General features: G+C 62.8%; 46 protein-coding genes and 4 pseudogenes (2 of these 50 running past the window's edge). 27 read left to right on the forward strand and 23 right to left on the reverse strand.

Features of this window, described 5'->3' with window-relative positions:
- From ruvX to LVS58_RS01335, 11 genes are all read left to right on the forward strand, one after another.
- A protein-coding gene (gene ruvX, locus LVS58_RS01285) for a Holliday junction resolvase RuvX (RefSeq protein WP_003249316.1) crosses the window boundary here: on the forward strand, window positions 1-334 show its 3' portion. The gene continues 92 nt to the left of window position 1, outside the view; the window shows 334 of its 426 coding nt (coding positions 93-426); its start codon lies beyond the left edge, outside the window; the stop codon is at window positions 332-334.
- Window positions 335-383: 49 nt separating this feature from the next.
- Window positions 384-902 carry a bifunctional pyr operon transcriptional regulator/uracil phosphoribosyltransferase PyrR gene (gene pyrR, locus LVS58_RS01290; protein ID WP_233689577.1) on the forward strand — a complete coding sequence of 173 codons (519 nt, stop codon included), beginning with the start codon at window positions 384-386 and terminating at the stop codon, window positions 900-902.
- 12 nt (window positions 903-914) lie between these two features.
- Entirely contained in the window at window positions 915-1,919 is a 1,005-nt protein-coding gene (locus tag LVS58_RS01295) for an aspartate carbamoyltransferase catalytic subunit (RefSeq protein ID WP_003249311.1), read from the forward strand.
- A complete protein-coding gene (locus LVS58_RS01300) occupies window positions 1,916-3,187 on the forward strand; it encodes a dihydroorotase (RefSeq protein ID WP_233689578.1) in 1,272 nt (423 codons plus the stop codon). The genes LVS58_RS01295 and LVS58_RS01300 overlap by 4 nt, the downstream gene beginning before the upstream one ends.
- 245 nt (window positions 3,188-3,432) lie before the next feature.
- Window positions 3,433-3,963 carry an ATP-dependent protease subunit HslV gene (gene hslV, locus LVS58_RS01305; RefSeq protein WP_003249309.1) on the forward strand — a complete coding sequence of 177 codons (531 nt, stop codon included), beginning with the start codon at window positions 3,433-3,435 and terminating at the stop codon, window positions 3,961-3,963.
- 74 nt (window positions 3,964-4,037) lie between these two features.
- Window positions 4,038-5,381, forward strand: a complete 1,344-nt coding sequence (hslU, locus tag LVS58_RS01310) for an ATP-dependent protease ATPase subunit HslU (protein ID WP_051099912.1) — start codon at window positions 4,038-4,040, stop codon at window positions 5,379-5,381.
- Between the two features lie 156 nt (window positions 5,382-5,537).
- On the forward strand, window positions 5,538-5,915 hold the full coding sequence (locus tag LVS58_RS01315; protein ID WP_233689579.1) for a gamma-butyrobetaine hydroxylase-like domain-containing protein: 378 nt from the start codon (window positions 5,538-5,540) through the stop codon (window positions 5,913-5,915).
- Between the two features lie 268 nt (window positions 5,916-6,183).
- Window positions 6,184-7,863, forward strand: a complete 1,680-nt coding sequence (gene phaC / locus LVS58_RS01320; protein ID WP_233689580.1) for a class II poly(R)-hydroxyalkanoic acid synthase — start codon at window positions 6,184-6,186, stop codon at window positions 7,861-7,863.
- Window positions 7,864-7,925: 62 nt separating this feature from the next.
- Window positions 7,926-8,777, forward strand: a complete 852-nt coding sequence (phaZ, locus tag LVS58_RS01325) for a poly(3-hydroxyalkanoate) depolymerase (protein ID WP_233689581.1) — start codon at window positions 7,926-7,928, stop codon at window positions 8,775-8,777.
- 49 nt (window positions 8,778-8,826) lie between these two features.
- Window positions 8,827-10,509, forward strand: coding sequence for a class II poly(R)-hydroxyalkanoic acid synthase (gene phaC, locus LVS58_RS01330; protein WP_233689582.1), 1,683 nt, complete (start codon window positions 8,827-8,829; stop codon window positions 10,507-10,509).
- Between the two features lie 12 nt (window positions 10,510-10,521).
- A complete protein-coding gene (locus LVS58_RS01335; protein WP_233689583.1) occupies window positions 10,522-11,136 on the forward strand; it encodes a TetR/AcrR family transcriptional regulator in 615 nt (204 codons plus the stop codon).
- A 216-nt stretch (window positions 11,137-11,352) separates the two neighbouring features.
- Here the strand turns inward: LVS58_RS01335 and LVS58_RS25170 are convergent.
- The 3 genes and pseudogenes from LVS58_RS25170 to LVS58_RS01345 form a co-directional block, all read right to left on the reverse strand.
- Window positions 11,353-11,613: pseudogene (locus tag LVS58_RS25170) on the reverse strand (hypothetical protein); the annotation flags it as partial.
- 33 nt (window positions 11,614-11,646) lie between these two features.
- Window positions 11,647-12,117: pseudogene (locus LVS58_RS25175) on the reverse strand (phasin family protein); the annotation flags it as partial.
- The gene (locus tag LVS58_RS01345) at window positions 12,044-12,463 is read right to left on the reverse strand and encodes a phasin family protein (RefSeq protein ID WP_014592667.1); all 420 of its coding nucleotides are present in this window, start codon (window positions 12,461-12,463) and stop codon (window positions 12,044-12,046) included. The gene LVS58_RS01345 and the pseudogene LVS58_RS25175, both read right to left, overlap by 74 nt.
- A gap of 179 nt (window positions 12,464-12,642) precedes the next feature.
- Here LVS58_RS01345 and LVS58_RS01350 point away from each other — a divergent pair, with 179 nt between their 5' ends.
- A complete protein-coding gene (locus tag LVS58_RS01350; RefSeq protein WP_233689585.1) occupies window positions 12,643-17,403 on the forward strand; it encodes a DUF6543 domain-containing protein in 4,761 nt (1,586 codons plus the stop codon).
- A gap of 18 nt (window positions 17,404-17,421) precedes the next feature.
- Here the strand turns inward: LVS58_RS01350 and LVS58_RS01355 are convergent, their stop codons facing one another.
- Window positions 17,422-17,697, reverse strand: a complete 276-nt coding sequence (locus LVS58_RS01355; RefSeq protein ID WP_003249289.1) for a polyhydroxyalkanoic acid system family protein — start codon at window positions 17,695-17,697, stop codon at window positions 17,422-17,424.
- 124 nt (window positions 17,698-17,821) lie between these two features.
- Here LVS58_RS01355 and ubiE point away from each other — a divergent pair, with 124 nt between their 5' ends.
- The 13 genes and pseudogenes from ubiE to LVS58_RS25195 all read left to right on the forward strand — a co-directional run bounded on the left by ubiE (window position 17,822) and on the right by LVS58_RS25195 (window position 28,023).
- Window positions 17,822-18,592, forward strand: a complete 771-nt coding sequence (gene ubiE, locus LVS58_RS01360) for a bifunctional demethylmenaquinone methyltransferase/2-methoxy-6-polyprenyl-1,4-benzoquinol methylase UbiE (protein WP_004576729.1) — start codon at window positions 17,822-17,824, stop codon at window positions 18,590-18,592.
- Window positions 18,592-19,215 carry a ubiquinone biosynthesis accessory factor UbiJ gene (locus LVS58_RS01365; RefSeq protein WP_233689586.1) on the forward strand — a complete coding sequence of 208 codons (624 nt, stop codon included), beginning with the start codon at window positions 18,592-18,594 and terminating at the stop codon, window positions 19,213-19,215. Before ubiE ends, LVS58_RS01365 begins: the two co-directional genes overlap by 1 nt.
- The gene (gene ubiB, locus LVS58_RS01370) at window positions 19,212-20,834 is read left to right on the forward strand and encodes a ubiquinone biosynthesis regulatory protein kinase UbiB (RefSeq protein ID WP_233689587.1); all 1,623 of its coding nucleotides are present in this window, start codon (window positions 19,212-19,214) and stop codon (window positions 20,832-20,834) included. Before LVS58_RS01365 ends, ubiB begins: the two co-directional genes overlap by 4 nt.
- A gap of 72 nt (window positions 20,835-20,906) precedes the next feature.
- A complete protein-coding gene (hisI, locus tag LVS58_RS01375) occupies window positions 20,907-21,299 on the forward strand; it encodes a phosphoribosyl-AMP cyclohydrolase (protein WP_233689588.1) in 393 nt (130 codons plus the stop codon).
- Window position 21,300: 1 nt separating this feature from the next.
- On the forward strand, window positions 21,301-21,636 hold the full coding sequence (locus tag LVS58_RS01380) for a phosphoribosyl-ATP diphosphatase (protein WP_233689589.1): 336 nt from the start codon (window positions 21,301-21,303) through the stop codon (window positions 21,634-21,636).
- A gap of 25 nt (window positions 21,637-21,661) precedes the next feature.
- On the forward strand, window positions 21,662-21,934 hold the full coding sequence (locus tag LVS58_RS01385) for a twin-arginine translocase TatA/TatE family subunit (RefSeq protein WP_010955575.1): 273 nt from the start codon (window positions 21,662-21,664) through the stop codon (window positions 21,932-21,934).
- A gap of 3 nt (window positions 21,935-21,937) precedes the next feature.
- Window positions 21,938-22,324, forward strand: coding sequence for a Sec-independent protein translocase protein TatB (tatB, locus tag LVS58_RS01390; protein ID WP_233689590.1), 387 nt, complete (start codon window positions 21,938-21,940; stop codon window positions 22,322-22,324).
- On the forward strand, window positions 22,321-23,109 hold the full coding sequence (gene tatC, locus LVS58_RS01395) for a twin-arginine translocase subunit TatC (RefSeq protein WP_233689591.1): 789 nt from the start codon (window positions 22,321-22,323) through the stop codon (window positions 23,107-23,109). The genes tatB and tatC overlap by 4 nt, the downstream gene beginning before the upstream one ends.
- Window positions 23,106-23,813 (forward strand): 16S rRNA (uracil(1498)-N(3))-methyltransferase, encoded by a 708-nt coding sequence (locus LVS58_RS01400; RefSeq protein ID WP_233689592.1) that lies wholly within the window; start codon window positions 23,106-23,108, stop codon window positions 23,811-23,813. The genes tatC and LVS58_RS01400 overlap by 4 nt, the downstream gene beginning before the upstream one ends.
- 218 nt (window positions 23,814-24,031) lie before the next feature.
- Window positions 24,032-24,976: pseudogene (locus LVS58_RS25180) on the forward strand (methyl-accepting chemotaxis protein); the annotation flags it as partial.
- 141 nt (window positions 24,977-25,117) lie between these two features.
- Window positions 25,118-25,831: a methyl-accepting chemotaxis protein gene (locus tag LVS58_RS25185; protein WP_373604727.1), complete on the forward strand. Its 714-nt coding sequence runs from the start codon at window positions 25,118-25,120 to the stop codon at window positions 25,829-25,831.
- Between the two features lie 248 nt (window positions 25,832-26,079).
- Window positions 26,080-27,120, forward strand: a pseudogene (locus LVS58_RS25190) (methyl-accepting chemotaxis protein); the annotation flags it as partial.
- 198 nt (window positions 27,121-27,318) lie between these two features.
- A complete protein-coding gene (locus LVS58_RS25195) occupies window positions 27,319-28,023 on the forward strand; it encodes a methyl-accepting chemotaxis protein (protein ID WP_442796427.1) in 705 nt (234 codons plus the stop codon).
- A 108-nt stretch (window positions 28,024-28,131) separates the two neighbouring features.
- Here LVS58_RS25195 and LVS58_RS01415 read toward each other — a convergent pair whose 3' ends face one another.
- The 7 genes from LVS58_RS01415 to pip all read right to left on the reverse strand — a co-directional run bounded on the left by LVS58_RS01415 (window position 28,132) and on the right by pip (window position 36,923).
- Window positions 28,132-28,866 (reverse strand): amino acid ABC transporter ATP-binding protein, encoded by a 735-nt coding sequence (locus LVS58_RS01415; RefSeq protein WP_003249271.1) that lies wholly within the window; start codon window positions 28,864-28,866, stop codon window positions 28,132-28,134.
- Window positions 28,859-29,821 (reverse strand): amino acid ABC transporter permease, encoded by a 963-nt coding sequence (locus LVS58_RS01420; RefSeq protein WP_003249268.1) that lies wholly within the window; start codon window positions 29,819-29,821, stop codon window positions 28,859-28,861. Before LVS58_RS01420 ends, LVS58_RS01415 begins: the two co-directional genes overlap by 8 nt.
- A gap of 79 nt (window positions 29,822-29,900) precedes the next feature.
- Window positions 29,901-30,698 carry a transporter substrate-binding domain-containing protein gene (locus LVS58_RS01425; RefSeq protein WP_233689858.1) on the reverse strand — a complete coding sequence of 266 codons (798 nt, stop codon included), beginning with the start codon at window positions 30,696-30,698 and terminating at the stop codon, window positions 29,901-29,903.
- Between the two features lie 253 nt (window positions 30,699-30,951).
- A complete protein-coding gene (gene mdoH / locus LVS58_RS01430) occupies window positions 30,952-33,525 on the reverse strand; it encodes a glucans biosynthesis glucosyltransferase MdoH (protein ID WP_233689595.1) in 2,574 nt (857 codons plus the stop codon).
- Window positions 33,518-35,254 (reverse strand): glucan biosynthesis protein G, encoded by a 1,737-nt coding sequence (locus tag LVS58_RS01435; RefSeq protein ID WP_325175969.1) that lies wholly within the window; start codon window positions 35,252-35,254, stop codon window positions 33,518-33,520. The genes mdoH and LVS58_RS01435 overlap by 8 nt, the downstream gene beginning before the upstream one ends.
- A 263-nt stretch (window positions 35,255-35,517) precedes the next feature.
- The gene (dtd, locus tag LVS58_RS01440; RefSeq protein WP_012053926.1) at window positions 35,518-35,955 is read right to left on the reverse strand and encodes a D-aminoacyl-tRNA deacylase; all 438 of its coding nucleotides are present in this window, start codon (window positions 35,953-35,955) and stop codon (window positions 35,518-35,520) included.
- Window positions 35,952-36,923 (reverse strand): prolyl aminopeptidase, encoded by a 972-nt coding sequence (gene pip, locus LVS58_RS01445; protein ID WP_233689597.1) that lies wholly within the window; start codon window positions 36,921-36,923, stop codon window positions 35,952-35,954. The genes dtd and pip overlap by 4 nt, the downstream gene beginning before the upstream one ends.
- Before the next feature lie 167 nt (window positions 36,924-37,090).
- Here pip and LVS58_RS01450 point away from each other — a divergent pair, with 167 nt between their 5' ends.
- On the forward strand, window positions 37,091-42,616 hold the full coding sequence (locus LVS58_RS01450; RefSeq protein WP_233689598.1) for a dermonecrotic toxin domain-containing protein: 5,526 nt from the start codon (window positions 37,091-37,093) through the stop codon (window positions 42,614-42,616).
- Window positions 42,617-42,674: 58 nt separating this feature from the next.
- On the opposite strand, the gene hutG is transcribed toward LVS58_RS01450, so the two are convergent.
- The 7 genes from hutG to hutC all read right to left on the reverse strand — a co-directional run bounded on the left by hutG (window position 42,675) and on the right by hutC (window position 51,079).
- Window positions 42,675-43,478, reverse strand: a complete 804-nt coding sequence (hutG, locus tag LVS58_RS01455; protein ID WP_233689599.1) for an N-formylglutamate deformylase — start codon at window positions 43,476-43,478, stop codon at window positions 42,675-42,677.
- A gap of 10 nt (window positions 43,479-43,488) precedes the next feature.
- A complete protein-coding gene (gene hutI / locus LVS58_RS01460; protein WP_233689600.1) occupies window positions 43,489-44,694 on the reverse strand; it encodes an imidazolonepropionase in 1,206 nt (401 codons plus the stop codon).
- Between the two features lie 15 nt (window positions 44,695-44,709).
- A complete protein-coding gene (locus LVS58_RS01465) occupies window positions 44,710-46,113 on the reverse strand; it encodes an amino acid permease (protein ID WP_010955588.1) in 1,404 nt (467 codons plus the stop codon).
- A 156-nt stretch (window positions 46,114-46,269) separates the two neighbouring features.
- Window positions 46,270-47,802, reverse strand: coding sequence for a histidine ammonia-lyase (hutH, locus tag LVS58_RS01470; protein ID WP_019752663.1), 1,533 nt, complete (start codon window positions 47,800-47,802; stop codon window positions 46,270-46,272).
- A 108-nt stretch (window positions 47,803-47,910) separates the two neighbouring features.
- Window positions 47,911-49,584, reverse strand: a complete 1,674-nt coding sequence (gene hutU / locus LVS58_RS01475) for a urocanate hydratase (RefSeq protein ID WP_004577162.1) — start codon at window positions 49,582-49,584, stop codon at window positions 47,911-47,913.
- 215 nt (window positions 49,585-49,799) lie between these two features.
- A complete protein-coding gene (locus LVS58_RS01480; protein WP_233689601.1) occupies window positions 49,800-50,372 on the reverse strand; it encodes a HutD/Ves family protein in 573 nt (190 codons plus the stop codon).
- Window positions 50,369-51,079 (reverse strand): histidine utilization repressor, encoded by a 711-nt coding sequence (hutC, locus tag LVS58_RS01485; RefSeq protein WP_173881450.1) that lies wholly within the window; start codon window positions 51,077-51,079, stop codon window positions 50,369-50,371. Before hutC ends, LVS58_RS01480 begins: the two co-directional genes overlap by 4 nt.
- A 145-nt stretch (window positions 51,080-51,224) precedes the next feature.
- Here hutC and LVS58_RS01490 point away from each other — a divergent pair, with 145 nt between their 5' ends.
- Window positions 51,225-52,589 carry a formimidoylglutamate deiminase gene (locus LVS58_RS01490; protein WP_233689602.1) on the forward strand — a complete coding sequence of 455 codons (1,365 nt, stop codon included), beginning with the start codon at window positions 51,225-51,227 and terminating at the stop codon, window positions 52,587-52,589.
- A gap of 125 nt (window positions 52,590-52,714) precedes the next feature.
- On the opposite strand, the gene LVS58_RS01495 is transcribed toward LVS58_RS01490, so the two are convergent.
- From LVS58_RS01495 to LVS58_RS01515, 5 genes are all read right to left on the reverse strand, one after another.
- Complete coding sequence (locus tag LVS58_RS01495; protein ID WP_233689603.1) at window positions 52,715-53,287, reverse strand: lipocalin family protein; 573 nt, start codon at window positions 53,285-53,287, stop codon at window positions 52,715-52,717.
- Entirely contained in the window at window positions 53,284-53,538 is a 255-nt protein-coding gene (gene bamE, locus LVS58_RS01500) for an outer membrane protein assembly factor BamE domain-containing protein (protein WP_003249234.1), read from the reverse strand. Before bamE ends, LVS58_RS01495 begins: the two co-directional genes overlap by 4 nt.
- Before the next feature lie 227 nt (window positions 53,539-53,765).
- A complete protein-coding gene (locus LVS58_RS01505; RefSeq protein ID WP_012053931.1) occupies window positions 53,766-54,362 on the reverse strand; it encodes a DUF924 family protein in 597 nt (198 codons plus the stop codon).
- A 3-nt stretch (window positions 54,363-54,365) separates the two neighbouring features.
- On the reverse strand, window positions 54,366-55,376 hold the full coding sequence (locus tag LVS58_RS01510) for a class 1 fructose-bisphosphatase (RefSeq protein WP_003249230.1): 1,011 nt from the start codon (window positions 55,374-55,376) through the stop codon (window positions 54,366-54,368).
- Window positions 55,377-55,622: 246 nt separating this feature from the next.
- Window positions 55,623-57,671 carry the 3' portion of a glycogen/starch/alpha-glucan phosphorylase gene (locus LVS58_RS01515; RefSeq protein ID WP_233689604.1) on the reverse strand. The gene runs 402 nt beyond the window's last position, so the window shows 2,049 of its 2,451 coding nt (coding positions 403-2,451); its start codon lies beyond the right edge, outside the window; the stop codon is at window positions 55,623-55,625.

Here is a 57,671-nt window from a genome sequence, read left to right on the forward strand (position 1 = left end):
ACTGTGCACCCTGAAGGCGCAGAACGGCGTACCGGACTGGGCCCAGGTGGAAAAGCTGATTGCCGAATGGAAGCCAGATGCCATTGTCGTCGGCCTGCCGCTGAACATGGACGGCACGCCCAGCGAAATGAGCGCCCGCGCCGAAAAGTTCGCCCGCCGCCTGAACGGCCGCTTCAACCTGCCCGTGCACACGCACGACGAGCGCCTGACCACCTTCGAGGCCAAAGGCGAGCGCATGGCCCGTGGCGGCCAGCGTGGCAGCTACCGCGACAACCCGGTCGATGCCATTGCCGCTGCCTTGTTGCTGCAAGGCTGGCTGGAGGCCAATACCTGATCATCTTTGCCGCCGGGCCCTCCCGGCGCCCCCTTCCGAGGAGCCCGCAATGAGCCTACCCAATCCCGCCGAGCTGATCCGGCAGATGGCTGTCGACCTTCGCGCCCACCTGGCGCGCCGGGCAATCACCGAGCCCCGTTACATCGGTATCCGTACCGGCGGCGTCTGGGTTGCCCAGGCCTTGCAGGAGGCCATGGGCGACACCAGCCCAATGGGCACCCTGGACGTGTCGTTCTACCGCGACGACTTCAGCCAGAACGGCCTGCACCCACAAGTGCGCCCGTCCGAGTTGCCGTTCGAAGTCGAAGGCCAGCACCTGGTGCTGGTGGATGACGTGCTGATGAGCGGTCGCACCATCCGCGCGGCGCTCAACGAACTGTTCGATTATGGCCGCCCGGCCAGCGTCACCCTGGTCTGCCTGCTTGACCTGGACGCCGGCGAACTGCCGATTCGCCCGAACGTGCTCGGCGCCACCCTGTCGCTGGCCACCCATGAACGGGTAAAATTGACCGGACCCGCACCGCTCGCCCTCGAGCGCCAGGACCTCGCCTCCGCTTCCGCCCTTTAAGAGTCCCCCGCGATGACGCCAATCGACGCCAAGCGCCCGCTGCAGCTCAATGATCAGGGCCAGCTGCGCCACTTCCTCTCGCTTGACGGTTTGCCCCGCGAACTGCTCACCGAGATCCTCGACACCGCCGACTCCTTCCTGGAAGTCGGTGCCCGGGCTGTGAAAAAAGTCCCGTTGCTGCGGGGCAAGACTGTGTGCAACGTGTTCTTCGAGAACTCGACCCGTACACGGACCACCTTCGAACTGGCAGCCCAGCGCCTGTCGGCCGACGTGATCAGCCTGAACGTGTCGACCTCCTCGACCAGCAAGGGCGAAACCCTGTTCGACACCCTGCGCAACCTCGAAGCCATGGCCGCCGACATGTTCGTCGTACGCCACTCCGACTCCGGTGCCGCGCACTTCATCGCCGAGCACGTGTGCCCGGAAGTGGCCGTGATCAACGGCGGTGACGGCCGCCACGCGCACCCGACCCAAGGCATGCTCGACATGCTCACCATCCGCCGTCACAAAGGCAGCTTCGAAAACCTCTCCGTGGCCATCGTCGGCGACATCCTGCACTCGCGTGTAGCCCGCTCCGACATGCTCGCGCTCAAAGCGCTGGGTTGCCCGGACATCCGCGTGATCGGGCCGAAAACCCTGATTCCGATCGGTATCGAGCAGTACGGCGTAAAGGTCTACACCGACCTCGCCGAAGGCCTGAAAGACGTCGACGTGGTGATCATGCTACGCCTGCAGCGTGAGCGCATGGCCGGTGGCCTGCTGCCCAGCGAAGGCGAGTTCTACCGCCTGTTCGGCCTGACGACCGCGCGCCTGGCCGGGGCCAAGCCCGACGCCATCGTCATGCACCCGGGCCCGATCAACCGTGGCGTGGAAATCGAGTCGGCGGTTGCCGATGGCAAGCACTCGGTGATCCTCAACCAGGTCACCTACGGTATCGCCGTACGCATGGCCGTGCTGTCCATGGCCATGAGCGGGCAGAACGCGCAACGTCAATTGGACCAGGAGAACGCGCAGTGACCATCAGTATTCTCGGCGCCCGGGTCATCGACCCCAACAGCGGCCTGGACCAGGTCACCGACCTGCACCTGGACGGCGGCCGTATTGCCGCCATCGGCGCTGCCCCGGCCGGTTTCAGCGCCAGCCGAACAATTCAGGCTGATGGCCTGGTCGCTGCGCCCGGCCTGGTCGACCTGGGCGTGTCCCTGCGCGAGCCGGGTTACAGCCGCAAAGGCAACATCGCCAGTGAAACCCGCGCTGCCGTTGCCGGCGGTGTCACCAGCCTGTGCTGCCCGCCGCAGACCAAGCCGGTGCTGGACACCTCGGCAGTAGCCGAACTTATCCTTGACCGCGCCCGCGAAGCCGCCAACAGCAAGGTGTACCCAGTCGGCGCCCTGACCAAGGGCCTGGAGGGCGAGCAACTGGCCGAGCTGGTAGCCCTGCGTGACACCGGTTGCGTAGCGTTTGGCAACGGCCTGAAGGAAATCCCCAACAACCGTACCCTGGCCCGTGCCCTGGAGTATGCCGCCACCTTCGATCTGACGGTGGTGTTCCACTCCCAGGACCGTGATCTGGCCCAAGGCGGCCTGGCCCACGAAGGTGCCATGGCCAGCTTCCTCGGCCTGCCGGGCATCCCGGAAAGCGCCGAAACCGTGGCCCTGGCGCGCAACCTGCTGTTGGTGGAACAGAGCGGCGTGCGGGCGCACTTCAGCCAGATCACCAGCGCCCGTGGCGCGCAGTTGATTGCCCAGGCCCAGGAACTCGGCCTGCCGGTAACCGCCGATGTGGCGCTATACCAGCTGATCCTCACCGATGAGTCGCTGCGCGAGTTTTCCAGCCTGTACCATGTGCAGCCTCCGCTGCGCACTGCCAAGGACCGCGATGGCCTACGCGCCGCCGTCAAATCGGGTGTGATCCAGGCCATCTCCAGCCACCACCAGCCGCACGAGCGTGACGCCAAACTGGCCCCGTTCGGCGCCACCGAGCCGGGCATCAGCAGCGTCGAGTTGCTGCTGCCACTGGCCATGACCCTGGTCCAGGACGGCCTGCTCGACCTGCCGACCTTGCTTGCCCGCCTGAGCAGCGGCCCGGCTGCCGCCCTGCGCCTGCCGGCTGGGGAGCTGAAAGTGGGCGGCGCGGCCGACCTGGTGCTCTTCGACCCGCAAGCGTCCACCATTGCTGGCGAACAATGGTTCTCCCGTGGCGAGAACTGCCCGTTCATCGGCCACTGCCTGCCGGGTGCGGTGCGTTATACCTTGGTCGATGGCCACGTCTGCCACGAGGCCTGAGCCCCCCCTGTGGGAGCGGCCTTGTGTCGCGACAGGGCCGCAAAGCGGCCCCAGCAATCTATGCATGATGCCGAGATCCTGGGGCCGCTGCGCGGCCCTTTCGCGACGCAAGGCCGCTCCTACATTGACCGCCTACAACCTTGAGCCTGCACCTACCATTCATCCCCCCCGGTTGAAATCCTTCCCCCCACCCCCATATGAGTCTGCATCAGGCACTTTCGCCCCGCTGCGTGGAGACTCTCCCCTTGACCACAATCGTTTCTGTCCGCCGTAACGGCAAAGTCGTCATGGGCGGCGACGGCCAGGTATCCCTTGGCAACACCGTGATGAAAGGCAACGCCAAAAAGGTGCGCCGCCTGTACCACGGCCAGGTCATCGCGGGCTTCGCCGGCGCCACTGCCGACGCCTTCACCTTGTTTGAGCGCTTTGAAGGCCAGCTGGAAAAACACCAGGGTCACCTGGTACGCGCCGCCGTCGAGCTGGCCAAGGAATGGCGTACCGACCGTTCCCTGAGCCGCCTGGAAGCCATGCTGGCCGTAGCCAACAAGGATGCATCCCTGATCATCACCGGCAACGGTGACGTGGTCGAACCCGAAGACGGCCTGATCGCCATGGGTTCCGGCGGCGCCTATGCCCAGGCCGCAGCCCGTGCCCTGTTGAACAAGACCGACCTCTCTGCCCGCGAAATCGCCGAGACCGCCCTGAACATCGCCGGCGACATCTGCGTGTTCACCAACCACAACCTGACCATCGAGGAGCAGGACCTGGCCGACTGATTCAGCTGTTCTGGCGTCCCGCTGCGAGCGGGACTTTTCCACGCTGACTCACCTGCCCAAGGACCCTATTGATCATGTCCATGACCCCCCGCGAGATTGTCCACGAGCTCAACCGCCACATCATCGGCCAGGACGACGCCAAGCGCGCCGTGGCCATTGCCCTGCGCAATCGCTGGCGGCGCATGCAGCTCCCAGCCGAGCTACGCGCCGAAGTAACCCCTAAGAACATCCTGATGATCGGCCCTACCGGTGTCGGCAAGACCGAAATCGCCCGCCGGCTGGCCAAACTGGCCAACGCGCCGTTCCTCAAGGTCGAAGCCACCAAGTTCACCGAAGTGGGCTACGTGGGCCGCGACGTCGAGTCGATCATCCGTGACCTGGCCGATGCCGCGCTGAAGATGCTGCGCGAGCAAGAAATCATCCGCGTGCGCCACCGCGCCGAAGACGCCGCCGAAGACCGCATCCTCGACGCCCTGCTGCCCCAGGCACGCGTCACCAGCTTCAGCGAAGAAGCCGCACAGACCAGCACCGACTCCAACACCCGCCAGCTGTTCCGCAAGCGCCTGCGCGAAGGCCAGCTGGACGACAAGGAAATCGAGATTGAAGTGGCCGATGCCGTAGGTGTGGAAATTGCTGCGCCGCCCGGCATGGAAGAAATGACCAACCAGCTGCAGAGCCTGTTTGCCAACATGGGCAAGGGCAAACGCAAGGCACGCAAGCTGAAGGTGAAAGAAGCGCTGAAGATGGTTCGCGATGAAGAAGCGAGCCGCCTGGTCAACGAGGAAGAACTCAAGGCCAAGGCCCTGGAAGCGGTCGAACAGCACGGTATCGTGTTCATCGACGAAATCGACAAGGTTGCCAAGCGTGGCAACGTTGGTGGCGCCGACGTGTCCCGTGAAGGCGTGCAGCGCGACCTGCTGCCGCTGATCGAAGGCTGCACCGTCAACACCAAGCTGGGCATGGTCAAGACCGACCACATTCTGTTCATCGCCTCGGGTGCTTTCCACCTGAGCAAGCCGAGCGATCTGGTGCCCGAGCTGCAAGGCCGCCTGCCGATTCGTGTCGAGCTGAAAGCACTGACCCCGGAAGACTTCGAGCGTATCCTGCAGGAGCCGCACGCGTCGCTGACCGAGCAGTACCAGGCATTGCTGAAGACCGAAGGCCTGAACATCGAATTCCTCGCCGACGGCATCAAGCGCCTGGCCGAGATTGCCTACCAGGTCAACGAGAAGACCGAAAACATCGGTGCCCGCCGCCTGCACACCCTGCTCGAGCGCTTGCTCGAAGAGGTGTCGTTCAGTGCCGGCGACCTGGCCAGCACCCATGACGAAGCGCCGATCCAGATCGACGCGGCGTATGTGAACAGCCACCTGGGTGAGCTGGCACAGAACGAAGACCTGTCGCGTTACATCCTGTAAGGCCGGTTTCGACAGTTTCGCGGGCAAGCCCGCCCCTACACGGACCATCGGTATGTCGTGGCCTGTGTAGGCGCGGGTTTATCCGCGAAAGGGCCCTTGAATCCCTCCCCCATAAGCTGGAAGCTGTGCTTCATCAGCTCCCGAGAGATTCTGCCCATGGCCCGCCTGCCCACCGCCATCAACCTGCACAAAGCCTCCAAAACCCTCAGCCTCACCTACGCACCCGGCGAGGTCTACCACCTGCCGGCTGAATTCCTGCGCGTGCACTCGCCCTCCGCCGAGGTCCAGGGCCACGGCAACCCCATCCTGCAGTTCGGCAAGATCAACGTCGGCCTCAGTGGCCTGGAACCTGCCGGCCAATATGCACTGAAATTGACCTTCGACGACGGCCATGACAGCGGCTTGTTCACTTGGGAATACCTTGAGCAACTGTGCCTGCGCCAGGAACAACTGTGGGCGGAATACCTCGACGCGTTGCACAAGGCCGGCAAATCCCGCGACCCGGCCGAATCTGTGGTCAAGCTCATGCTCTAGCGCAAGGCCTGTGGGGTTTAGAGCGCATTTTCTAAATTCATCTGTTTGAATGACTTGCAGACAGCCCAGTGAAGGGCTGTCTTGCGCATTACACGAAAGTCGGGTAACCAATGGGTGTGGCAAGTTCCCTGCATTACTTTGCAGGTCGTCAGAACCCACGCAGCACCGCTGTTCCTTATCACTGGTCACCCGAGTAGCAGTACCGGGCTCAGGGCTGTGCACCCACCACAGCAACCGGTACTCGTCTCAGGACAACGGAGCGTCGTAGATGAGTAACAAGAACAACGATGAGCTGCAGCGGCAGGCCTCGGAAAACACCCTGGGGCTGAACCCGGTCATCGGCATCCGCCGCAAGGACCTGTTGAGCTCGGCACGCACCGTGCTGCGCCAGGCCGTGCGCCAACCGCTGCACAGCGCCAAGCATATGGCCCACTTTGGCCTGGAGCTGAAGAACGTGCTGCTGGGCAAATCCAGCCTGGCCCCGGACAGCGACGACCGTCGCTTCAATGACCCGGCCTGGAGCCACAACCCGCTGTACCGCCGCTACCTGCAAACCTACCTGGCCTGGCGCAAGGAGCTGCAGGACTGGGTCAGCAGCAGCGACCTGTCCCCCCATGACATCAGCCGCGGCCAGTTCGTCATCAACCTGATGACCGAGGCCATGGCGCCGACCAATACCCTGTCCAACCCGGCTGCGGTCAAACGCTTCTTCGAAACCGGCGGCAAGAGCCTGCTCGATGGCCTGTCCAATTTGGCCAAGGACATGGTCAATAACGGTGGCATGCCCAGCCAGGTGAACATGGATGCCTTTGAAGTGGGCAAGAACCTGGGCACCAGCGAAGGCGCGGTGGTGTACCGCAACGATGTGCTGGAACTGATCCAGTACAGCCCCATCACCGAGCAGGTGCATGCCCGCCCGCTGCTGGTGGTGCCGCCGCAGATCAACAAGTTCTACGTGTTCGACCTCAGCCCGGAAAAGAGCCTGGCGCGCTTCTGCCTGCGCTCGCAGCAGCAGACCTTCATCATCAGTTGGCGCAACCCGACAAAGGCCCAGCGCGAGTGGGGCCTGTCCACCTATATCGATGCGCTGAAAGAAGCAGTCGACGCGGTGTTGGCGATTACCGGCAGCAAAGACTTGAACATGCTCGGCGCCTGCTCCGGCGGCATCACCTGTACCGCTCTGGTGGGCCACTATGCCGCCATTGGCGAGAACAAGGTCAACGCCCTGACCCTGCTGGTCAGCGTGCTGGACACCACCCTGGACAACCAGGTTGCATTGTTTGTCGACGAGCAGACCCTGGAGGCCGCCAAGCGCCATTCTTATCAGGCGGGCGTGCTGGAAGGCAGCGAAATGGCCAAGGTGTTCGCCTGGATGCGCCCCAACGACCTGATCTGGAACTACTGGGTCAACAACTACCTGCTCGGCAATGAGCCCCCGGTGTTCGACATCCTGTTCTGGAACAACGACACCACGCGCCTGCCGGCCGCCTTCCACGGCGACCTGATCGAAATGTTCAAGACCAACCCGCTGACCCGCCCCGAAGCCCTGGAAGTGTGCGGCACCGCGATCGACCTGAAACAGGTCAAATGCGACATCTACAGCCTCGCCGGCACCAACGACCATATCACCCCATGGCAGTCGTGCTACCGCTCGGCACATCTGTTCGGCGGCAAGATCGAATTCGTACTGTCCAACAGCGGGCATATCCAGAGCATCCTCAACCCGCCGGGCAACCCGAAGGCACGCTTCATGACCGGTGCCGACCGCCCAGGGGACCCGGTGGCCTGGCAGGAAAACGCCACCAAGCATGCAGACTCCTGGTGGCTGCACTGGCAAAGTTGGCTGGGCGAGCGTGCCGGCGCGCTGAAAAAGGCACCGACCCGCCTGGGCAACCGTGCCTACGCGGCCGGCGAAGCCTCCCCAGGCACCTACGTTCACGAGCGTTGAGTTACAGCGCCGTGGTGGCCTGCGGGGCGCCACGGTGTTTACTTCACCCAAGAGTCACGTGCATGCCGCAACCCTATATTTTCAGGACCGTCGAGCTGGACAACCAGTCCATCCGCACTGCTGTGCGCCCCGGCAAGCCGCACCTGACGCCGTTGCTGATCTTCAACGGCATCGGCGCCAACCTCGAGCTGGTGTTCCCCTTCATCGACGCACTAGACCCGGACCTGGAAGTCATCGCCTTCGATGTGCCCGGGGTCGGCGGCTCGTCCACTCCACGTCACCCGTATCGCTTCCCTGGGCTGGCCAAGCTGACCGCGCGGATGCTCGACTACCTCGACTACGGCCAGGTCAACGTCATCGGTGTGTCCTGGGGCGGCGCCCTGGCTCAGCAGTTTGCTCACGATTACCCCGAGCGCTGCAAGAAGCTGGTGCTGGCCGCCACCGCTGCCGGTGCGGTCATGGTACCAGGCAAGCCCAAAGTGCTGTGGATGATGGCCAGCCCCCGGCGTTACGTGCAGCCGTCGCATGTCATCCGCATTGCACCGATGATCTATGGCGGTGGCTTCCGGCGTGACCCCGACCTGGCCATGCACCATGCCGCCAAGGTGCGCTCCGGCGGCAAGCTGGGCTACTACTGGCAGCTGTTCGCCGGGCTCGGCTGGACCAGCATCCACTGGCTGCACAAGATTCAGCAGCCCACCCTGGTACTGGCCGGCGACGACGACCCGCTGATCCCGCTGATCAACATGCGCCTGCTGGCCTGGCGGATTCCCAATGCCCAGCTACACATTATCGACGACGGCCATCTGTTCCTGATCACCCGTGCCGAAGCCGTCGCCCCGATCATCATGAAGTTCCTGCAGCAAGAACGTCAGCGTGCGGTCATGCATCCCCGTCCGGCCTCGGGGGGGTGAAATAGCTGCGGCCTGGCAGGGGAATTGGATTAGACGAGGGAGTGTTGCCATGAAAGACAAAACGGCCAAAGGATCGACAACGCTCCCCGCCACCCGCATGAACGTGCAAAACGCCATCCTCGGCCTTCGTGGCCGCGACCTGCTTTCCACGTTGCGCAACGTTGGCCGCCACGGTCTGCGCCACCCACTGCATACCGCGCATCATCTGCTGGCGCTTGGCGGGCAGTTGGGGCGGGTGATGCTGGGGGACACGCCCTACCAGCCCAACCCGCGTGACGCACGCTTCAGCGACCCGACCTGGAGCCAGAACCCGTTCTATCGCCGCGGCCTGCAGGCCTATCTGGCCTGGCAGAAGCAGACACGGCAGTGGATCGATGAAAGCCACTTGAACGACGATGATCGAGCCCGCGCCCACTTCCTGTTCAACCTGATCAATGATGCGCTGGCGCCCAGCAACTCGCTGCTCAATCCGCTGGCGGTCAAGGAGCTGTTCAACACCGGCGGCCAGAGCCTGGTGCGCGGCGTGGCCCACCTGCTCGACGACCTGCGTCACAACGATGGGCTGCCGCGTCAGGTGGACGAGCGCGCCTTCGAAGTAGGCGCCAACCTGGCTGCGACCCCTGGCGCAGTGGTATTTCGCAACGAGCTGCTGGAGCTGATCCAGTACTCGCCGATGAGCGAAAAGCAGCACGCACGCCCACTGCTGGTCGTGCCGCCTCAAATCAACAAGTTCTACATCTTCGACCTCAGCGCCACCAACAGCTTTGTCCAGTACATGCTCAAGAGCGGCTTGCAGGTGTTCATGGTCAGTTGGCGCAACCCGGACCCGCGCCACCGTGAATGGGGCCTTTCCAGCTACGTGCAAGCCCTGGAGGAAGCGCTCAATGCCTGCCGCAGTATCAGCGGCAACCGCGACCCCAACCTGATGGGCGCCTGCGCCGGTGGCCTGACCATGGCCGCACTGCAAGGCCACCTGCAAGCCAAGAAGCAATTGCGCCGGGTACGCAGTGCCACCTATCTGGTCAGCTTGCTGGACAGCAAGTTCGAAAGCCCGGCCAGCCTGTTCGCCGATGAGCAGACCATCGAAGCGGCCAAGCGCCGCTCTTATCAGCGCGGCGTGCTGGACGGTGGTGAAGTGGCGCGGATCTTCGCCTGGATGCGGCCCAACGACCTGATCTGGAACTACTGGGTCAACAACTACCTGCTCGGCAAGACACCGCCGGCGTTCGACATACTGTACTGGAATGCCGACAGCACGCGCCTGCCCGCCGCGCTGCATGGCGACCTGCTGGAATTTTTCAAGCTCAACCCCTTGACCTACCCGGCCGGGCTGGAGGTGTGCGGTACGCCGATCGACCTGCAGCAGGTCAACCTGGACAGCTTTACCGTGGCCGGCAGCAACGACCACATCACGCCATGGGACGCGGTGTACCGCTCGGCCTTGCTGCTGGGTGGCGAACGGCGTTTCGTGCTGGCCAACAGCGGGCATATCCAGAGCATCATCAACCCGCCAGGCAACCCCAAGGCCTACTACCTGGCCAACCCCAAGCTGAGCAGTGACCCACGCGCCTGGTTCCACGACGCCAAGCGCAGTGAAGGCAGCTGGTGGCCGTTGTGGCTGGAGTGGATCACCGCACGCTCGGGCCTGCTCAAGGCGCCGCGCACTGAACTGGGCAACGCCACTTACCCACCGCTAGGCCCCGCGCCAGGCACCTACGTGCTGACCCGATGAGCTGCTGACTGGATGAAAACCCGCGACCGTATCCTTGAATGCGCCCTGCAGTTGTTCAACCAGCAGGGCGAACCCAACGTGTCCACCCTGGAAATTGCCAACGAACTCGGTATCAGCCCAGGCAACCTGTATTACCACTTCCATGGCAAGGAGCCCTTGGTACTGGGCTTGTTCGAGCGTTTTGAGGAAGCGTTGATGCCGTTGCTGGACCCGCCGCTGGAGGTGCGGCTGGAAGCAGAGGATTACTGGCTGTTTCTGCACCTGATCGTCGAGCGCATGGCTCAGTACCGCTTCCTGTTCCAGGACTTGTCCAACCTGACCGGGCGCCTGCCCAAGCTCGCCCGGGGCATGCGCAGCCTGATCAATGCAATCAAACGCACGCTGGCGGCGCTGTTGGCCAGCCTGAAGAGCCAAGGGCTGGTGGAGAGTGATACCCAGGCGCTGGGGCAACTGGTTGAGCAGATCACACTGACGCTGATGTTCTCGCTGGATTACCAGCGCGTGCTGGGGCGCGAGGGGGATGTGGGGATCGTGGTGTACCAGGTGATGATGCTGGTGGCCCCGCACCTGCAGACCCAGGCCCGGGCGGCGGCGGAGCAGCTGGCAGTGAAGTACCTGGAGGGCTAGGCCTGCTGGAGATGGAGTGTTGCAGCCGACGCATTCGCGGGTAAACCCGCTCCTACAAGGTTTGGCACACCCTGTGGGAGCGGGCGAGCCCGCGAAAAAGGCGACGCGGTATCAGATCAGGGTACCGGTGCCAGTCGGTGCCGACGGCGCGCTGCTGGCCGGGGTGGCGGCAGGTGCCGGTGCTGTGGTCGCAGCAGGCGCAGCGCTGGCAGCTGGTGCTGCTGGTTTGGCCGCTGCTGGTTTGGCTGGAGCTTTCTTCACCGCAGGTTTCTTGGCTGCCGCAGGTTTGGCCGCTGCCGGTTTTGCTGCAGGCTTGGCTGCAGGTTTTTCCGCTGCGGTTTTGGTTGCGGGTTTTGCCGCTGCGGTTTTAGCAGCAGGTTTGGCCGCCGCCGTTTTCGCCGCAGGTTTGGCTGCTGCCTTGGCCAATGGCTTGGCCGCAGCCTTGCTCGCCGCCGGCTTGGTTGCTGCAGCGCGCGACGAAATCGGCGTAACCGAAGCACCAGTCAGCTTCTCGATCTGCTTGGTCAGGCTGTCCACTTGCTGGTGCAGTGCCTTGATCTCGTTGCGGCTCGGCACGCCAAGGCGCGAGATGGCACTGTTAAGGCGCTTGTCGAAGGCTTCTTCAAGTTCGCTCCACTTGCCCAGCGCACGGTCCTTCACGCCCGACACCCGCGAAGTGGTCGAAGACTTGGCCGTCTCGGCAACCTCTTCAGCCGTCTTTTTCGCCTGCTTCTCGGCCTTCTCGCCATCCTTCACCAGCGAGTCGAACAGCTTCGGGCCGTCCTGGTCGATCTTCGAATAGATACCCAGCCCCGCCAGCCAGATCTTGCGGGAGTATTTCTCGATCCCGCCGACCCAGGAGCTGCCTTCTTTTTCGGTGTTCTTCTTGCCAGCCATCCTGCTCTCCTTATGGTTTGTGCGCGACGCGCTCAAGCAGCTCATGCAACTGTTCAAGCTTGATCGACAACGCCTCAACGTCATGTTTAGACGGAATACCCAGGCGATTCAAGGCGCGACCGACCCGTGCGTCGAAAGCTTTTTCGATCTTGTCGAGTTGAATTTCTACCTTGCCACGTACGCGGCTCACTTCTTCACCGACTTCGTCAAGCTGGTGGTTGGCGGCATCGAGCTCTTTGTCGATGCGCTTCTTGCCGCGCGTCTCAACACCTTCACCCGCCCTGACCAACTCTTTGAAATAGTCAGAGCCTTCCTGACCAACGCGGGCGTAGGCGCCGATACCGGCCAGCCAGATCTTGCGCGCATAGCCGCGCACCTCGCCAAGCGTGCCCAGGGCTTCGTCTTTTTTCTTCACAATCACTTTGGCCATGCTGTGTACCTCATGCTCATGAGTGGTGGAAAACCGCCCATGGAGGCTGGGCTTGAGCATAAGGTAGGGAAGAAAATTAGAAACCTCACCCTAAGGTCTTCGTCGCCACATCTATATACCGCAAGCCCCTTTGACCATAACGCTAGCGTCGCAGGCTCCCCCTTACGGACATCGACGCCATGACCGCTGTAGCAAACCCACCCAGGCTGACGTTCAAGCAAAGCGTGGCAGCCTGTTTCGCCAAACGACCCAGCCTGCGGGACGTTTTATCAAAAGAAGCATTCCAGATTTTCAGCGACCGGTACCCATGGTTGCACCGCAACCACCCTCACATCACATCGCTCGATCCTTTCGTCATCCTGCATGCACCGGCCAGCACCGATGATCGCTCACGTCAGAGCGGGCTGGTGGACGAGCTTCTCAGGCATTTTCTGGCCAAGGAACGAGTGCAACTGGGCGCCGCAGACAGGCTGAGCATCAGCCCGCCCCATGTGTTTAAAATTCAGGAGCAAGGCCAGGACAACATCCGCCAACCCGAAATCCTGCCGGACCTGACGAAGCTCAACGATGACTTCGACACAGTGCTTGGCGCGTTGGTACCCGCCTTCCAGCAAGCCCAGATCGGCTTCTGGAACGGGCTCGACGAAGACAGCCAAGTCTCGCGCATGCTCTGGCTGGAACACACCATCAAGGCTGCACTGCTCGAGAACCTCCCTCGCCAAGGCCTTGAGGATGATGAAAAGGCGGCTATGTACGCCCTGCTCGACGGGGTCCACGACAGCCTGGCTGTCGAGGCGATACAAGTCACGCTCGGAACGGATGGTGGGGCACACACCGTTACCCTACCGGACCTGTTGCTCATCATCACAAGTGGCAACCGCAACCTGGTTCTGCAATGCAAGCCCTGCGGTTCGGTTCGTCGCCATGTCGACCTGCCCAGCTTTGCCACTGCGCTGCAACGGCAGCTAGCGCAACGCTATCGCTTCGAAGCGTTGTCCTGGGCGCACACACCTGTGATCGGACGCCCTTTCGCCTTCCAGGCCAGGCAACTGCTGAACGATATCCTTGACGACATTGGACGCCTGCGTATTGGAGACCTGGCAACCGTCGACGAGCTGGAGCGACAACTGCGCCAGGTGAGCGACCCGTCAGCTTACTTCTTCGACCTGCCTTCGCAGGAACAAGCCGCACCCGCCGTCAGCCCTCCGCAATGGCTGGTCAATGCCAACGCTGAGGACCGCTACGCCTATCACACTGCACTGCTTGAGCTGGCGGCGAACCAAGGTCGGTCGAAGGGCTGCACATCGCTGGGCGATGTCGAAGATATCCGCGATTATGCCGCTCGCCGCTTGCGTGAGACCCTGCAAACCAGCTACCCCGACAAGGCGGTACACGACCCGAACAAGGTGCACATCCGCATTTCCCAGGCCATCATCGGCGTCGGCACACAAGGGCAGTCACTGTTCTTGCGCACGGTGCCCCTGACCGACCTGGCAATTTCACGCCTGCGGCTGGAAGCTGGCGAGGTGATGAGCGGGATGAGTTTCGAGGACGGCTCGCCTGTGACCGACTGGCTGAGCATCGACCAGATAAGGGGCCTGATTCATGAGGTCGACATCGGCGGTCACTACCCCTCCTACCTGAAGGACCAAGTCAACAGCCAACCGCGCAGGGCCGAGCGAATCCGACAGCATGCCAGGGAATGGCGCTACGCCCTTCGGTTCAGCACCCTGAAGGCCAAGATCGAACGACAGCTTGGCGAAACGGCAAGCCAGGCAATGCTCAGGTTCTGCCAGGGCACGGACAATGGCGCTGACCTTCTGCGCATCGCCCCCCTGGCGTTCCTTTGCGCGCCTGGCGCTTCGGCAAGCGATGTGGCGCACGGGATGTTCATCATCGAAATACCGGAAAGCGGCAGCTGGGTCTTGTACCGCCCATTCTATGCCAACCGGGCGTTGCAGGAATTTGGGACCCTCGAATTGCTGATGGACGCAATCCGCAGCGGGGGCGAACTGCAAGAGAGCGTATTGGCCTGGCTCGAGGATGACACACGTCCGATTTACCAGAACGACGGGTTCAAGCACCCGCACCTGCACCCGAACATTTCCAAGCTGACGCATCTGCTCAACGTACAGGTCCAGCTGCTGGATGTGCTTTTGCAACGCCTGAGCCGCCCGGTCCAGGCCTCGTTCCAGGCCTGGACGGATGATCTGGACACCCATCTGTTCAACGCCCGCATCGAGACCATGTTATTCGCCTCAGCCAGCAACAGCGTCTCCAATGCGCAGGAAGTGCGGGCTTTGGTGAAAGAGGCTGCCTGGGCGATCTTCAATACCGTCACCCAGCTTTGGCACGGCCCGATGACCACTCTGGTGTGGCTGGTCGTGGCGCTGTCGGCGGCCAAGGACGATGTGGAGGCGCTGATCAAGCGCAGCGGTGACGATAAGATCGTCGCAGCCATCGACCTGCTCACCAACCTGGCCTTGCTCCTTGCCCATCGCCCCGCAACGCCACCTGCCAGCAGCGAAGGGGCCACTTCACTACGTTTTTCAGGCCCTGCGCCGAAGGAAGAGTCCCCGCCCACAGCGCTCGAGCAGCCCCAGAAGAAACCGTGGCAGGCCCCCGTCGAGGCGCCGCAGCCCACGCTCGTGCGTGTAGATGGCTGGCATGACGGCCAGCGCCTGAGCAACCTGTCGGTGCAGGAGCGCCAGTCGCTGGCACAACTGCAAGCCTTGCAGCCACTGGAAGCGCCCGCGCCCCTGACAGGTGGCCGTTTGCGTGGGTTGTTCAAGATCGCCGGCCGTTACTACGTCAAGCTGGGCGATGGTGTGTATGAGGTCATCGAGACCTGGAACGGCATGCAGGTCATCGGCCCCGAGCCGAGCAACAGCGAATGGGTGTCCCAATGGGATGGCACCCCGGACGGCTACCATATCGTTGGCCGTGAGCGCCAGAAAGGCCCCTGGCTGACACGCTGGAATGGCCAATGGACCGTGAACCTGAACCTCTCTGGCGGCATGCCAAGGAACAGGCAATCCATCAGCGCTGAAAACCGCCAGCGCTTCGACACGTTGAGCACAACCGCCACGGCGAACCAACAAGCACTGAATCAGATGGTGCCACTTATGGAACGCAGCCGAGCGCAACTGCAGGCTTATGACGAGCTCGCTCTGGAGTACAGCCTGGCTGTGGATGCACTACCTGCGCAGGAGCGCGCTTCACCGCCACCCGCATTGCAACTTCAGAAACAGGCACTCAAAGCCCAGCGCCTGCGCCACTTGCCGGAAATCAGGGCATCCGCGCTCTACCTGGAACGGCAGAGCACGCTGTTGCATGGGAACATCGAAGTATTCAAGGAGATGGCCGAACCACGGTTCAGCAAAGTCGACACCCGAGCCCCGAGCCGACGCCGATACGGCAATTGGTACGGTGCAGCCATCGAAAACGACATGCTGCTGTGCCGACGCTTGCTGGAGCAGGTCGACCACCAGGCACTGAGCGCACAGGCCATCGGGCTGCCCCGCGTTCCAGAGACTGCCGAGCAAATACAGCAATACCTCGATTATCGCGAACGGATACGCGATTCTAGCCAGGCCAGCCGTCGCCTGCTTGTCGTCAGCCAGCGGCTGGACCGGATCCTGGCGGAAACACTGCAGGACCCCAAGATCGATTTTGCCAATAAAGCCACGAAACTCGCACAGACCATTCGAAGCAGGACATATTCGACACTGGTCATTCGGGCCCAGTTGCTCAGCGACCTGGCTTACCTCACCGTGGACAAGACTCGGCTCACTGCGGACACGGCCGAGCATTTGATTGCCATGCGCGCGTCGCTCAGCGGTATCGAGTTCAGCCGCACGGTATGGAGCCACGACGGGCTGGCAGCCACCGAAGAGACGGCCCAGGTCAAAGCCGAACTGCTTGAGGATATCCTTCAGAAATACCGTTCCGTGCTGGATCGCGCCCAATACATGAGGACACTGGATTCGCCTGCGCTGGTCGCTGACGTACTGGACGAATACATACGCGAACTGTCCACGATTACCCAGATCACGGAACAGCAACTGAGCGCGACCTTGACCAACCTCGACAGCGGCATCAATCCCTCCTCGCCAACGTCCTACCATCGCCCCACAACGATCAAACGCCGGGTCATCCGTGTTGACCGAGGACGACCGCTGCTGGTGGAGATCGACCAAATGGGCAACCGTGCCATCCAGCGTAATGCGTTCAACCATGAGCCGGCAGGCACTTTCACGCAACGCGACGGGGTGTGGCATGCCGTGCCTGAGCAAGCGCGGCCGGCCCCGCGCGACCGGGCACAGTTGCGCCAACGAGCGAACCGCCTGCTGGCAGAGGTGGATGGGAAAATCGCGTTTGCCGCTCACTATGCCGATGAGCCCAACAGCCTCAGCGACTTTCTGGAATGGCCGGCAGGTGACATGCGCGAAGTGCAACAGCATCTGAGCGAGCTGAACAACCCGCTGGATAACGGCCTGGTCGACCTCCTGCGTGCAGCGGTAGACCGCGTCCATCACGAAAGGCTTCGGCTACTCACCAACGCGTATCTGAACACCCGCCATCCCGACGGCAAGGCGTTGCGCTTCCTGGCTGAGCAGGATCGGATACGGATCAGGCAGACCGTGATGCGCCGCCAGCTTCGTCACGCCCATGATTACCTCGACGTCTACGAGGTGCGCGATGTGCAAGCGCCTCGCAGGGTACTGTGGGAGGCGCACTTTCACTATTCCAGCCTGGATGCGAGCGCCCATGACTTCGTCAAGGGCCACCTCAAGTTCTGGGATGCAGGCGTAAAAGGCCGCAAGGCCATGCTCGAGCAAGCCGCAGACGCACGCGAGCGCATCGCGATCTACCGCGGCGACCTGCGCCTTGACCAGGTGATTGGCATCATTCCCTTCCCGGAGAACGCGTCACAATAGCCAGCTGGGCGCCCCAGGTCAGGCCAGGGCCTTGTCCAGCGCCCGCTCGATCTCACCCTTGATGGTACCGCTCATCATCGACAGCATCATGCCCAGCTTCAATTCGACGCGGATGCTGTCGTCCCCAATATGCACGCTGCCATTGGCGCCACTGCGCGCAACGTCCACGCGGTCTCCGTTCCAGGTGGCCTTGAGGTCGTACTCGCGGCTGAGCTTGTCGACCAGCGCTTCGGCCTTGGCGCGGGCGGCATCACGGCCGAGAGAGTGTTTGCGTTCGACGCTGATCTGGGTCATGCGGGCGTTCCTGAGGATGTAGACATAATGAGCATTATGCCCGCCCCTGCCCACTGGCACACCCCGCCAAGACAAATCCGCCCGTTCGCCCTAGAATGGCGGTAATTTTTTCCGGTGAAGCGATATGAACGACCAGCGCAAAGGCGACCACGCCGAACCCACCACCCATTTCGGCTACCAGGACGTGCCTGAAAGCCAGAAGGCGAAGAAAGTCGCCGAAGTGTTCCACTCGGTGGCAGCCAAGTACGATCTGATGAACGACGTGCTTTCCGGCGGCATGCACCGCCTGTGGAAGCGCTTTACCATCGAGCTGTCGGGCGTGCGCAGCGGCAACCGCGTGCTGGACATCGCCGGCGGTACCGGTGATCTGGCGGCCAAGTTCTCGCGTCTTGTCGGGCCGACCGGGCAGGTGGTGCTGGCCGACATCAACGACTCGATGCTCAAGGTTGGCCGTGACCGCCTGCTTGACCGAGGCGTGGCCGGCAACATCGAGTTCGTCCAGGCCGACGCTGAAAAGCTGCCGTTCCCGGACAACCACTTCGACTGCGTGACCATCGCTTTCGGCCTGCGCAACGTCACCCACAAGGACGCCGCCATCCGTTCGATGCTGCGCGTGCTCAAGCCCGGTGGCCGCCTGTTGATCCTGGAGTTCTCCAAGCCGACCAACAAGCTGATGTCCAAGGCCTACGACGCCTACTCGTTCGCCTTCATGCCGCTGGCTGGCAAGCTGATCACCAATGACGCCGAGAGCTACCGTTACCTGGCCGAGTCGATCCGCATGCACCCTGACCAGGAAACCCTGAAGAGCATGATGGTCGAGGCCGGTTTCGACCGCGTCACCTACCACAACATGACCAGCGGCATCGTTGCCGTGCACCGGGGGATCAAGCCCTGATGTTGCTGGCCGGGCTGCTCGCCAGCGTCGAACATGGCCTGAACCGCGTCCTGCGCCTGGACAGCACGGCCCTGCCGCGGCTGGCCGCGCTGGAAGGCAAGGTCATCGAGATCGACTGCCGCCAACCGGCCCTGCAGCTGTTCATCCTGCCCGATGAAGAGGGCCTGATGCTCGCCGCCCACTGGCAGGGTGAGGTCGACTGCAGCCTGCGCGCCCCCGCCGGTAGCCTGGCGCAACTGGCCTTGGTCAAGGACAAGACGGCCGTGCTGCACAGCCCGCAGGTCGAGCTGCACGGCGACAGCGCGGTATTGCTCGACCTGTTCGGTGTGCTGCAGGACCTGGAACTGGACTGGGAGCACGAGCTGCAACGCTGGCTTGGCCCGGTCGCCACGGCAATGCTGGCTGGCCATATCCGCCTGCGCGCTCGCTGGACGCGCCAAGGCCTGGCACGCTTCACCCAGAACCTGTCCGAATACCTGGCCGAAGAATCCCGTACTCTGGTCGGCAAGCGCGAAGCCGAAGCCGCCTTCAGCGAACTCGATGCCTTGAAGCTTGATACAGAACGCCTTGAAGCGCGCCTCAAGCGCCTCTCCCGATCCCTTGATACCAGCGATAACGCATGAAGCTGCTCGCCGTCCGACGTCTTTTTCGCATCCAGCGTGTGGTGATCCGCTACCGCCTCGATGACCTGCTGTTCGACCAGCCCTTGCTGCCCTGGTGGCTGGCCAGCCTGCGCCTGTTGATGCCGTGGCGCTGGCTGCCCCGCAAGCCCACCGAACTCAACCGTGGCGCGCGCCTGCGCTTGGCACTGCAGGACCTGGGGCCGATCTTCATCAAGTTTGGCCAGCTGCTGTCCACCCGCCGCGACCTGCTGCCCCCCGACATCGCCGACGAGCTGATGCTGTTGCAGGACCGTGTGCCACCGTTCGACCCGAAAAAAGCCGTGGCCTTGATCGAGGAACAGCTCGGTGCGAAGGTCGGCGAGGTATTCAGCCGCTTCGACGTCGAGCCACTGGCCTCGGCTTCGGTGGCCCAGGTGCACGCCGCACGCCTGAAAACCGGCGAAGAGGTGGTGGTCAAGGTGGTGCGCCCGGGGCTGAAGCCGGTCATCGCCCAGGACCTGGCCTGGCTGTTCCTGATCGCCAAGGCCGCCGAACGCGCCTCGGCGGATGCCCGCCGCCTGCACCCGGTGGAAATCGTCGGGGACTACGAAAAAACCATCTACGACGAGCTCGACCTGCTGCGCGAGGCGGCCAACGCCAGCCAGCTGCGGCGCAACTTCGAAGACTCCGAGCTGATGTACGTGCCTCAGGTGTACTGGGACCTGTGCCGCCCCAAGGTGCTGGTGATGGAGCGCATCTACGGCGTACCGGTGACCGACATGGCCACCTTGGCCGACCAGCGCACCGACATGAAGCTGCTGGCCGAGCGCGGCGTGGAAGTGTTCTTCACCCAGGTGTTCCGCGACAGCTTCTTCCATGCCGACATGCACCCCGGCAACATTTTCGTCAGCACGGTCAAACCGTGGAGCCCGCAGTACATTGCCATTGACTGCGGCATTGTCGGCAGCCTCACCGCCGAGGACCAGGACTACCTGGCGCGCAACCTGTTTGCCTTCTTCAAGCGTGACTACCGGCGCGTGGCCCAGTTGCACATCGACTCGGGCTGGGTGCCGGCAAACACCAAGGTCAACGAGTTCGAAGCAGCGATTCGCACCGTGTGCGAGCCGATCTTCGAAAAACCGTTAAAAGATATTTCCTTCGGCCAGGTGCTGATGCGCCTGTTCCAGACCGCACGGCGCTTCAACATGGAAGTGCAGCCACAGCTGGTGTTGCTGCAGAAAACCCTGCTCAACATCGAAGGCCTGGGCCGTCAGCTGTACCCCGACCTGGACCTGTGGAGCACTGCCAAGCCGTACCTCGAACGCTGGATGCGTGACCGCTATAGCCCCAAGGCCGTGTTGGGCAACCTGCACAGCCAGGTAGAGCAACTGCCGCACCTGGCCGGCATGACCCGCGACCTGCTCGAACGCCTGTCGCAGCCTCACCTGCACGATCCGCAACTACCGGAACGCCGCCGTCAGGGCGACCGCTGGGCGCTGCGCCTGCTGGGCGCCGGCCTGCTCGGCGGTGGTGCAGTTTTGGCCGCAGGTGCTGCCGAAACCGCAAGCCTGGCCGCCCCGGCCGCCTGGCCAGCCTGGCTGATGCTGGCTGCGGGCCTTTACCTGATCGTGCGCCAATAGCCAGCCGCGCCTGTGGCTGGCACACTAGCGCAAAGGGCCCGGCACAGGAGCGGGCCCGCTTTGGAGTCGACGATGAAAGACTGGCTGGACGAGATCAAGTGGAACAGCGATGGCCTGGTACCGGCGATCGCCCAGGACCACAAGACCGGACGCGTGCTGATGATGGCCTGGATGAACCGTGAATCGCTGGCCCTGACCGCCGCCGAGCAGCGTGCCATCTACTGGTCGCGTTCGCGTGGCAAGCTGTGGCGTAAAGGCGAGGAGTCCGGGCATGTGCAAAAACTGCATGAGATGCGCCTGGACTGTGACGCCGACGTGATCATCCTGATGGTCGAGCAACTGGGCCATATCGCCTGCCATACCGGCCGTCAAAGCTGCTTCTACCGCGTCTATGAAGACGGCCAGTGGAAAATCGTCGACCCGGTCCTGAAGGACCCGGATGCCATCTACAGCGCAGGACATTGACATGAGCGACACCCTCAACCGCCTGGCCGAAGTGCTTGAAGAACGCAAGCAAGCGGCGCCTGACAGCTCCTACGTGGCCAGCCTGTACCACAAGGGCCTGAACAAGATCCTTGAAAAGCTCGGCGAAGAGTCGGTCGAAACGATCATTGCTGCCAAGGATGCCCAACTCAGCAAGGATTACAGCGATGTCATCTACGAAACCGCCGACCTGTGGTTTCATAGCCTGGTGATGCTCAGTGCGCTGGGCCAGCATCCGCAAGCCGTGCTGGATGAACTGGAACGCCGCTTCGGGCTTTCCGGGCATGATGAAAAGGCCGCACGCCAGCCTTCGGCTTGAGCACAACAGATTCTAGGAGAGCACCATGGGTATTTTTGACTGGAAACACTGGATCGTCCTGCTGGTCGTCGTGGTCCTGGTGTTCGGCACCAAGAAGCTGAAGAACTTCGGCAGCGACCTGGGCGAGTCGATCAAGGGCTTCCGCAAGGCCATGAACGAGGAAGAGACCAAGCCGGCCGAGCAGACTCCGCCGCCTGCGCAACCTGTGCCACCGGTGCAAAACACCGCACAGCCGCAGCAAGGCCACACCATCGAAGGCCAGGCCCACCCGGTCCAAGAGCCGCAGCGGAAAGACTGACCCATGTTCGGCATCAGTTTCAGTGAGCTGCTGCTCGTCGGCCTGGTCGCCCTGCTGGTGCTCGGCCCCGAGCGCCTGCCTGGTGCCGCGCGCACGGCAGGCCTGTGGATCGGCCGGCTCAAGCGCAGCTTCAACAGCATCAAGATGGAAGTGGAGCGCGAAATTGGCGCCGACGACATCCGCCGCCAGCTGCATAACGAGCACATCCTGCAGATGGAAGAGGAAGCCAAGCGCATCCTCAACCCAATGACGCCACCCGCAAAGCCGCCGGTCACCACGGCCAGCGTGCAGCCACCTGCCGGGCTCGAAGCCAGGCCGGTCGAAGCAGCTGCTGCACCGGCCGCACCGTCTGAACCGCCTCAACCGCCTCAACCGCCGCGAGCCCCATGAGCGAGAATCCGGAACACGACCAGCCGATGCCGCTGGTTTCACACCTGACCGAACTGCGCACCCGCCTGCTGCGCTGCGTTGCCGTCATTTTCCTGATCTTTGCCGGGCTGTTCTCCTTCGCCCAGCAGATCTACACACTGGTTTCCGCGCCACTGCGCGAGCACTTGCCGGCCAATGCAACGATGATCGCCACCGATGTGGCCTCGCCGTTCCTCACGCCGTTCAAGCTGACCATGATCGTCTCGCTGTTCCTGGCGATCCCGTTCATCCTTCAGCAGATCTGGGGCTTTATCGCGCCAGGGTTGTACCGCCATGAAAAGCGCATCGCCATTCCACTGTTGGTGTCGAGCATCTTCCTGTTCTACGCCGGCATGGCCTTCGCCTACTTCCTGGTATTCCCGCTGATCTTCGGTTTCTTCGCCAGCGCCACGCCAGAAGGCGTTTCGATGATGACCGACATCGCAAGCTATCTCGACTTCGTGATGACGCTATTCTTCGCCTTTGGCGTGGCCTTCGAAATCCCGGTGGCGGTGGTGCTGCTGGTGTGGATCGGCGTTGTCGACGTGAAGTACCTGAAGAAAGTCCGCCCGTATGTGATCATCGGCTGCTTCGTGGTCGGAATGGTCCTCACCCCACCGGACATCTTCTCCCAGACCCTGCTGGCCGTGCCCATGTGGTTGCTGTTCGAGATCGGCGTGCTGTGCGGCAGCCTGATCCGCAAGCGCAGCGCCCACGACGAAACCGCCGACGACCCTAACGACCAGCCACCAGCGACCCAACCGTGAACCTGTTGCTTCTTGAAGAGGCCGACTTCGTCTCGGCCGACCGTGTCGTTCTTGCTGATCGGCGCTTCACCCATATGCAGGAAATTCACCGCGTGGCCGTGGGCGACAACCTGCGCGTGGGCCGTATCAATGGCCTGATGGGCAAGGCCACGGTGCTGCGCCTGGAAAAACACGAAGCCGAGTTGGCCGTGGCCTTCGACCAGCAGCCACCGGCCAAGCTGCCGCTGACCCTGGTGCTGGCGGTGCCTCGACCCAAAATGCTGCGACGGCTGTTCCAGACCGTGGCCACACTGGGCGTGCCGCGGCTGATCCTGCTGAACAGCTACAAGGTCGAGAAGAGCTTCTGGCAAACGCCCTTCCTGCAGCCCGACACCATTCGCGAGAACCTGATCCTGGGCCTGGAACAGGCGCGCGACACCGTGCTGCCCGAGGTCATCATCGAAAAGCGCTTCAAGCCTTTTGTCGAAGACCGCCTACCCAGCATCGCGGCCGGCACCCTGGGCCTGGTCGGCCATCCCGGCCCCTACCCCGCCTGTCCGCGCGCCGTAGATCAAGCCGTTACCCTGGCCATTGGCCCCGAGGGTGGCTGGATCCCCTACGAGATCGACCTGCTGGGTAAGGCAGGCCTGGCGCCGGTACAGCTGGGTGATCGCATCTTGCGGGTGGAGACCGCTGTCACCGCGCTGCTTTCGCGTATTTTCTGACACAATCAGCACTTTTTCGCCCATCAAGTTTCCCTCTCCCGGGCCGATGGCCTTGGCAACAATACAATTATTTGTGCTGCCAAGCCGCCGGGGAGTCGAACATGTATCAATGGTTAGCCCAATCGTTGGGCAATGTAAGCGTCAATCGCAAACTGGGGCTGGGTTTCGGCCTGGTGTTGCTGTTGACCGTGGCGATTACCCTGACCGGCTGGCACGGCATGGACAGCATCATCGACCGTGGCGACAAACTGGGAAACATCTCCGTCATCCAGCAATACACCCAGGAATTGCGCATCGCCCGCCAGCACTATGATCGTCGCCGCGACGACGCTTCGCGGGCAGAACTTGAAAAAGCCCTGGGCAACCTCGACCGCCAGGTGCAACTGATGCTTGGCCAGATCGAACAACCCGCCGACCATCAGCGCCTCGAACAGCAGCGCGAGGCAGTGCGCACCTACCAGCAGGCGTTCAATGAGCTCAAGCAAGCCGACCAACGCCGCGAAGCCAGCCGTGATGTACTGGGTGGCAGTGCCGATAAAGCCGTGGAGTTGATAGGCCGCGTACAGCGTAGCCTGCTGCAAGGCGCAGACATCAACCAGTACCAGCACGCAGTGAACGTCAGCGCCCTGCTGCAACAAGCGCGCTTCCAGGTGCGGGGCTACACCTACAGCGGCAATGCCGATTACCAGCAAACGGCACTGAAAGCCATTGACCAGGCTTTGGCCGAGCTGCGTGCACTGCCGGCCAAAGTGCCAGCCGAACACGCTGCCAGCCTGGATGATGCCGCCACAGCCATGGCCGGCTACCGCGATGCAGTGACCCAGTTCGGCGATGCCCAGCTCGCCAGCGAGCAAGCGTTGCAACGCATGGCTGAACAAGGCACGGTACTGCTGCAGGCCAGCCAGATGATGACCGCCTCGCAAACCGAGGTGCGCGATGCCGCTGCTGCGCAGGCCAAAACACTGCTCGCAGTTGCCACCGCGCTGGCACTGGTCCTTGGCCTGCTGGCCGCCTGGGCCATTACCCGGCAGATCATCGTCCCTCTGCGCCAAACCCTGCGCGCCGCAGAGCGTGTGGCCAGCGGAGACCTGACCCAGAGCCTGCAGGTGCAGCGCCGCGACGAACTGGGCCAACTGCAGGCCAGCATGCACCGTATGACCCAAGGTTTGCGTGAACTGATCGGCGGCATTGGCGACGGCGTCACGCAGATCGCCAGCGCTGCCGAGCAGCTGTCGGCTGTAACTGAACAGACCAGCGCCGGGGTCAACAACCAGAAAGTCGAAACCGACCAGGTGGCGACTGCGATGAACCAGATGACTGCCACCGTGCACGACGTGGCACGGAATGCCGAACAGGCTTCGGAGGCCGCCTTGATGGCCGACCAGCAGGCCCGCGAGGGCGATCGCGTGGTGGGTGAGGCGGTGGCACAGATCGAGCGCCTGGCAAGCGAAGTGGTCAACTCCAGCGAAGCGATGAACCTGCTCAAGACCGAAAGCGACAAGATCGGCAGCGTACTCGACGTAATCAAATCGGTGGCCCAGCAAACCAACCTGTTGGCCCTCAACGCGGCAATCGAAGCCGCCCGCGCCGGTGAGGCCGGGCGTGGCTTTGCCGTGGTGGCCGACGAAGTACGTAGCTTGGCCCAACGCACACAGCAGTCGACCGAAGAGATCGAAGAGTTGATAGCCGGCCTGCAAAGCGGCACCCAACGTGTGGCCAGCGTGATGGACAACAGCCGCCAACTGACCGACAGCAGCGTCGAGCTGACCCGCCGCGCCGGCAGCTCGCTGGAAACCATCACCCGCACGGTGTCGTCGATCCAGGCAATGAACCAGCAGATTGCCACGGCGGCCGAGGAACAGACGGCGGTGGCCGAAGAGATCAACCGCAGCGTGATGAATGTGCGTGATATTTCCGACCAGACCTCGGCGGCGAGTGAGGAGACGGCCAGCTCCAGCGTGGAACTGGCGCGGTTGGGTACCCATTTGCAAGGGTTGGTTGGGCGATTCAGGCTCTGACCCTAGCCAACCGTCGCCCGGCCGGGCCTCTTCGCGGGTAAACCTGCGCCTACCACACAGACACAGGCCGTCGTAGGAGCGGGTTTACCCGCGAAGAGGCCGGCACAGGAAGAAATATTTCCTACTCTTCGCGGCGAAATTTCCTACCTGATTATCAGGTCAAGTCCTACAGCTCCGCTGCCGATGGGCAGAGATGTGATGCCAGCCATGCGCCTGCATCCTTTCTCTCACTCGCTCGGAGATTCCCCATGCTTGGCTCCCTCAACCGCAAGCTCGGCAACATCAGTGTCGCCGCCAAGCTGGCCCTCGGCTTCGCCGTGGTCCTGCTGCTCACCCTGGCCACCACCATCAGCGGCTGGCGGGCCCTGGATGGTGCCATCGTGCGCTCACAGCAACTCAGCGAAATAGGCCTGATCAACGACCTGACAAAAGACCTGCGCGCGGAACGCATCACCTACCGCGTGCTAAACGACGATGCCAGCAAAGCGCGCATCAGCAACATCCTCGACCAGCTCAACAGCATGCTGACCACCCTGCAGCAACGCAGCAACGTCGATGAGTCCCGGCAGTTGCTGACAGAAAAAATGGCAGTGTTGCAGAGCCTGCGCGACACCTTCAGCGAACTGCAGCGCAGCGTCGCCAGCCGTGTAGCCCTGCGCGAAGCCCTGCAGTCGCAGGAGCATGAACTCAGCGAGGCGATTGACGAGCTGCAGACCCAGGCCTTGCTGAAAATGCCTGACGACAGCCAGCAAAGTGGTGTGCTGGGCCTAATGGACACCCTCAGCCGGCATGTAGAAGGTGCGAACCAGCAAAGCCTGGTTCCAGCCTACACCTTCGTCCCGGTCGAGGATTTTGCCAAAGTCGGTGACAACGCCCTGGACGCCGCCGACAGTAGCCTTGCGCAACTGCTTGAAGGCCTTGCGCCGCTGGGCTTGCCACGCGCCATCAGCGAGCAACCCGGTATCGAGCTGAGCAAGTACCGCACCAGCCTGGATCAGTACCGCCGCGCCGCCGTACGTGTCGAGCAGTTGCAGAACAACATGGAAAACATGGGCAACGAGCTGCGAACGGTGAGCCTCGAACTGGGCAAACGCAAGGTCGAACAACGCGACAGAGAGGCCCTGGCCGCCCGCTCGCTGCTGACCAGTGTGGCACTGCTGGCAATGGTGGTAGGGGCGCTGGCCGCCTGGCTGATTACCTTGCAGATCACCCAGCCGTTGCGCCAGACGCTGGCCGTGGCCACCCGCATCGCGAAGGGTGACCTGAGCCAGGTCGAAACCGTGCAACGTCGCGACGAAATGGGCCAGCTGCAAACCAGCATGCGCGAGATGACCTTGAGCCTGCGCGAGCTGATCGGTGGCATCGATCAGGGCGTCGGCCAGCTGTCACAGGCCGCCACGCAGTTGGCGGCCAGTAGCGAAGACACCAAGCTGCGCATCAATCAGCAGCGCGAGGAAACCGACCAGGTGGCCACTGCCATGAACCAGATGAGCGCCACCGTTCAGGAAGTGGCACAGAACGCCGAGCAAGCCTCGCTGGCCGCGACCAACGCGGACCAGCAGGCACAGGTGGGTGACCAGGTAGTGGCCGAAGCCATCGGCCGTATCGAACAACTGGCCGGGCAGATGGATCATTGCCTGGCGGCCATGCAGCACCTGGCAGGCGAGAGCCAGCGGATTGGCAGCATCCTCGATGTGATCAAGTCGGTGTCCGAACAGACCAACCTGCTGGCGCTGAACGCAGCGATCGAAGCGGCACGCGCCGGTGAAGCCGGGCGCGGCTTTGCCGTGGTGGCCGATGAGGTGCGTGGCCTGGCCCAGCGCACTTCGACAGCGACCGAAGAGATCGGCCAACTGATAGACAGCCTGCACAACGGTACCGACGAAGTGACCCGCTTACTGGACAGCAGCAAGAACCTGACCGAACAGAGTGTGGAGCTGAGCCGCAGGGCTGGGCACGCACTGAGCCAGATCACCGACACGGTGTCGAGCATTCAGGGCATGAACCAGCAGATCGCCACCGCCAGTGAGGAGCAGAGCGTGGTAGCCGAGCAGATCAACCGAAGTGTGATCAATGTGCGGGATGTTTCGGATCAGACCAGTGCGGCCAGTGAGCAGACGGCAGCCTCAAGTGGAGAGCTGGAGCATCTGGGGCAGCAATTGCGGGGGATGGTGGGGCGGTTCAGCATCTGACTTCGCCCCGGCCTCTTCGTGGGCAAGCCCGCTCACACAGGTACATCACCCCCTTCAAGGCAGTGGTGGACATGCAGGAGCGGGCTGCCCGTGAAGAAGCCAGCGCGGTTACAGCACCTGGCGCAGGAATGCCTGTGCACGCGGGTCTTTCGGCGCAGCGAAGAACGCGGCCGGGGCCGAATCTTCCAGCAGTTTGCCGTGGTCGAAGAACAGCACGCGGTCCGCCACTTCGCGGGCAAAGCCCATTTCGTGGGTGACGCAAACCATGGTCATGCCTTCCTGGGCCAGCGTCTTCATCACGTCCAGCACCTCACCGACCATTTCCGGGTCGAGCGCCGAGGTCGGCTCGTCGAACAGCATCACTTTCGGGTCCATTGCCAGGGCCCGGGCAATCGCTACCCGTTGCTGCTGGCCGCCAGAAAGCCGGGACGGGAATTCGTTGGCCTTCTGCGCGATACCAACCTTTTCCAGCAGCGCCCGGGCCTTGGCCTCGCGGTCAGCCTTGTTGCGCTTGCGCACCACCTTCTGCGCCAGGCACAGGTTTTCCAGCACAGTCATATGCGGGAACAGGTTGAAGTGCTGGAACACCATGCCGACTTCGCGGCGGTAGGCATTGATGTCGGTCTTGGGGTCGGCCAGTTGCAGGCCATCGATGGCCACATGGCCTTGGTCGAAATGCTCCAGGCCGTTAAGGCAGCGCAGGAATGTCGACTTGCCCGATCCCGACGGGCCGAGCACCACCACCACTTCGCCCTTGGCGACCTGCGTGGTGACGTTATCCACAGCCCTTACCACCTGGCCACGGGTGTCGAAGACTTTTAGCAAATCACGGACTTCAATCACTTTGCGCAAGCCTCCGCTCGAGCCGGCTGGCAATGTGCGACAGCGGCAGGTTGATCAGCAGGTACAAGCCTGCCACGCAGAACCAGATCTCGAAGGTAGAGAACGAGGTGGTGATGGCCTCACGGCCACTCTTGGTCAACTCGGTGATGGCGATCACCGATACCAGCGAGGTGTCCTTGACCAGGCTGATGAACTGGCCGGCCAGGGGCGGAAGCACGCGCTTGAAGGCCTGCGGCAAGATCACATGGCGCATCGACTGGCCAGCGTTAAGGCCCAGCGACCGCGCAGCCTCGTTCTGGCCCTTGGCAATCGACTGCACGCCAGCCCGAACGATTTCGGCCACGTAGGCGCCGGTGAACAGCGCCAGCGCCGCCACCCCGGCAAACTCGCGGGACAGGTTGAGCACGGTGCCGATGAAGAAGTAGAAGATGAAGATCTGCACCAGCAGCGGCGTGCCGCGCACCAGTTCGACATAGACGGTCGACAGGTCGCGCAGGGTCGGGTTGTTCGACAACCGGCACAATCCGGCGAACAGGCCGATCACCAGGCCCAGCGCCCCAGACACCACCGAGATCCACAAGGTGGTCCACAGGCCCCATGCCAGCGGGCCAGCGGCCCAATGGCGGGTTACCCCAATCTGGTCGCCTTCGGCAACATCGTCGCCGCGGCTCAGTTGCAGGCTGTCCTTGGCCACATCGAGCACTTGCTCGGCACCACTTTCGTCCTTCAGCGTGACGCGGGCGTTGTCACCGGAGATGACGATTTCCTGCACAGTGCCGTAACCGGCAGCGCGTTGCGTTTCCTCGGCCTTGTAGGCGAAGTACTGCGGTACGCGGTTCCAGCGCCACTCGTAGGAAATCATCGAGGTGGCCATGTACAGGCTGAGCGCCAGGCCTACCAGGACCAGGGCGGTCAACCCATGCCAAGGCCACTGGGCTTTCTTGTGTTTGATCACGTGAGGTACTTCCGTAAATGCGAACGCGCAGGGTTTGCCTGCGCGTCGGGATCATAAAGCTGGGCTTGTGGCCTGAGCCTTATTCCATTTCCTTCAGCCAGTCCTTGTTCTTGAACCACTTGTCGTGAATACGATCGTAGGTCCCGTCATGCTTGATCTGGTGCAGGAAGTTGTTGATGAAGTTGATGCTGTCGTAGTCGCCTTTCTTCAGGCCGAAGGCCAGCGGCTCGTAGGTGAAGGGTTCTTCGAGGAACAGCAGCTTGCCGGCACCGGCTTTATCTACCGCCACCACGTTGTACGGCGCGTCATAGACAAAGGCGTCGGCCTTGCCATTGACCACGTCCATTACTGCTTCCTGCTCGTTGTCGTAACCGTGGTACTTGGCTTTGCTGATCAGCTTCTTGGAGACCATTTCGCCGGTGGTGCCCAGCTTGGAGGTCAAGCGGTATTTCTCGTTGTTCAGGTCTTTGTACGACTTGATCTCACCAGCCAGTTCCTTGCGGATCAGCAGGGTCTGGCCCACCACGATGAAGGGTTCGCTGAAGTTCAGGCGCAGATTGCGCTCCTGGGTCAGGGTCATGCCGCTGCCGATCATGTCGAACTTGTCGGTCAGCAGGGCCGGGATGATGCCGTCATAGGCGGTGGACACTGCCTCGAACTTGACGCCCATGGACTTGGCCATGGCTTTGAGGATATCGACTTCGAAGCCGATGATCTCGCCACGTTTGTTGGTCATCTGGAAGGGCATGTAGGTGGGGTCCATGCCCACCCGCAGGGTGCCGCGCTTGACCGCGTCATCGATGGCGCCCGCCTGGGCCGCGGTCACGGCGACCAGGGCGGTCACGCCGACCAGCAGTCGCGAAAGGTATTTCTTGATCATCACCAAGTCCCCTAGCAAGAAAAGTAGCGAATCTTATTGTGTTGGCACGGCCGTACTGGCCGAAGCGTCGTATCGGAGAGGGATGCTAACGCATGGCGGCCCGTGGACCTAGAGCCGCGGGGGGACTTTGTTGGCCAAAATGGGGGGCTAGGCCAAAAAGCTTCGCGGGTGAACCCGCTCCTACAAGGGAATGTGTATCCCTGGTAGGAGCGGGTTCATCGGGGCGCCGAACCGCCGCGAACAGGCCCGATCAGGCGCCGACGAGGCTCGGTTGGCCTGCGTTTTCCGGGTGCAACGGCAACAGCGGCGAATGCGGGTCATTGTTGATCGACGCACGCCACACATCGATCCATGCCGCATTGTGCTCGGCCCACACCTGCTCGTGCAGACGGCTCAGTGCCACCGGGTCGCTGAGCAGGGCCAGGCGAGTATTGAGGTCAAGGCCTTTTGGCCCGACTTCAATCGCCTTGGCAACGCGCTCGGCACGCAACGCTTCGATCGGTGCCGCCTGGCCATGACGGGCAGTGGCCATGGCGCAGGCCAGGGCGTTCTGCCGCGGGTCGACCACGGCCCGCACGAAACCATCATGCAAGGCATGCCAGCGGTTTTCGTGGGTGTATTGGTCGGTAGCCAACAGCTCTTGTGGCGTGGCGTATTCCTCGGGGATGAGGAACAGCTTCTCGTCCTTGGCCGCCAGGCCCAGGCGGGTGCGGCTGGAAATCACCGATACCGGGATCGACAGCACCAGCGAACCGACGATAGGCGCCAGCCACCACAGGAAGCTTGGGTTCAACCACGCCACCAGCGCGGCCCAGGCAACACCCAGCAGCGTTTGCGGGCCATGCCGGCGCACGGCTTCGCCCCACGGCGTGGAGTCGTCGTCACGCTGCGGCGAGTTCCAAGTCGCAGCCCAGCCGAGGAAAGCGGCCAGCACGAAGCGGGTGTGGAAGATCATGCGTACCGGTGCCAGCAACATGGAGAACAGCATCTCCATCAGCATCGACAAGGTGACCTTGACGCGTCCACCGTACTCGACCGCGCCCTTGGCCCAGATCAGGATGACGCTAAGCAGCTTGGGCAGGAACAGCAGCACAATGGTGGTGGAGAACAGCGCCACGGCCTTCTCCGGGTGCCACTGCGGCCACAGCGGGTAAAGCTGGTACGGCTCGATGAAATACTGCGGCTCCATCAGCGTGTTGGTCGCCAGCAGCGCGGTCGACAGCACCAGGAACAGGAACCACAGCGGCGCCGACAGGTAAGACATCACGCCGGTGAGGAACACCGCACGGTGAACCGGGTGCATGCCCTTGACCAGGAACAGGCGGAAGTTCATCAGGTTGCCGTGGCACCAGCGGCGGTCGCGCTTGAGCTCGTCGAGCAGGTTTGGCGGCAGTTCTTCGTAGCTGCCCGGCAAGTCGTAGGCAATCCACACACCCCAGCCGGCACGGCGCATCAGCGCGGCTTCGACGAAGTCGTGGGAAAGGATCGCACCGGCGAACGCGCCCTTGCCCGGCAACGGCGCCAAGGCACAGTGCTCGATGAACGGCTTCATGCGAATGATCGCGTTGTGGCCCCAGTAGTGCGACTCACCCAACTGCCAGAAGTGCAGACCGGCCGTGAACAGTGGGCCGTACACGCGGGTAGCGAACTGCTGCATGCGTGCATACAGGGTGTCCATGCCCGAGGCTTTCGGCCCGGTCTGGATGATACCGGCGTCCGGGTTGGCCTCCATCAGGCGCACCAGGCTGCTCAGGCACTCGCCACTCATGACGCTGTCGGCGTCGAGCACAACCATGTATTTGTACTCGCCACCCCAGCGACGGCAGAAGTCGTCGAGGTTGCCGCTCTTGCGCTTCACACGGCGCCGACGGCGGCGGTAGAAGATGCGGCCAAAGCCTTTGGTTTCGCGGCACACATCCAGCCAGGCCTGTTGCTCGGCCACCGCAATGTCGGTGTCGTTGGTGTCGCTGAGCACAAAGAAATCAAACCGGTCGAGGTTGCCGCTGGCGGCCACCGACTCGAAGGTTGCGCGCAGGCCGGCGAACACCCGCGGCACGTCTTCGTTGCAGATCGGCATCACCAGCGCGGTACGCGCCTCGGGCGCGATCGGCTCGTTGCCCGCGCTGCTACCGGAAATCTTATATTTGTCGCGCCCGGTGAGCAGCTCGAGGAAGCCCATCAGCGCCGTCCAGAAGCCCGCCGACACCCAGCAGAACAGGATGCCGAAGAGGATCAGGATGGAAGTTTGCAGGGCATACGGCCACACCTGCACCACCGTGTCCCACAGCGGCTGGTTGACGATTTCGTCGAAGTCCACGAACGACCAGCCCTGGTACGGCAGGATGCCTTTCATGTACCAGCCAGCGACGATGGTCTGGCCGATCATCAGCGCCAGCAGGATGTAACGGCGGATCGAGCCAACCGTGCGCCAGCGGGCCGGCGGCAGCTCGCGCTGGGGCGGCTGTGGGGCGTTCGGGCGGCCGGTCATGCGTCGCCACATGCGGATCAGCACATTGGTGCGCCATGGCTCGGGCACGACCTTGGTGCGCTTGATCGGCGGGGCGATCTTCAGGCACAGGCGACCGCTGCCGTCGACGCCGAGCATTTCGGCATCTTCCAGCTCGGCGGCGCTGCCCACGGTCAGGCGCGGGCCCACCGAGGCCTGCACGGCCTCGGCGGAGCTGGCGGCCGGGTTGGCCGCCAAGCGTTGGTGTAGCTCACTGAACGAAGTGCAGCTGGCAAGTTCAGCCCGCTGCTCGTCGCTCAGGGGGAGGTGGGCCAGGTACTCGCCAAGCGATTCCGGCCTTGCGCTTGAGTTACTCATCGGCAGGCAACTGATAGCTCCAGGTCTCGGTCAGCACCTTTTCGGTGGTGGCCGGGGCCCCGTTGGTGGGCGCCGCGTCGGCGGCAGGTTGTTCGGTCTTGGATTGCTCAGCCTTGACGGCTTTCTCGGCCTTGGCATGCTTGGCTGCGGCCTTGTCCTGCTTGGCGTCCTGTGCAGGCTTGGCGGGCTCGACCGGTACATCACGCACCAGTGCGGCACGCATTTCGGTCGATTTGTTGGCTTCCTTGACCTTCAGGCGCAGGGTCAGGCGCCAGCCCTTGGTCTCAGGGTTATAGCGCAGATTGTTCTCGACCACCTCGGCGTTGTCGCCGACGCTGATCTGACTGCGCACGGCGGCGTCTTCCGGCAGGGCGGCAAGCGCCGGGCCGGCGAAGTCGACCAGGAATGCCACGCTGCCATCTGGCTGGCGGATCAGGTTGGACTGCTTCACGTCGCCAGTGGAACGCAGGGTCTGCTTGACCCAGCCCAGATCAGGGGCCTGGAACTTCGGCTCGTCGATGGTCCAGTGCAGGCGGTAGGCGTACTCGAACGGTTTACCTGGCTCCGGCAGTTTCTCCGGGCTCCAGAAGGCCACGATATTGTCGTTGGTCTCGTCGGCGGTCGGGATTTCGACCAGGTCGACGCTACCCTTGCCCCAGTCACCCTTCGGCTCGATCCAGGCGCTTGGGCGCTTCTGGTAGTTGTCGTCGAGGTCTTCGTAGTCGCTGAAGGCGCGCTGACGCTGCATCAGGCCGAAACCACGCGGGTTCTCGACGCTGAAGTTGCTCACAGCCAGGTGCTTGGGGTTGTTCAGCGGGCGCCACAGCCACTCGCCATTGCCGGCGTGAATCGACAGGCCTTCGGAGTCATGCAGTGCCGGGCGGTAGTTGAGCACCTTGGACGGCTGGTTGGGGCCGAACAGGTACATGCTGGTCAGCGGCGCAACGCCCAAGCGGCTGACATGGTCACGCAGGAACACGCGGGACTGCACGTCGACCACGGTGTCGTTGCCTGGACGCAGGGTCAGCTTGTAGGCACCGGTAGAGCGCGGCGAATCCAGTAGCGCGTAAATCACCAGGTGCTTGTCGGCTGGCTTGGGTTTTTCAATCCAGAACTCGGTGAAGCGCGGGAACTCTTCGCCCGACGGCAGGGCGGTGTCGATGGCCAGGCCACGGGCAGACAGGCCGTACACATGGCCCTTGCCGACTACGCGGAAATAGCTGGCGCCAAGCAGGGTCATGATCTCGTCCTGCTTGTCGGCCTTGTTGATCGGGTACAGCACGCGGAAACCGGCATAACCGAGGTTTTTGGTGGTTTCCGGGTCGTGCGGCACGTCACCGAACTCGAAGCGGTCCGGGTCGTACTTGATTTCCTCGACCTTGGTGGCAGTGACCTCGTTGATTTTCACCGGGGTGTCGAAGTGCATGCCCTGATGATAGAAGGACAGTTTGAACGGGGTCTTGTCCTTGGCCCACTCGGCCTTTTCCTGCAGGAAACGGATTTTCTGGTAGTCCGCGAACTTCATGTCGCGGAACACGGCCGGCAGGTTGCTTTTTGGCGCGTCGTACTTCTGGCCGGCCAGATCCTTTGCCTTGGCTGCAACATCGTCAAGATTGAATGCCCACAGCTGGCCCGCGCTCATCAGGCCGACCAGAGCCACACTGGCCATCAGCGCCTTGCGTAGCCGGACGCCGGGGATTCTTGATGCTTTTTGGGGACTAACAATCACGAGCAACCCTCGCCGAAAACAGATCATGAAACCAACGGCCAGCGACAAATGCCGGGTTGGCGAGCACTGTTCGGACCCCGCGAGGGCGTAATGATTCCCCAAACGGATCCAGACAATGCTCGAGTCAGAGTGAAACGGACCTGCGAACGCAGGTCCATGCAGCGCGCGATTATCCAGCAGGTTGCGTGACAACGCATCAGGCTGGAGCAACTATTTATCGTACAAAACCCCTTGTTTTCCTGTGAACAAAGGGTTTTTTGACCTCATATTTGTAACATAAATGTTACGGGGCCATCATTGACCAGGTGCACCTGCATATCCGCACCGAAACGGCCGCTGGCCACGTCTGCGTGCTGAGCTTTTGCCTGCTGCAAAAGATAGTCGAACAACTCGGCGCCGAGGGCCGGTGGCGCTGCGGTCGAGAAACTTGGGCGCATGCCATTGCGGGTGTCGGCCGCCAAGGTGAACTGCGACACCAGTAGCAGGCCACCCCCAACATCCTTGAGCGACAGGTTCATCTTGCCCTGCTCGTCACTGAACACCCGGTAGTTCAGCAACTTGTGCAACAGTTTATCGGCCTGCTCACGGGAATCTTCAGGCTCGACCGCGACCAGCACCAGTAACCCTTGATCGATGGCACCAACCACCTCCCCCGCCACTTCAACCCGCGCACCGCGCACGCGCTGCAGCAGGCCCCTCATGCTTCTTCCAGAGGCAGGTCGAGCAGGCGCCGGGCCATCTGGTCGGCGGCACGCACCAGGGCATCGGTGATGCCTGGCTCGGAAGCTGCGTGCCCTGCGTCACGGATCACTTTCAACTCACTGTTCGGCCAGGCCTGGTGCAACGCCCAGGCGTTGTCCAATGGGCAGATCACATCGTAGCGCCCATGCACGATCACCGCCGGCAGGTGGGCGATTTTGGGCAGATCACGGATCAGCTGGTCCGGTTCGAGGAAGGCGTTGTTCATGAAGTAGTGGCATTCGATGCGGGCGATCGATAGCGCCCGCTGCGGTTCGGAAAAGCGGTCGACCACCAGCGGGTTGGGACGCAGGGTGGCGGTACGGCCTTCCCAGGTGGACCACGCCTTGGCGGCGTGCATCTGGGCAATCTGGTCGTTACCGGTCAGGCGTTTGTGGAAGGCCTTGACCAGATCGCCGCGTTCTTCCGGTGGAATCGGTGCGATGTAGTCCTGCCAGTAATCGGGGAACAGGCGGCTGGCGCCTTCCTGGTAGAACCACTCGATTTCCTGCGGCCGACACAGGAAGATGCCGCGCAGGATCAGGCCGTGCACGCGTTCCGGGTGCGCCTGAGCGTAGGCCAGGGCCAGGGTCGAGCCCCAAGAGCCACCAAACAGCACCCACTTGTCTATGCCAAGGTGTTCGCGAATGCGCTCCAGGTCTTCGACCAGGTGCCAGGTGGTGTTGTTCTCCAGGCTCGCATGGGGCGTGGAGCGGCCACAGCCGCGCTGGTCGAAGGTGATGATACGGTACAGGGTGGGGTCAAAGTAGCAGCGGCTCTGGGCGTCGCAGCCAGCGCCGGGGCCTCCGTGGATGAACACCACGGGCAGACCTTCCGGCGAGCCGCTTTCGTCGACATAAAGCACATGCGGCGCTTCCACGGCCAGATCGTGCCTGGCGTAGGGTTTGATCTGCGGGTAGAGGGTCTGCATTGCGCACTCCGTGTGAGGATTATTCGGCCGTGGGCCATCATAAACCTGAATTGCGCTTTCAGCACCGTCCTCTCTGACACGTCCGCTGCGCAGCGGCAGACATATCTACCTCCCACCGGCCAGGCAACCCGCTGATAGTCCCTTGCCCTATCATGCGAGGCCGCCATATGCCAAACCCAGCGATTTCCCAGCCTGGCGTTCATTACGCCACCATCGAGCGCAAGACCCCCGCCTGGCTCAAGCTTGCCCCACCCGAAACCCATCGCGCGATGCGCAACTGGCAGCAGGCCCCCGCCTGGTTGCCGGCAGCCATCCAGCAGCAACCGGACGTCGCCAAGGCCTGGCAGGAAGAACATGCCCGCCACCGCGAGCACCAGGCGCAGGTACACAAACTGTTCGAGCGGCTACCAGACCTGGAAACCTACGCCAGCGAAACGCTGACCAAGGCGATCAAGCAGCGCTTCGGGCTTGAGCTGGACGTACGCAACACCTACCTGGTCGATGCCCGCCTGATCGACAGCCCTAACGCGATAGACAGCCGTCAGGCGATCGATCGGGCCACGCGTTCGCTGCTGCACTGTGCGCTGCACAACTTCGACCAGGCCGCCGCTGGGGAGCATGGCATGGATGCGCCTGACGCCTTGCTGAAAAAGTCGGTCATCCTCGATCACCGCCGCTTCATGGGCACGGTGCCGATCACCAATACGCTAGACATCACCGCCGAAGCGTTTGCCGACCTGTGTCGCACCCTGGATATCGGCGGCAAGTACCATGAGCAGGTGCATGCCATCTACTACCCGGCGGGCATGCCGCGAGCAGACGCCGACCAAGCCGCACTGGCCGTCTATGAAACCTTGGGGCGCGCCGAGGTTTCGGCGTTCAGGCAATCGCTGCATTTCGCCCGGCTCAAGGGGGACATCAGCGAAACGCTGTACGCCGCCGCCCTTGCCGCGCCCCTTGACCAGCCGCCATCGGCCAACTCGGCAGTAACGTTCAGCTTGCTCGATTTGTGGGAGGCGGAACTGACCGGCGTCGTGCTCCTCACGCTGCAGGCAGCCGATCGTCAGGCCGTGGCCCTGTACATCCCGGAAGACAGCACGCGGCCCCTGAAGGAATTCACCAGCCAGGAAGCCTTGCTGGCCGAGCTCGGCGAAAGGTTGCAGGCCAATGTCCACTATCTGGACAAACACATCTGCGACCGTGACAAACCGTCCGTCATCACCCGCCTCAAGGACCGACTCACACCACTGGGCTGGAGTACCCGAGGGATCCAAGAGCCTGTTGCGGACCTGCATGCCACCCTGTATCCGGTGACAAAGCCCTTCAGCCATGCGTTCCAGGGCGTCATGGCTTTCCAGAAAACCCAGCGCCATGAAAAGGATGTGCTGTTCCATGCCGTGCCAACCGAGATCGTCGACCGGCGCACTGTGCAGGCGCACCGGGAACTGATAGCGGGACGTGTGCTGACCGCCTTGAACATCGTCGGGTTCTTCGTACCCGGGCTGGGTGAGGCCATGCTGGCCGTGTGCGTGACCCAACTGGCCTGCGAGGTATATGACGGCATCGAGGCCTGGGAAAACGACGAACGCGACATTGCCTATGGCTACCTGGTCGATGTGATCGAAAACGTAGCACTCATGACGACGCTCAGCGCGGCGGCCAAAGCCTTGAGGGGCGCAAAGGGCGGTGAAGCCGGCGCGGCCGTGGAAGAGCAGGCGATCGACGACAGCGATGATGAAGAGTTAGAAATAGAGCGTATTCCAGTGGAAACGCCTTCATTCATCGAGGAACTGGAAGAGGTGGAAACAACCGATGGCCAGGCTCGCCTGTGGAAACCCGACCTGGCACCCTATCGGAGCAGCGAGAGACTGCCCGAAGGCATGGAAGCAGACGCGCTCGGCCTGCGCCAGCACAACGGCAGACGCTGGCTGGTGCTGCAAGGCGACCAGTACGTCGTCGAGCAGTCGGCGACAACCGGCGAGTACCGCCTGCAACACCCGCAAAACCCTCGCCGTTATCAACCGCCATTGCGGCACAATGGCGCCGGGGCCTGGCTGCTCGGCACGGATCGACCGCTGAGTTGGTCAGGCATGCAGCTGTTGCGCCGTATCGGCCACCTGAACGCGCATTTCGACGAGACAACGCTGCAATGCATCGTGGCCCTCAGCGGCAGCGACGAAAACCAATTGCGCCGGGCCCTGGCGAACAACCAGCGGCTGCCAGCTTTGCTCGAAGACACCCTGCAACGCTTCAGGCTGGACGACCGCCTCCGCCAGCTACCTGACACCAGCACTCGCTCTGCCGAATTTCACAGGGCTTACACCGCCTTGCCGATCGCACTCGCACCGGGCGCCGAAGCCCTCCAGCGGGTGTATCCACAACTGCCGGCAGTGGTTGCCAACGAACTGGCCCGCGCCGCCAGTAGCAGCGAACTGCAGATGCTCGGCAACGGCAAGGTGCCCATGCGCCTGAGCGAAGAAATGCGCATCTACCGCCAGCAGATCCGCCTTGCCCGTGCCTACGAAGGGCTGTACCTGTCGTGCGTGCCGAACTGGGACAGCGACCGGTTGATCGTGCATACCCTGGCGCAGCTACCGGGCTGGCCTGCCGAAACCCGGGTGCGCTTGCTGCAGCGCATGTCGTGGCCGGCTCAGGACTATGAGCTGGGCCCGCTGGAGGGGCACCCGTACAACACCATTACCCACGCCGAGGCAGGGTACATCGTTCACGACGATGGCCAACCGGGTGCAGCCATCAACCTCTACCCGAGCCTTTACGCCGCCTTGTACAAGGCGTTGCCGGCAGCCATGACAGAAATGGATATCGCCGACCAGCAGGCGCTCGAGCGCCTGGTACAGGAAAGCCCATTGCTACCCCGCCCGGCACTGAGGGCGCTTCTGCGCATGCAGCCGGTGCGCCCCGGCTACCGCTCGCCCATGCGCCTGGCAGATGGCCGCCTGGGCTACCCGCTCAGTGGCGGCGGCGCAGCCGCACAAGGCGTTACCCGCCAGCGCCTGCTCGAAGCGGTCGAAGCCACAGGGCTGGCCACAGGTACCGGGCGCTCGGCGGACCAGATTCTGCTGACACTTTCCAGCACCGGCCGCACGCCACTGCAGATCCTCGAATATTTGCAGGCATTGCTGGAGCAGCGCAACGAACTGCTGGGCCGCCTGGATGACTGGAGCGAAGCCATTTCACCGGCAAACGGCCAGGCAGCACGCGACTACGACAGCCTGCGTGAATCGATCCTGCAACACTGGTACGACGTCGCGCTGGACGAAAGCGCCGGGCAAACTGCCGAGCTACGCATTACCCGCGTCTCTCTGGCCGATATCCCGTTGACACTGCCTGATTTCTTCAGTGCCCGCGTGCGCAGGCTGAGCCTGGTCGACCTGCCATCAGGAACCCTGGCAGGCTGGGCGCAGAACGAGCGCTTGCTGCAACGCCTGCTCAGGCAGATGCCACAGATCGAGTCACTGGAAATCAGCCGGGCTTATGACCCTAGGGCAACGCCCTCCTCCTTCCTGTTCAGCATTCCTACCATTACCGAAAGCTTGCCCGGCTTGCAGAGGCTGGCGTTGACCAATCAGAACATCGCGCTATCCGACAGCGACCTGAACCTGTTGTCAGGCCTTGGCCAGTTGAGGTACCTGGACTTGAGCGGTAATCGGCTGGCGCAGAACAACAGCCCCAGTTTCCACGAGCTGACCCTGGACTACCTGGGTCTGAACCAGATGCAATTGTCCCAATGGCCGATCGGCATTGGCAGTGATGCCCTTGGCCGCATCGCCCACCTGTCCCTGCGCGACAACAACCTCAGGACATTGCCATCATTCCTGGTGCATGAAGCAGAAACCCTGGCGGCCCCTCCGGTCATCTCGCTGCAGGGCAACAGCATCAATGAAAGCCATCTGCAGCGTTTGCTGTTGAACGAGCGTGTCGACATGTCCGGCATCACCACGGACCAGCCCGCCGCGCTGGCCGAACAACTCACCCGGATCCGCAACGAGCGACAGCAGATGCGTGATGCAATCGATGGCTGGGTCCACGCCTCCAGTTCAAGCAACCCGCTCACCCAAGAAGCACTGGCGGACCGGCAGCGCATCGGCACCGCGATCAGTGAGTTCTGGCAACAGCAGGAGCGCGGGCAACAGTTCCTGCGCCTGCAACTCGAAGATGTGGCCATTGAGCATTTCCCCCGACGGCTTCCCGCGTTTTTCGGCGAGCGTGTACAGGCGATGACCCTGACCCGTTTGCGGGGCAGCGCTTCGCAGCTCGATGAATTGCTGCGCCGCTTCCCCAATGTCACCCGGTTGACCATCGATGCCCACCAGGCAGCCACTTCTGCGCTGGCCTCTGCCCTGGCGCGCGTTCCTCAACTTACCTACCTGGAGTTCCGCAACATGGGCCTGGAAGTCGACCAGTCCATGCTCGAGATCTTCGCAGGGCTGCAGCACCTCACCTCGATCGACCTTTCCGGCAACCGTGTGGGCATCATCAACCAGGTGCCCGCACAGCTGGCCCGCAACCTGCAGACACTGGCGCTGAGCAACATGAACCTGCAGGCCTGGCCAAGCTGGTGCGACAGCCTGCTGCCCCTCGAGCTGCTGGACCTGAGTTCGAACAATATCAGCCAGTTGCCCGAGCACATTCTGTCGAACCTGAACAACCCGATGCCGATCTCATCGATCGCGCTTTTCGATAACCCATTGCCACTCGACACCATCCTGCGCGTGCGGGCATTCTCGGACAGCCAGCACAGCTACTCCTTCGCCCTGGATATCCCAGGCAACCTGCTGCTTGTCGACTCCTCGAGCGAAGGCTCCCTCGATCACCCTCATTTCCCCCTGCTCGGCGACGATACGCCCAGGCTGGAGGACTGGATGCTCGGCAACGCGGCGCAGAACGAGGCCTTGCAAGAGTGCTGGGAACAACTCGAAGGCAGTGACCTGTTACGCCTGGTAGGCCGCTTGCACAACGCGGCCCCATACGCCGATCCAAACACGCGCACCACCTTCTGCGAGCGGGTACGGCTGATGCTGGTTGTGGCTGCGAGCAACGAAACCGAACGCCCGGTGATGGAAGGCATCGCCGCAGCAGCCTTGCCCGACCCGGAAACCGGCTCGCAAACCTGCCATGATGGCGCGCTGCAAGAATTCAACAACATCGAACTGTACCTGATGAGCCAGCGCCTGCTGATAGAGGCTGGCGATACCCTGCAAGCACTGCGTCGTCGCCTGTTGCAGCTGTTCCGGATGGAACAGCTAGACATGCTGGCCAATCAACGGGCCCGCTCGGGCGACCTGGTTTCTGTGCGACTGGCTTACCGCCGCGGGCTGGCCAGGGAGCTGGACTTGCCGATTGCCGATAGCATGCGTTTTCGTGGCGCGGCGAATCTGGCGAGTGACGAACTCTCCAGCGTGCTGGAAAAGGTCCGCCAGAATGAGCTTAGCGATGCGCTGGTCGATTTCATGCTGGCGAATTCCGACTGGACCACGCGCTTGCGAGCCGAGTTCAGTGACCGCTTCGCCGAAATCGAAGCCCGCTTCCGCCTGTGTGTGCTCGAGCTGGCCAGCAAGGACCACACGCTTGAGGACGAGCTGAAACTGCAGCAGGCCCTGCAAGACGACAAGGAGCAAGAGGAGCAGGAGGTATTGCGCGAACTCACCATCGCGCAGGTCAACACCAACTGACGCTGGAGGACGGGCGACGCGCCTGCCTGCATCACGTCGCCCTTTTCATGCTCGAACCTTATCGCCCGTAACGCGCCGCCCCCCATGCCAGCAGCGCCTGCAGAAGCTGCTTCAAGACCTGCTGGGTCGGCCGCGCTAGGTCGTCACGGTAGGCGAATGGCTCGACTTCCTCCATATAGGTGCTTTGCGCCAGCTCCAGCTGCACCGCATGGATGTTGTTGGCCGGATCGCCATAATGCCGGCTGATGTACCCACCTTTGAACCGACCATTAAGCACATGGCTGTAGCCTTGCGCCTCGGCGCACACACCCTGCAGCCGCTCAGCCAGTGCCGGATCGCAACTGGCACCGTTGAAAGTGCCCAGGTTGAAGTCCGGCAGCTTGCCGTCGAACAGGTGCGGGATCAGCGAGCGGATCGAATGGGCGTCCCACAGCAGGGCGTAGCCGAACTGCTCACGCAGCCGCGCCAGCTCGCGACGAATCGTGTCGTGGTAGGGTCGCCAGATCTGCTCCAGATACTGCTTGCGTTCCTCGCCAGTCGGCTCCAGCCCGTCCTTGAACAATGGCTCGCCATCGAACAGCGTGGCTGGGTACAGGCCAGTGGTGGCACCGGCGTACAGCGGCTTGTCGTCATCCGGACGGTTCAGGTCGATGACGAAGCGCGAATACTCCGCTGCCACCACACTGGCGCCCATGTCACGGGCAAAGTCATACAGCCGTGGAATATGCCAGTCGGTGTCCGGCAGGCTGCGCGCCTGGTCGACCAGGCCGTCCCGTACAGCCGGCGACAGTTTCAGGCCGGCATGGGGCATGCTGATCAGCAGCGGCAGGCGGCCTTGGTGAAAACTCAGTACCTTGTCCATCGTGCCTCACTCAGTCGGAAATCTCGTGGCCCTTGCGCACTACGCGCTTGGGCAGGTCACCACCCAGCCAGTAGGCCAGGTCGGCGGGGCGTTCGATCTGCCAGGCAACGAAGTCGGCGACCTTGCCCACTTCCAGCGAGCCATGGCTGTCACCCAGGCCCAGCGCCGTGGCGGCGTGCACGGTGACACCGGCCAGGGCCTCTTCCGGGGTCATGCGGAAACAGGTGCAGCCCATGTTCAGCATCAGCCGCAGCGACAGCCCTGGCGAGGTGCCGGGGTTGAGGTCGCTGGCCAGGGCGATCTTCACCCCGTGGCGGCGCAGCGCATCCATCGGCGGCAGCTGGGTTTCACGCAGGAAATAGAACGCACCCGGCAGCAGCACGGCGACCGTGCCGGCTTTTGCCATGGCAATGGCGTCGTCCTCGGTCATGAACTCCAGGTGGTCGGCCGACAGCGCCTGGTAGCGCGCCGCCAGGCTGGAGCCGTGCAACGAAGACAGCTGTTCGGCATGCAGCTTGACCGGCAGGCCCAGTTCGCGCGCCTTGATGAACAGCCGCTCGACCTGGGCCGGCGAGAACGCGAGGTGTTCGCAGAAGGCATCCACCGCATCCACCAGGCCTTCGGCAGCCAGGGCCGGCAACATCTCGTCACAGATGTGCGCGATGTAATCGTCGGCCCTACCCGTGTACTCCGGGGGCAAAGCGTGCGCCGCCAGGCACGTGGCACGCACCGTCAGCGGCAGCTCGTCAGCCAGGCGTCGGGCCACTCGCAGCATCTTGCGCTCATTGGCCAAGTCCAGGCCGTAGCCGGACTTGACCTCGAGGGTGGTCACGCCATCGCGCATCAGTGCCTGAACGCGCTGGCGAGCACTGGCGAACAGTTCGTCTTCGCTGGCCGCCCGGGTAGCCCGCACGGTACTCGCGATACCCCCGCCCTGCGCGGCGATCTCGGCATAGCTCACGCCTTGCAGACGCTGCTCGAACTCGCCGCTGCGGTTGCCACCGAACACCGCATGGGTGTGGCAGTCGATCAGCCCGGGGGTGACCCAGGCCCCTCCCAGGTCAACTGTACGGTCAGCTTCGACCGGCGCCAGCTCAGCGCTTGGGCCTATCCACTCGATTAGCCCGGCGCGGGTGACGATCGCCGCGTCCTCGATGGCCGAGTAACGGCCATCGGCCATGGTTGCAACATGGCAATGCTGCCAGAGGGTTCTCATGCACAATCTCCTTTGCTAGCGGTGCAACTCGGCCGGCTCTGCTACCGGCTGGCCCTGCCCTGCGCGCGGCTTGCACCACAGCAGGTAGGATGCCACCAGGAACACCACCCAGATCACGCCGACGATCAATGCCGCCTGGGTGTCCGGGAAGTAACCGAGCACGCCAAAGATGAACACCATGAACGCAATGGCCATGGCCGGACCGTAAGGCCAGAAAGGTACCGGGAACTTGAGCTGGGCCACTTGCTCACGGCTCATGCTGCGGCGCATGGCCACCTGGGTGAGCAGGATCATCAGCCACACCCATACCGTGGCGAAGGTGGCGATCGAGGCAATCAGCAGGAACACATTTTCCGGGATCAGGTAGTTGAGCAATACGCCGATCAGCAGCGCAGCCCCCATCACCACGACGGTCATCCACGGTACGCCATGTTTCGACAACTTGCTGAAACCGCGCGGGGCGTGGCCTTGCTGGGCCAGGCCATACATCATGCGGCCAGCGCCAAAGATGTCGCTATTGATGGCGGAGATGGCAGCGGAAATCACCACGACATTCAGCACGGCAGCGGCAGAGCCAATGCCCAGGTTGCTGAAGATCTGCACGAACGGGCTGCCCTGGCTGCCGATCTGCGGCCAAGGGTACAGGCACATCAGCACGAACAGGGTGAGCACGTAGAACAGCAGGATACGCAGTGGCACCGCGTTGATCGCTTTGGGAATGACGCGCTGCGGGTCTTTTGCCTCACCGGCGGTGACGCCGATGATCTCGATACCGCCGAAGGCGAACATCACCACGGCAAACGACGCAATCAAGCCACCCACGCCGTTAGGCATGAAGCCGCCGTGGTCGAACAGGTTGCTCATGCCCACGGCATGCCCGGTACCCACCTGGCTGAAACCGAAGGCCATGATGCCGAGGCCGGCCAGGATCATCGCCACGATGGCGCCGACCTTGAGCAGCGACAGCCAGAATTCCATTTCGCCGAATACCTTGACGTTGCACAGGTTGAGGCCGCCGATCAGGAAAACGATGCCCAGCACCCAGATCCAGCGGGCTACCTCCGGGAACCAGAAGCCCATGTAGATGCCGAAGGCGGTGACGTCGGCGATGGCGACGATAACCATCTCGAAGGCGTAGGTCCAACCAAGGATGAAGCCGGCCATGGGGCCGAGGTAGGTCGTGGCGTAGTGGCCGAAGGAGCCGGCCACCGGGTTGTGCACGGCCATTTCGCCCAGGGCGCGCATGACCATGAACACTGCAGCGCCGCCGATCAGATAGGCCAGCAGCACGGCCGGGCCTGCCATCTGGATGGCCGAGGCAGAGCCGTAGAACAGGCCGGTACCGATGGCGGAGCCGAGCGCCATGAAACGGATATGGCGGGCACTTAGCCCGCGCTTGAGACCTTGAGCTTGTTGCATGTCACGTCCTTGAATTGTTTTTGTGGTCGTGAGATTCAGGGCCTGCTGCGCAGCCCATTCGCGGGCAAGCCCGCTCCTACATGGATAGCGTTGCATAGCGTAATCTGTGTAGGAGCGGGCCTGCCCGCGAAGGGCCGTCAAGCGGCCCAAGGGGCATTACAGGCTTGGCAGCACACCCGCCGGCAGCAAGCCGGTCAGACTACCCTTGGCCAACAGGTCCACGGCCTTTTCGATATCCGGCGCGAAGAAACGGTCACGGTCGTAGTGCGGCACCTCGCTGCGCAGCACCTGGCGCGCCTGCTCCAGCTTGGCCGAAGTCTTCAGGCCTTTGCGCAGGTCCAGGCCCTGGCACGCGCCCAGCCATTCGATGGCCAGCACGCCACGGGTGTTTTCGGCCATTTCCCATAGTCGCTTGCCGGCCGCCGGGGCCATCGACACGTGGTCTTCCTGGTTGGCCGAAGTTGGCAGGCTGTCGACGCTGTGCGGGTGCGACAGCGCCTTGTTCTCGCTTGCCAGGGCGGCAGCGGTGACCTGGGCGATCATGAAGCCAGAGTTGACCCCGCCGTTTTCCACCAGGAACGGTGGCAATTGGGACATGTGCTTGTCCATCATCAGCGAGATGCGGCGCTCGCTGAGCGAGCCGATTTCGGCGATGGCCAGGGCCAGGTTGTCGGCGGCCATGGCCACCGGTTCGGCGTGGAAGTTGCCGCCGGAGATCACATCACCTTCGGCAGCGAACACCAGCGGGTTGTCCGACACGGCGTTGGCTTCGATGCCCAGTACCTCGGCGGCCTGGCGCAGCTGGGTCAGGCAGGCACCCATCACCTGCGGCTGGCAGCGCAGCGAGTACGGGTCCTGGACCTTGTCGCAGTTCTTGTGCGACAGCGACACTTCGCTGGAGTCGCCCAGCAGGTCACGGAAGCAGGCCGCGGTGTCGATCTGGCCACGCTGGCCACGCACTTCGTGGATACGCGCATCGAACGGCGAGCGCGAGCCCAGCGCAGCTTCGACGCTCAGGCCACCGCAGGCGATGGCCGCGGCATACAGGTCTTCGCCCTGGAACAGGCCACGCAAGGCATAGGCGGTGGAGGCCTGGGTACCGTTGAGCAGGGCCAGACCCTCCTTGGCAGCCAGGGTCAGCGGCTCGAGGCCGGCAATCGCCAAGGCCTCGGTGGCCGGCAGCCACTGGCCCTTGTAGCGGGCCTTGCCCTCTCCCAGCAGCACCAGCGACATATGCGCTAGCGGCGCAAGGTCACCGGATGCGCCTACCGAGCCTTTCAACGGGATGTGCGGGTAGACTTCGGCGTTGACCAGGGCAATCAGCGCGTCGATGACTTTGCGGCGGATGCCGGAGAAGCCACGGCTGAGGCTGTTGATCTTCAGCACCATGATCAACCGCACCAGGTCGTCATCCAGCGGCGCTCCGATACCGGCGGCGTGGGACAGCACAAGTGAGCGCTGCAGGTTCTCCAGGTCATGGCTGGCGATGCGGGTCGAGGCCAGCAGGCCGAAACCGGTGTTGATGCCGTAGGCAGTACGGTCTTCGGCAATGATCTGCTCGACACAGGCGACGCTGGCGTCAATGGCCGGCGCGGCGCTGGCATCCAGCTGCAGGCGCACGGGCGCGGCATGGATCGCGCGCAGCTGGGCCAGGGTCAGGGTGCCGGGCTTGAGGGTGAGTTCGGTCACGTTACTACTCCAAATCGCGTGGAGCCGCAGGCCCGCTTGTGGGTGCCCGCGCGCTCCTTCTTGTTGTTCAGTATCACCCCTTGCAGGGTGCGATCCAAAGCGTGGTGATCAGCCGGTGATCATCGGCAGGTCCAGGCCCTGCTCCTTGGCGCAGTCGATGGCAATGTCATAACCGGCATCGGCGTGACGCATGACGCCAGTCCCTGGGTCGTTGGTCAGTACCCGGGCGATGCGCTCGGCGGCCTCATCGGTTCCGTCGCAGACGATGACCATGCCCGAGTGCTGCGAGAAGCCCATGCCCACGCCACCGCCATGGTGCAGCGACACCCACGTGGCGCCGCCTGCGGTGTTCAGCAGGGCGTTGAGCAGCGGCCAGTCGGAAACAGCGTCCGAACCATCGCGCATGGCCTCGGTTTCGCGGTTAGGGCTGGATACCGAGCCGGAGTCGAGGTGGTCACGGCCGATCACCACCGGTGCCGACAGCTCGCCGCTGCGGACCATTTCGTTGAAAGCCAGGCCCAGCTTGGCGCGAAGGCCCAACCCCACCCAGCAGATACGTGCCGGCAGGCCCTGGAAGCTGATGCGCTCGCGGGCCATGTCCAGCCAGCGGTGCAGGTGGGCGTCGTCGGGGATCAGTTCCTTGACCTTGGCGTCGGTCTTGTAGATGTCCTCGGCTTCACCGGACAACGCCGCCCAGCGGAACGGGCCGACCCCGCGGCAGAACAGTGGGCGGATGTAGGCCGGGACGAAGCCAGGGAAGTCGAAGGCATTGGCCACGCCCTCCTCCTTGGCCATCTGGCGGATGTTGTTGCCGTAGTCGAAGGTCGGGATACCCTGCTTCTGGAAGTCCAGCATGGCCTGCACGTGCACGGCCATCGACTGCTTGGCGGCCTTGACCACTGCAGCCGGTTCGGTCTGCGCACGGTCGCGATACTGCTCCCAGGTCCAGCCGGCAGGCAGGTAGCCGTTCAGCGGGTCGTGGGCGCTGGTCTGGTCGGTAACCATGTCCGGGCGCACGCCACGTTTGACCAGTTCTGGGAGGATTTCGGCGGCGTTGCCGTGCAGGGCGATGGAGATGGCCTTGCCTTCGGCAGTGTACTTGGCGATACGTGCCAAGGCGTCGTCGAGGTCAGTGGCCTGCTCGTCGACGTAACGGGTTTCCAGACGGAAGTCGATGCGGCTCTGCTGGCATTCGATGTTCAGCGAGCAGGCGCCGGCCAGGGTCGCTGCCAGAGGCTGGGCGCCGCCCATCCCGCCCAGGCCGGCGGTAAGTACCCACTTGCCTTTCAGGCTGCCGCCGTAGTGCTGGCGACCGGCTTCGACAAAGGTTTCATAGGTGCCCTGGACGATGCCCTGGCTGCCGATGTAGATCCAGCTGCCGGCGGTCATCTGGCCGTACATGGCCAGGCCCTTGGCGTCCAGTTCGTTGAAGTGTTCCCAATTGGCCCAGTGTGGCACCAGGTTGGAGTTGGCGATCAGCACACGCGGTGCATTGCTGTGGGTCTTGAACACACCGACCGGCTTGCCGGACTGCACCAGCAGGGTTTCGTCGTCTTCCAGGCGGGTCAGGGTTTCGACGATCTTGTCGTAGCAGGCCCAGTTGCGCGCGGCGCGGCCGATACCGCCGTACACCACCAGCTCTTTCGGATTTTCCGCGACCTGTGGATCGAGGTTGTTCATCAGCATGCGCAGTGGCGCTTCGGTCAGCCAGCTTTTGGCGGTCAGCTTGTTGCCACGTGGGGCACGGATTTCAACGTCACGGTATTTGTTGTTGTCGGTCACGGGAAAGGTCCTCTGCGGTCGTCCGCGGGCGGGTATGTCGTGATCGATATACAAACACATCTTTACTTGTATGTACAAGCATGGACAACCAAAATAATCGGACCTTGCCGTTCTTAGCTTGAGATTATGTTGGGGGTATAGATCGAGCGCCGGTCCGGCTTGAGTTCTGCGGCGGCGCTCGATCTCACAGGCACCAAAAATCTACAGCCGAACCTTCAGCGCCCATCAAGTTCGATCAGGCAGCACCGCCCCTGCACAACAAGCCCCAGCAATTCATCATTGCCTTCCAGCCGCAAGCAGTCGAACAACCCCAACCGCTGCGTATCGCGCCCGGCAATAGTGACTTCGACCAGGCTGCTGGCAGCAAACAACAACACCGTCGACGCCGAGCTGTACACCCGGCTGGTGCCATTCAGCCACTGCAACCGAGCCCGATATCGCTGCGGTGCATAGATCAGGTTGAAATCGCGGAGCGCCCCGCCTAGCAACTTGCAGCTCACCTGGCTCTCGCCGCTGAAGGCAAATGCATCGAACGCCAGCAATGGCCGACTGGCCTGGCCATCGACCAGCAGGCGCATGCCGTCGCCCTGCAGCACGGTGATGATCCGCTGGTAACCGGCAAAGGTGGAAAACCCTCCCGACTCTTCGATATCGGCAATCGACAGACGCCAGCCAAAACCGTCCAGGCCCTCGCCATTGTCGCGGGTAATCTCTTCGGTGAAACCGCCACCGTTCTTCCACGGCATGCGCGGGTAATCGTGCGCACGCAACAACTGCAGCTGACTCATTTGCTGAAACGTCCTTCCAGGCGATGACGGGAACCGGGGTGGATCAGCCGCGCAGCGGTCACCGGCTGGCGGCCGGACCAGGTGCGACGACGAATCAGCAGGCAAGGCTCGCCCCGCTCGATCTGCAACAGGCGGCATTCCTCCGGCTCGGCCAGGATCGCCTCGACCACATGCTCACCTTCGGTCAACGGCGCCACCTGGGACAGGTAGGCGTAAGGCGTCTGCCGAGTAAAGTCCTGCTTGAGGTAGTCGGGGGCGATGGCCGCGTTAACGTAACGGTCCTCGATCTGCACGGGCACGCCGTTTTCGAAATGCACGATCAGCGAATGGAACACCCGCTGACCTTCACGCATGTCCAGAGCCAGCGCCCGCTCGGAGCCGGCCGCTTCTTCGGCAAGCGTGATCACCTGGCAGCTATGCTGGTGTCCGCGCGCGGCGATTTCGTCGGCAATGTTGTTGACCTCGAACAGCGCCGAACGGCCCTTGGGCTCGGCCACGAAGGTGCCGACCCCTTGCATGCGCACCAGCAGGCCTTCGGCGGTGAGTTCACGCAGGGCGCGGTTGATGGTCATGCGACTGAAGCCCAGCTCGTTGACCAGCTCGCTCTCGGAGGGTACCCGGTGATGCGGTGGCCAGCTGCCGTTGTCGATCTGCTGGATGATCATCTGTTTGACCCGGGCGTAGAGCGGCGCCGGGCCCTCGCCCATCTGGGCAACCAGCACGGAGACAGGAGGTGTCGGCACGGCGATGGATCCTTGTGCAAATGAAATGAGCGGTAGCTTGCCGCAGTTTACCCGGCAGGCAAACGCCTGTATATGTATATACAAGTTAACAATAAATAGGATTCCACCGATGTCAGCCTACTTCGCCGAACGCGCTCTGCTACCTTCGGGCTGGGCCAGCCATGTGCGTATCGAGGTCGCCAGCGATGGCCGTGTGGCCAGCATCGAGCCAGGCGCTTCGGCCGAGGACGCCGAGCGTCTGGCCGGCCCGCTGCTGCCCGGCATGCCCAACCTGCACTCGCATGCCTTCCAGCGCGCCATGGCAGGCCTGGCGGAAGTTGCCGGCAACCCCAACGATAGCTTCTGGACCTGGCGCGACCTGATGTACCGCCTGGTCGGTCAGATCAGCCCACAGCAGCTTCAGGTCATCGCCCGCCAGCTGTACATCGAGATGCTCAAGGCCGGTTATACCTCGGTGGCCGAGTTCCATTACGTGCACCACGACCAGGCCGGCAAGGCCTACGCCGACCCGGCCGAGCTGTCGCGGCGCATCAGCGCGGCCGCGGCCGACAGCGGCATTGGCCTGACCTTGCTGCCGGTGCTGTACAGCCATGCAGGCTTTGGCGGCCAGGCGCCGAACGAGGGGCAGCGGCGCTTCATCAATTCCACCGAACAGTACCTGCAGCTGCAAGCACAACTCGCCCCGCTGCTGGCCGCGCAACCGGCGCAGCAATTGGGCCTGTGCTTCCACTCGCTGCGGGCGGTAACGCCTGGGCAGATCGCCGAAGTGCTGGCGGCCAGCGACAGGCAGTGCCCCGTGCATATCCACATCGCCGAACAGCAGAAGGAAGTCGACGACTGCCTAGCCTGGAGCGGCCTGCGCCCGCTGCAGTGGCTGTATGAGCACGTGGACGTGGACCGCCGCTGGTGCCTGGTACACGCCACCCATGCCGAGCCGGATGAAGTCACCGCCATTGCCCGCAGCGGCGCAGTAGCCGGGTTGTGCCTGACCACCGAAGCCAATCTGGGTGACGGGATTTTCCCGGCAGTGGATTTCCTGGCACAGGGCGGGCGCATGGGCATTGGTTCGGACAGCCATGTGTCGTTAAGCGTGGTGGAGGAGCTGCGCTGGCTGGAATATGGCCAGCGCCTGCGGGACCAGCGGCGCAACCGCCTGTATCGCGGCGACCAGCCGATGGTCGGGCGCACGCTGTATGACGCAGCGCTGGCCGGTGGTGCGCAGGCGCTGGGGCAGGCGGTCGGCGAATTGAAGGTGGGCATGCGTGCCGACTGGCTGGTGCTCGATGGGCAGGACCCCTACATCGCCATGGCGGAGGGTGATGCCATTCTCAACCGTTGGCTGTTTGCCAGCGGCGATCGCCAGGTGCGCGATGTGATGGTGAATGGGCAGTGGGTGGTGCGCCAGGGACGCCATGGGCAGGAAGAAGAAAGCGGGCGTGCGTTTGCCGAGGTGTTGCGCCAGCTTTTGGGCTGATCTGCTGGCCGTTCTATCGCATTCGCGGGTAAACCCGCTCCTACAACGGTCAGTGCACCCCTTGGGCTTTACACAATACCTGTAGGAGCGGGCTTGCCCGCGAATGCAATGTCAGCCGCCAAGCCTCAATGCATCTTGACGATCTGCTGGTCCGAAGCCCGCCAGATCAAGCGGCTGGTGTCATACCCCTGCTGCCGCGCCCTGGACAACAAATTCTCGCGTTCCCAAGCCGGCAGTGTCGGCGTGCGCGACAGAATCCACAGGTATTTGCGGTCCGGGCTGCCGACGATGGCCGTACGGTAGTGGTCATCCACATAGAGAATCCAGTACTCGCCCCGCGCCACGCCTGGCACCAGCCTGGTGAACCAGTTATCGAACTCGACCCACAGCTTGTCGGTGTGCCCCGGCTCCTGGATATTCGCATGCCCTTCGGCGCGAAGCCATTCATCACCCATGGTGCGGCAGCGGTTGAGCACGCCATAACTGCCATCAGGCCTGAGGTTGTAATGGGCCTCGGACTGCTCGCACCCTTCCTGGTAGCGCATGGGCAGGCGCGCCAGCTCGTACCATTTGCCCTGGTAGCGCTTGAGGTCGACATGGCCGGCGGTTTTCGGCGCCAGCGGGTCGTGCACGGAACCTGCACAACCGCCCAGCAGCAACGCCAGGCATACCCCCATCTGCAGGTACGCACGCCTCATTTGAGGCCCTGCCCGGAATACATCAGCACCTTGTCGGCTGCATACTGCACGCTGATGAAGCTCTTCTCGTCCCCCCAGGTGCAGCTGCTCATGCCCAACGCGCCAGAACACTCGGTCGGCGTGCCGAGCAACTGCTCGACCTCGGCCTTGTTCATACCGGCCTTGATCTTGGAATAGTTTTCCTGATTGATCTTGCTGCAGGCAGTCAGCACGACGCACAGCGACAACAGGGCGAGGGAACGCAACGACATGAAGGGACACTCCTGAAAGATGATACAGGCGAGTGGCCTGCAGTGACCTTCGACGTGAAAATCCCTCCCAGGTTCCCTACCCCACCGCCTACGTCCCTACACCATTGGTCGGATGGCCACCCCTGTGCGATTAATCACAAGGCATTAATCCTGCGCCCAACAAAAAAGGCCGCCCCTAATTGGAGCGGCCTTTCGTCGCGATGCCTGCGCAGCAGGCCCCTTGGGCCTCAGAACCGGGACCCGGGCTCCAGCAAAAAGTCCATCTCTTCGCTGGTGCTCGGCCGCTCCAGCACCAGGTTGCGGTGCGGGAAGCGCCCGAAGCGGGCAATTACCCGCTGGTGCTGCTCGGCATAGTCGAGGAAGCCTTCAAACAGCCGGCGGTTGGCCTCGGGCTGTTCGTCCAGCAGCATTCGATAACGCTCCACGCACAGGTTCTGCCAGTCCAGCACTTCGGCATGCTCCAGTACCAGCAGCACGAACACGCGCTGGATCGGCAGCAGCTGGTAGTCCCAGCCCTTCTGCAGGCCCTGCATGGCAACCACCTGGGCACGCCGGTCGCCCTCGAAGGCGCGCGGCGTGTCGCGGTAGATCATGCGTGGCAGCTGGTCGAGCAAAATCAGCAGGCCCAGCCAGCCCTGCGGGCTTTGCTGCCACTCTTCGAGCCCACCCGCCAGGGCATGCTCGACCAGGTCGCCAAACAGCGCATGGGCCTCGGCATCGTAATGCTTGCCGAACCACAGCGTACTCTTCTCGTCAGCCACGGCCTGGGCACTGGTGCCCCAACCGAACCACCACTCCAGCAACGGCTGCCAAGGTGCGAGCATGACTTACTCCTTGTGATAGGCGGTGACGCGCTCGACCTCTTCCTTCGAGCCGAGAATCACCGACACACGCTGGTGCAGGCTTTCTGGCTTGATGTCGAGGATGCGATCGTAACCGTTGGTGGAAGCGCCACCGGCCTGTTCGATGATGAACGACATCGGGTTGGCTTCGTACATCAGGCGCAGCTTGCCCGGCTTGCTTGGTTCGCGGGCGTCACGTGGGTACATGAACAGGCCGCCACGGGTCAGGATGCGGTGCACGTCGGCCACCATCGAGGCGATCCAGCGCATGTTGTAGTTCTTCTTCAGCGGGCCGGTCTCGCCTGCCAGCAGTTCGCCTACATAGCGCTGTACCGGGGCTTCCCAGTGACGCTGGTTGGACATGTTGATGGCGAACTCGGCGGTGGTCTCCGGTACGCGGATGTTTTCGTGAGTCAGCACGAAGCTGCCCAATTCGCGATCCAGGGTGAAGCCCTTGACGCCGTTGCCCAGGGTCAGGATCAGCATGGTCTGCGGGCCGTAGATGGCATAACCGGCAGCCACCTGCTCGGTACCTGGCTGCAGGAACGCTTCTTCGTTGAGGCTTTCGTTCTGGCTCAGGTACTGGTTGGGGCAACGCAGAACCGAGAAGATGGTACCGACCGACACGTTGACGTCGATGTTCGACGAACCGTCCAGCGGGTCGAAGACCAGCAGGTAGGCACCTTTCGGGTACTTGCCCGGGATCTGGTAGGCGTTGTCCATTTCTTCGGAAGCCATGCCAGCCAGGTGACCGCCCCACTCGTTGGCTTCCAGCAGAATATCGTTGGAAATCACGTCCAGTTTCTTCTGGACCTCGCCCTGCACGTTTTCAGTGCCCATGCTGCCCAACACACCACCGAGGGCGCCTTTGGACACGTGGTGGCTGATTTCCTTGCACGCACGCGCTACCACTTCGATCAGGAAGCGCAGATCGGCAGGGGTATTGTTGCTGCGGGTCTGCTCAATCAGATAGCGACTCAGGGTAACGCGGGACATGTATGGCTCCGAACGGATTGGGGGGATGAAAAACCCCCGCAGTTTACAGGGAGAGTGACGGGCTAGCGAGTGATGAGACTCGCCACGGCTCTCAGACGGCACAATAGGTCGGTAGTTCAGCCTTCGCCAGGCCGGTGGTCTGGTTGTGTGTCCATTCGCGGGCGCGCTCCCTCCCACAGGTACAGCGCAAGCCTTGAAGCTTGCGAGACACCTGTGGGAGCGGGCGTGCCCGCGAACGGCCTCACCTCAATCCAATGCCTTCCAGATCTCGGTGGCATATTCGCGAATGGTGCGGTCCGACGAGAACCAGCCCATCCGTGCCGTATTCAACACCGCCTTGCGCCACCACTCCTGCGGTGTGTGCCACAGATCCTCGACCCGCTGCTGGGCATCCCAGTAGGCATCGAAATCGGCACACACCAGGAAGCGATCATAGGCCACCAGGCCATCGATCAACCCGGTGTATCGAGCAGGGTCGTCTGACGAGAACACACCACTGCGAATGGCCTGCAACACATCGGTCAAGCGGTTGGAAGCGGCTATGGCGGCATTGGCGCCAAAATCGCCGGCACGCTTGCGCGCTTCAACCTGCTGCGCGGTCAGGCCAAAGATGAACATGTTGTCGGCCCCCACCTGTTCGCACATCTCCACGTTGGCACCATCCAGGGTGCCAATGGTCAGCGCACCATTGAGGCCGAACTTCATGTTGCTGGTACCGGAAGCTTCGTAACCCGCGGTGGATATCTGCTCGGAAAGGTCTGCCGCCGGGATGATGCTCTCGGCCAGGCTGACGTTGTAGTTGGGCAGGAACACCACCTTCAGCAGGCCGCGCACCGTCGGGTCGTTGTTCACCACCCGGGCGATGTCGTTGGTCAGCTTGATGATCAGTTTGGCCTGATGGTAACTGGCCGCAGCCTTGCCAGCGAAGATCTTCACCCGCGGCACCCAGTTGGTGCCAGGGTCGTTGCGCATGGCCTGGTACAGTGCAACGGTGTGCAGCAGGTTGAGCAACTGGCGCTTGTATTCGTGAATGCGTTTGACCTGAACGTCGAATAGCGCCTCGGGGTTGACCGTGACGCCGATGCGATCCTGAATGATGCTGGCCAGGGCGCGCTTGCTGTGCAGCCGCTGGGCAGCGAACTGCTTGCGGAAACCGGCTTTGTCGGCGAACGGCACCAGGCCCGCCAGACGCGTCTGCGGGTCGTCCTTGAGTTCCGGCCCAAGCGCCTCGACCAGCATCTCGGTCAACTGAGGGTTGGACTGGTACAACCAGCGGCGGAAGGTAATACCGTTGGTCTTGTTGTTGATCCGATGCGGGTAGAGCTTGTGCAGCTCGGAGAACACCGTGCTCTTCATCAACTTGCTGTGCAGCGCCGACACACCGTTGACGCTGTGCGAGCCAAGAAACGCCAGGTTGCCCATGCGCACCCGTCGGCCATTGTCTTCCTCGATCAGCGAAACCGCGCGCAGCACGTCGAAGTCGTGCAGGCCTTTGGCCCGCAACGCATCGATATGGTAGGCATTGATCAGGTAGATGATCTGCATGTGCCGCGGCAGCATGCGCTCCATCAGCGCTACCGGCCAGGTTTCCAGGGCCTCTGGCAACAGCGTATGGTTGGTGTAGGCGAGCGTGCCAACAGTCAGCTCCCAGGCCTTTTCCCAAGGCACTTCGTGCTGATCCACCAGCAACCGCATCAGCTCCGCCACCGCAATCGAGGGGTGGGTGTCGTTTAGCTGGATGGCTGCTGCATCAGGCAGGTTGAGCAGGTCCTTGTGCATGTTCAGGTGGCGCCGCAGCAAGTCCTGCAGCGAAGCCGAGACGAAAAAGTACTCCTGACGAAGGCGCAGTTCCTGGCCGGCCTCGGTGCTATCGGCGGGGTAAAGCACACGCGAAATGCTCTCGGCACGCGCCACTTCAGCCACAGCCCCCAAATGGTCACCGGCGTTGAAGCGCTCCAGGTGCAGTTCCTCCAGCGCCCGCGCACGCCACAGGCGCAGGGTGTTGACGCTGGATCCGCGCCAGCCGACTACCGGCGTGTCGTAGGCCACCGCCCGCACCGTCTCGCCAGGCCACCATACCTGGCGCTGGTTACCGCTTGCATCGTGCACCGTTTCGACACTGCCACCAAAGCTGATCGGGTAGATCACCTCGGCGCGCTCGAACTCCCAGGGGTTGCCGAAGTCCAGCCAGTTTTCGGTCTGTTCCTGCTGCCAGCCATCGACCACGGCCTGACGGAACAGCCCGTGCTCGTAGCGGATGCCGTAACCATGGGCAGCGATACCCAGGGTAGACAT

This window comes from Pseudomonas sp. JR33AA (assembly GCF_021378985.1).
GTDB lineage: Bacteria > Pseudomonadota > Gammaproteobacteria > Pseudomonadales > Pseudomonadaceae > Aquipseudomonas > Aquipseudomonas alloputida.

Excerpts from the sequence above, each read along its gene's own strand:
- ubiB (WP_233689587.1), top strand. The coding sequence starts at position 19,212 with ATGAAGCTGCTCGCCGTCCGACGTCTTTTTCGCATCCAGCGTGTGGTG.
- phaZ (WP_233689581.1), top strand. The coding sequence starts at position 7,926 with ATGCCGCAACCCTATATTTTCAGGACCGTCGAGCTGGACAACCAGTCC.
- hutC (WP_173881450.1), bottom strand. The coding sequence starts at position 51,079 with ATGGGCGAGGGCCCGGCGCCGCTCTACGCCCGGGTCAAACAGATGATC.
- LVS58_RS01335 (WP_233689583.1), top strand. The coding sequence starts at position 10,522 with ATGAAAACCCGCGACCGTATCCTTGAATGCGCCCTGCAGTTGTTCAAC.
- pyrR (WP_233689577.1), top strand. The coding sequence starts at position 384 with ATGAGCCTACCCAATCCCGCCGAGCTGATCCGGCAGATGGCTGTCGAC.
- tatB (WP_233689590.1), top strand. The coding sequence starts at position 21,938 with ATGTTCGGCATCAGTTTCAGTGAGCTGCTGCTCGTCGGCCTGGTCGCC.
- LVS58_RS01450 (WP_233689598.1), top strand. The coding sequence starts at position 37,091 with ATGCCAAACCCAGCGATTTCCCAGCCTGGCGTTCATTACGCCACCATC.
- LVS58_RS01295 (WP_003249311.1), top strand. The coding sequence starts at position 915 with ATGACGCCAATCGACGCCAAGCGCCCGCTGCAGCTCAATGATCAGGGC.
- ubiE (WP_004576729.1), top strand. The coding sequence starts at position 17,822 with ATGAACGACCAGCGCAAAGGCGACCACGCCGAACCCACCACCCATTTC.
- LVS58_RS01315 (WP_233689579.1), top strand. The coding sequence starts at position 5,538 with ATGGCCCGCCTGCCCACCGCCATCAACCTGCACAAAGCCTCCAAAACC.
- dtd (WP_012053926.1), bottom strand. The coding sequence starts at position 35,955 with ATGAGGGGCCTGCTGCAGCGCGTGCGCGGTGCGCGGGTTGAAGTGGCG.
- mdoH (WP_233689595.1), bottom strand. The coding sequence starts at position 33,525 with ATGAGTAACTCAAGCGCAAGGCCGGAATCGCTTGGCGAGTACCTGGCC.
- phaC (WP_233689580.1), top strand. The coding sequence starts at position 6,184 with ATGAGTAACAAGAACAACGATGAGCTGCAGCGGCAGGCCTCGGAAAAC.
- LVS58_RS01490 (WP_233689602.1), top strand. The coding sequence starts at position 51,225 with ATGTCAGCCTACTTCGCCGAACGCGCTCTGCTACCTTCGGGCTGGGCC.
- bamE (WP_003249234.1), bottom strand. The coding sequence starts at position 53,538 with ATGTCGTTGCGTTCCCTCGCCCTGTTGTCGCTGTGCGTCGTGCTGACT.
- LVS58_RS01350 (WP_233689585.1), top strand. The coding sequence starts at position 12,643 with ATGACCGCTGTAGCAAACCCACCCAGGCTGACGTTCAAGCAAAGCGTG.
- LVS58_RS01345 (WP_014592667.1), bottom strand. The coding sequence starts at position 12,463 with ATGGCCAAAGTGATTGTGAAGAAAAAAGACGAAGCCCTGGGCACGCTT.
- LVS58_RS01380 (WP_233689589.1), top strand. The coding sequence starts at position 21,301 with ATGAGCGACACCCTCAACCGCCTGGCCGAAGTGCTTGAAGAACGCAAG.
- pip (WP_233689597.1), bottom strand. The coding sequence starts at position 36,923 with ATGCAGACCCTCTACCCGCAGATCAAACCCTACGCCAGGCACGATCTG.
- LVS58_RS01365 (WP_233689586.1), top strand. The coding sequence starts at position 18,592 with ATGTTGCTGGCCGGGCTGCTCGCCAGCGTCGAACATGGCCTGAACCGC.
- LVS58_RS01510 (WP_003249230.1), bottom strand. The coding sequence starts at position 55,376 with ATGTCCCGCGTTACCCTGAGTCGCTATCTGATTGAGCAGACCCGCAGC.
- hutG (WP_233689599.1), bottom strand. The coding sequence starts at position 43,478 with ATGGACAAGGTACTGAGTTTTCACCAAGGCCGCCTGCCGCTGCTGATC.
- LVS58_RS01505 (WP_012053931.1), bottom strand. The coding sequence starts at position 54,362 with ATGCTCGCACCTTGGCAGCCGTTGCTGGAGTGGTGGTTCGGTTGGGGC.
- tatC (WP_233689591.1), top strand. The coding sequence starts at position 22,321 with ATGAGCGAGAATCCGGAACACGACCAGCCGATGCCGCTGGTTTCACAC.
- LVS58_RS25185 (WP_373604727.1), top strand. The coding sequence starts at position 25,118 with ATGAACCAGATGACTGCCACCGTGCACGACGTGGCACGGAATGCCGAA.
- hutI (WP_233689600.1), bottom strand. The coding sequence starts at position 44,694 with ATGAGAACCCTCTGGCAGCATTGCCATGTTGCAACCATGGCCGATGGC.
- LVS58_RS01465 (WP_010955588.1), bottom strand. The coding sequence starts at position 46,113 with ATGCAACAAGCTCAAGGTCTCAAGCGCGGGCTAAGTGCCCGCCATATC.
- LVS58_RS01480 (WP_233689601.1), bottom strand. The coding sequence starts at position 50,372 with ATGAGTCAGCTGCAGTTGTTGCGTGCGCACGATTACCCGCGCATGCCG.
- phaC (WP_233689582.1), top strand. The coding sequence starts at position 8,827 with ATGAAAGACAAAACGGCCAAAGGATCGACAACGCTCCCCGCCACCCGC.
- LVS58_RS01355 (WP_003249289.1), bottom strand. The coding sequence starts at position 17,697 with ATGACCCAGATCAGCGTCGAACGCAAACACTCTCTCGGCCGTGATGCC.
- LVS58_RS25195 (WP_442796427.1), top strand. The coding sequence starts at position 27,319 with ATGAGCGCCACCGTTCAGGAAGTGGCACAGAACGCCGAGCAAGCCTCG.
- hslU (WP_051099912.1), top strand. The coding sequence starts at position 4,038 with ATGTCCATGACCCCCCGCGAGATTGTCCACGAGCTCAACCGCCACATC.
- LVS58_RS01385 (WP_010955575.1), top strand. The coding sequence starts at position 21,662 with ATGGGTATTTTTGACTGGAAACACTGGATCGTCCTGCTGGTCGTCGTG.
- LVS58_RS01495 (WP_233689603.1), bottom strand. The coding sequence starts at position 53,287 with ATGAGGCGTGCGTACCTGCAGATGGGGGTATGCCTGGCGTTGCTGCTG.
- hisI (WP_233689588.1), top strand. The coding sequence starts at position 20,907 with ATGAAAGACTGGCTGGACGAGATCAAGTGGAACAGCGATGGCCTGGTA.